The organism is Rhizobacter sp. (genome assembly GCF_046595475.1).
Taxonomy (GTDB): Bacteria; Pseudomonadota; Gammaproteobacteria; order Burkholderiales; family Burkholderiaceae_C; genus Rhizobacter.
In genome coordinates this window covers 1-43,403 of the sequence record NZ_JBKJOQ010000042.1, presented here as the reverse complement: position 1 = coordinate 43,403, position 43,403 = coordinate 1, and the positions used below count along the sequence as shown (strand labels likewise).

Below are 43,403 nucleotides of genomic sequence, written 5' to 3'. Positions count from 1 at the left end.
AGCCGGTTGCCCGACGGCCTTGGCTGCCTTGGCGCCGCACGCAGCACACCGCACGTCGAACGTCGAACGACCGCATCCACACCAGCCGAAAGTCAGCAAAGAGCCGCCAACCGCCCCTCAATCCACCGGCGTCAACTTGGCGATCGCCAGCGCCAACCATTTGGCGCCGTGGCGGCCAAAGTTGACTTGGGCGCGCGCATCGGCGCCGTTGCCCTCCAGCGTCAGCACCACACCCTCGCCAAACTTGGTGTGAAACACCGACTGGCCCACACGCAGGCCGTGTGAGGGAGGGGTCTTGCTGAGCATGGGCGGCGGTGCCGGAAGCGCTGCCGATTGGGTGTAAGGCGCCGGTCGCCCGGCCACCCGTCCAGCACCCACCACCGACCCGGACCCCGTGCCGCGCTGCCAGGCCTGCTGGTACTCCTTGGCATAACCCGAGCCAAAACCGGCGTTGCGCGGCGTCAGCCATTTCAGCGCACCCTCAGGCAACTCTTCCAGAAAACGGCTCTTGACGTTGTAGCGGGTCTGGCCGTGCAGCAGCCGGGTTTGTGAAAAGCTCAGGTACAGCCTCTTGCGGGCCCGGGTGATGGCCACGTACATCAACCGACGCTCCTCCTCCAAACCGTCAGCGTCGCTCATCGAATTTTCATGCGGGAAAAGCGACTCCTCCAGCCCGGTGATGAAAACGCAATCGAACTCCAGGCCCTTGGCCGAATGCACCGTCATCAGCTGGATCGCATCCTGACCGGCCTGTGCCTGGTTGTCGCCAGCCTCCAGCGCGGCATGTGTCAGAAAGGCAGCGAGCGGAGAGACGATCTCGCCCGTTTCTGCGTCGGGCGCCAGGTCTACCGCGGCCAGTGCGGCAGGCGTGCCGGTGGTGGGGTTGCCCGCCGCCATGGACCCCGGCCCGTGCTCGTCCACCGGCAGCGCCACGGCGTCCTTGCCAAAACCTTCTTGCGTGACAAAAGCCTCGGCGGCGTTGATCAGTTCTTGCAGGTTTTCGATGCGGTCAGCGCCCTCCCGGTCGGCCTTGTAGAAGTCCATCAGGCTGGAGTCGGCCAACATCTGCTCGATGATCTCGCGCAGGGTCAGGCCTCGGGTGGCCTCACGCAGCCTGTCGATCAACGCGTTGAAGCCCGCCAGGTTGCTGCCAGCTTTGCCGGCGATCGCGCCCACGCTCTGGTACAGGCTGCGTGCGCTGGTCCGGGCAGCGTCCTGCAATTGCTCCACCGTGCGTGCGCCGATGCCACGGGTCGGAAAGTTCACCACCCGCACGAAAGAGGTGTCGTCGTTCGGGTTCTCCAGCAGCCTCAGGTAGGCCAGCGCATGCTTGACCTCAGCGCGCTCGAAGAAGCGCAGGCCGCCGTACACCCGGTACGGCACACCGGCGTTGAACAGCGCGCTCTCCATCACCCGGCTCTGGGCGTTGCTGCGGTAGAGGATGGCTATCTGGCTGCGCGCGGTGCCACTGCGGTGCAGGTGTTGCGCTTCCTCCAGCAGCCACTGCGCCTCGGCGTAGTCGCTGGTGGCCTCACTCACCCGCACCGGCTCGCCGGGGCCAGCTTCGGTGCTGAGGTTCTTGCCCAGACGCCGGGTGTTGTGGGCGATCAACGCATTGGCGCTGTCCAGGATGTTGCCAAAGCTGCGGTAGTTGCGCTCGAGCTTGATGACATGCGCGACGCGGTACTCGCGCTCGAAATCGGCCATGTTGCCGACCTGCGCACCCCGGAAGGCATAGATGCTCTGGTCGTCATCACCCACCGCGAACACGCTTTGGCCGCTGCCCGAGGCTGACGTGGTCGTCGCCCGATCAGGCGGCGGCGCAAACATCTTGATCCAGGCGTACTGAAGCCGGTTGGTGTCCTGAAACTCATCGACCAGGATGTGCGCAAAGCGGTGCTGGTAGTGCTCGCGAAGCGCGGTGTTGTCACGCATCAACTCATAGGTACGCAGCATCAGTTCGGCGAAATCAACCACACCCTCGCGCTGGCACTGGTCCTCGTAGGCCTGGTAGATCTCGACCATCTTGCGCGATTGCGGGTCTTGCGCGGCCACGTCCTTGGGCCGCTCGCCGTTGTCCTTGCGCGCGGCGATGAACCAGCTGACCTGCTTGGGCACAAACCGCTCTTCGTCCAGCGCCATCGCTTTGATGATGCGTTTGACTGCCGACAGCGAGTCGGCAGTGTCCAGGATCTGGAACGACTGCGGCAGCCCCGCCAGCTTCCAGTGGGCGCGCAAAAAACGGTTGCACAGGCCGTGGAAAGTGCCGATCCACATGCCGCGCACCGCCACCGGCAGCAGGGCTGAGAGCCGGTGCAGCATCTCCTTGGCCGCCTTGTTGGTGAAAGTCACCGCCATCAGCCCGCCCGGCGACACCTGTCCGGTGGCCATCAGCCAGGCAATCCGGGTCGTCAACACACGGGTCTTGCCAGAGCCGGCACCGGCCAGGATCAGACTGGGTCGGGCCGGCAAGGTGACGGCGGCCAACTGCTCCGGATTTAAACCCCTGAGCAAAGACCCGGTGCCGGGCACGGCGGCGGGATCGGCAGCGAAGTCGCCTCCCGAATCGGCCTGAGAATACTGTTCATGCATCCATCGATTCTAGAAGCCGGGCGCAGGCCGTGCCCCGTTATCCTGCCGCTGGTCTTGGCGCTGGTCTGCGGCGCTGCGGCTGCTGCAAAGCCGACAGCCGCAGCGCCACGCAGTGCCTGCCCACCCACCCAGGCCGCCACGCTGGAGCGGTTGTTTTCGGCCGACTGCGCCGATTGCTGGTCAACGCCGACTGCGCAGGTCCCGCCAGCAGCGCCTGGCGCCATCCAGCCGGGGCCAGCCACCTGGCGTTTCGACTGGATCTCGCCCGGCGCTGAGGGCGCCCCGTTGGCCGCCGCCGCCTTGCCCGAGGCGGCAGACCGGATCGCGCGGCTGGGTCTGGCCTTGCCCGGCACGTCGCAAACGCTGCAGCAGGCGCACGCCGCACCGCCGCCGCTGGCGGGCCTGCGCTTGAAGGCAAGCTCCGGCCCGGCCTGGCAAGGTTACTTCGGTGTACAGCTCACGCTGCAGACCCGCCCAGGCACTGCCCTGCCGGCGGGCAGCACCGCCTGGCTGGCCCTGGTCGAACAGGTGGACGCCGGCAGCGACGGCACGCCTGTCGCCAGATCGCTGCTGCGCAGTGTGGCAGGCCCACTGCCCTTGGGTACGCTGCAGCCCGGCAAGCCGCTGACCCACCTGCGTGCCCTGCGTTGGCCTACCAGCGCCGAACCCACCCGCCTGCAGGCCCGCGCCTGGATCGAGGGGCCGGACGGCCGCCTGCTGGCAGTCGCTGCCGACGCCTGCCGCTAATGCCTGGCGCTGGTGCCGATCGCCGATCACGGCGCCTGGCCCTGGCCTTGGCAACGGCGCACCAGGCGGCAAAATCACCGCCTCACGAAAGCAAACCGCCATGGACATCTTCGACTACGACAACATCCTGCTGCTGCCCCGTCAATGCCGGGTAGAGAGCCGCGCTGACTGCGACCCTTCGGTCGAGTTCGGCGGCCGGCGCTTCAAGTTGCCGGTAGTACCGGCCAACATGAAGACGGTGGTCGATGAACACATCACCGAGCAGCTCGCCCAGTCGGGCCATTTCTACGTGATGCACCGCTTTGATCTGGACGCCATCGCCTTTGCCCGGCGGATGCGCGACAAAGGCTTGTTTGTCTCGATCAGCTCGGGCGTCAAGCCGGAGGACGTCGCGGTGATTGACCGGCTGGCGGCTGAGGGCCTGGGTGCCGACTACATCACCATCGACATCGCGCATGGCCATGCCGAGAGCGTGCGCCGCATGATCGGCCACATCAAGGACAAGCTGCCGTCCACCTTTGTGATTGCCGGCAATGTGGGCACGCCCGAGGGCGTGATCGACCTGGAAAACTGGGGCGCCGATGCCACCAAGGTCGGCGTGGGCCCGGGCAAGGTGTGCATCACCAAACTCAAGACCGGCTTTGGCACCGGTGGCTGGCAGCTCAGCGCGCTGAAGTGGTGTGCCCGCGTGGCCACCAAACCCATCATTGCCGACGGGGGCATACGCGACCACGGCGACATCGCCAAGAGCATTCGCTTCGGCGCAGCGATGGTGATGATCGGCTCGCTGTTTGCCGGGCACGAAGAGTCGCCGGGGCAAACGGTGGAAGTCGACGGCAAGCTCTTCAAGGAGTACTACGGCTCGGCCAGCGACTTCAACAAGGGCGAGTACAAGCACGTGGAAGGCAAGCGCATCTTGGAGCCTATCAAGGGCAAGCTGGCTGACACGCTGCGCGAGATGCGCGAAGACGTGCAGAGCTCAATCAGCTACGCCGGCGGCACGCGGCTGGCCGACATCCGCAAGGTCAACTACGTGATCCTCGGGGGCGACAACGCGGGCGAGCACCTGCTGATGTAGGGGCCGCGGGCGCGGCCTCTCGGTTCGCGGCCGACCAGCCCCGCGCCGGACAAAAAAAAGCCCGCGCATCTGCATGCGCGGGCACCAATAGACTCGGTTCTTCCTTTGAACCAGGTCCTCCCTGTATCAGGTACCGAAGGCCAGGCGTGGCCCGGTGCCTGGCACAGCACAGGTGTAGGTCGCCTCCTGGCTGCCAGCGAGCGCGTTGATGCGCAGCTGGCCGTCGGTTACGGCAGCGCCGCTGGCGTTCTTGAAGCGGTCGCTCGCCGGGTCGTACAGATAACCCACCATGACGCCCGCACTCGGCATGCGCACGACGAGGTCGCACTCTTTGCTCAGCCCACCCAGCACTTTAGAGGTGAAGGGGGCGCGGGCGCGTGACTTCAGCAGGTCGATGCGCGCCCCGGCGCTCGACGTGGTGAGCGGCCCGTAGGTCACCTGCTGCCCCACCACCGGCGCCAGGTCGCTGTCGAAGGCGAGCAGGAACTGCTCGACGTCGCGCTGCATCGGCGCGGCAGCCGCCGCGTCGTAGGGGAAGCCCATGATGCCGAAGCTGCTGCCCATCAGCCGCAGCGCAAGGGCGTCGGTCGGCTTGCCCTTGTGCAACTTCTCGTACAGAACCTGCGGGTCGCTGAAGTTGAGCAGGTTCATGAAGCGGAACAGCGTGTCGAACTGCCCGTCATGGATGAAGCCAAAGCCACGCACCTGGTCGCCCATGGGTGGCGAGCCCGGAATCCGCACGATGTCGACCTCCTTCGTGCCCCACATGCCAACCTTGGTGTACAGGTCGCGCAGGTGCGGCACCTTCAGGATCTGCGTCTCACCCTCGAAGTTGGCCTCGCCTTGGGTGCCGAAATGGCCCGTGGCAGGGTCCAGTCGGTGGCAGCCCTGGCAGGTGAACGAGGCAGGTCCGGTGCCCGCCTGGTCGGCCAGCGGTTGCAGGCCCGGCAAGCCATCGAACGAACGCGTACTGCCGTCAGCATTAAGCGGGCCCATGTAGATCACGCGGCCGCGCTCCTGCGCCGCCGTGAACGAGTTGTCGAGCGCGCGTACCGGGTTGGGGGGCAACTGCACCTGCAGCTGGAAGGCGGTGAACTTCTCCATGATCTGCACGTCTTCCGCGGTCGGACCAGTGGGCGGCGTGGGCTTGCCGAGCAGGCCGCCCAGGGCGACGATGAAGTTCTTGAAGTTCAGCACCTCGTCGTCGCCGTAGGCGGCGCGCTTCATTGTGTTGTCGGGCGAGCCGGTGTAGCCGTCCACACCGAAGAAACCGTTGGATCGGTCGCCGCGCCAGTGCATGGCCCCGGAGTTGCTCATGCCCCTCAATGATTGCGTGGTCATCGGCCCCTTCATCGGGTGGAAATCGTCAACGACGTTGGTGCCGTTCAGGTTGCTCACCAGGAACTGAATCTTGCCGATGTCGATCCCGCCCGGCACGCCGGGCGTGGTGGACACGCTCGACAGATTGAGCGGGATGGGGCTCTTGGCCACGCGGTCGTCCGGGTTGCCGAGATCCCAGGCCAGGTCGTCCTTCTCACCGAAGGTGTGGCAGCTCGCGCATGAAGATTCGCCATTGCCCGAGGTGAGGTTGGCGTCATAAAGCGCCGACCGGCCGGCGATGGTGGCGGCCGATTCGGGGCTGGGCATGGCAGCGGCGCCGATCTCGCGGCGCTGGGCCAGGTCGATCACCTTGACCGCATTGTCGAAGCGCGTGGTCACGTAGAGTCGGTTGCGGGCCTCGTCGAGCACCAGGCCGCTGGGGCCGCCGCCGCTCACCGTGATGTAGCGCGCGCTGTCCACCGGTGGGTTGAAGGTGTCTGCCTCCAGCGCAGCGGTGCCGAACACGCCGACCTTGCTGGAACCGAAGGCGGCCACGTAGAGCGTGCCGCCGTTGCGGCTCACCACCATGTCGAGCGGTGTCGACAGGCTGTGGTTTTTGGCGCTTGCGTCGAAGCCGGCCTGGCTTGCGAGCTTGCTGTAGTCGATGTGCTTGTTGAGGTGGCGAGGTGTGGCAGTGCTGCCGTTGACCACCGTGATGCGCGTCTTGGCGATCTGGCCTTGCACCGTGCTGCCACCGAAGACGCCTGGACCTTCGAAGCGGAGGTGGTTCATCGCCTCGGTGTTGGACACATACAGCTTGCCGGTGACCGGGTTGGTGACCATGTTGAAGAGCGTGGTGCCCACGTGTGCCACCGCCGCCTTCTGGGTCAGCGCGTTGGCATCGACGGCGAACACGTCGAGGTCGGGCAGCGCGAACCCCACCGCCATGCTCCAGTCGCGGCCGACGTTGTCCAGCCACCGCTGCGAAGTGTTGTCGTACTTGACGATGAGCGCGGTGGCCGGCGCACGCTTGCCTTCGGCGTTGGTTCCCGGGCCGGGCAAACCGCCGGGCACGGTGACGCCGTTGCGCACACAAGGCGTCGCAGAGAAATCGGGGCAGATGTAGCTCGGGTTGATCACCGTCGTCTGGTTGCCCGACTTGAACGCCGCCACGTAGACCGTGTTCTTGTCCGGGCTCACGGCCAAGGCGCGTGGTGTGTCGGCAAAGAAGCTCATGATCTTGACCGGTGTGCCACCGACCGAAACGCCCAGGAAGGCGGGGTCGAACACCCATACGTCGGCGCGGCCCACACCCGGCGTGGTGAGCTGTGGGTCGCCCGCCCCCGGCACGTTGGCGAGTGACGGGTCGCTGCGCTGCTGCCCGCGGTGCGCCGTGGTGATGAAAGCGCGCTGGCCGGCACCTGCGAACACGATGTCGCGCGGTTCATCGCCCACCAGCAGCGTGCGCGTGACACGCAGCACGCCGCCCACCAGCGACACCACGCTCACGCTGTCGGAGAGGTGGTTCACCACCCACACCTCGCCGTTGTTGCGCGCGGCCACGGCCACCGGCTCCAGGCCCACTGGCACGCGGCCCGCGACGGTGATGCCGCCCGAGCCTACGTTGAATATCTCCAGGGTGTTGTTGGGTGTGTTGACTGCGAAGAGTCGCGTGCCGTCGGGCGACATGGCGATCGGCCGCACATGCCCGCTCTCGAACTCGACGGGCGCGGCCTGCGCCGGCACCAGCAGGGCCGGCACCACCATCAGGGCCCACAGGGCACTCAGCCGCCCTTTTCGTTTGGGCGTATCCAGGTTGTTCAGCATCGATCGTGTCTCCATCGTGGTTGTTGGGATGAACTCCCTCGGTCGCTCTGGCGCGCGACTTTTCCCCGAGGTCTGGGGCTGCCGGCACGGTAGCTGCGGCATCGGGCGCTTGCACCGTTCAAAAGGATGGGGGAGAAATTGTGAGCACTGGTGGCAACACGCTTGGCTCACGCAGCGCTGGCCGCTAGAGTCCCGTGGCGGCGCGCGCTGTTGCGCACCCAGCAGAGGAGCCAGCATTGAACAGGCCTGTGCACGCAAGCGAGCTGCCATCCCCCCGTCTTGAAAGTGCGCCCGCCTTGTTACCGCGCGCCCACCTCATTCACGCCAAGCTGCGGCCACCGCAACTCGCCTCGGCCCTGATCGAGCGCAACACCCTGTTGGGCGCGATCGACGAGGCGGCGCAGAAGAAGCTGCTGCTGCTGGTGGCGCAGATCGGGTCGGGCAAGACCACGCTTCTCAGCCAATGGCATGCGCGCGCGAGCACACAGCGCCCCGTGGCCTGGCTTTCGCTGGACCCACATGACAACGACCCGCGCAGTTTCTTCTCGTACCTGGTCGCCGCGGTGCGCACCGCCGTGCCCGAGTTCGAGGCCTATGTCACCGGACCCTTGGGCGATGAAGGGGAGCTGCCCCTGGCACACGTGACCGCGGTGTTCCTCGAAAGCCTGGGCCGCATCGAGGCTGACCTGGCCATCGTGCTAGACGACTTTCAATGGCTCAGCGGCGAGACCGTGCTGCACGCCTTCCGCGAGATCCTGCAGCATTCACCTGCCCATGTGCGATGGGTGATTTCGAGCCGGCGCATGCCGAATCTGCCGCTCAGTCAACTCAAGCTGCAGGACCAGTTGACCCGGCTCGGCACCCTCGATCTCAACCTGGGGGTGGCGGGCATTGCGGAGCTGAGCCTCAAGCTGCACGGGCGCAAGCTGGCGGCCGCCGACGCCGAGCATATCCACGGCTGCACCGAAGGCTGGGTGGCGGGCGCCAAGCTGGCGCTGCTGTCGGCCGACGACCCGACCCACCTCAGCGATGCCTTGCAGCGCTTCAGTGGTTCGCATCAAGACGTGGTGCGCTACCTTGCGGGAGCGGTGCTGCATGACCAACCAGCAGAGCTGCGCGAGTTCATGCTCGTCAGCGCCGTGGTCGACAAAATGAACGGTGACCTGTGCAATGCGCTGCTGGGCGTCACCCACAGCGACGACCTGCTGGAACAGCTGGAACAGTCGCAGCTCTTCGTGCAGCCGCTCGACAACCACCGCCACTGGTATCGCTATCACCTGCTGTTTCTCGACTTTCTCCGTAGCAGCCTGGCGCGGGAGCAGCCACAGCGCATCCCCGCGCTGCACAAGAAAGCCAGCCACTGGTTCGCCGAACACCAGATGACCGAAGAGGCACTGGTGCACGCCTTCGCCGCGGGCGACCGCGCTTGGTGCGTGGAGCTCACCTCACGCTGCGCCCGCAGTTGGATGGAGAACGGTGAAATGCTCGAGATCCGGCGCTGGGCCGAAGAGCTGACACCCGCTGAGATCCTGAGCGACAACGGCTTGAGCTGCGCCTACACCTTGAGCCTGATTCTTTCGCGGCGCTTCGCCAGTGCTGGCGAGATGCTGCGCCAGGCGCGAGCGCATTCGGCACGCGTAGGCCTGGCCGGCAGCCGTGAGGAGCAGGAGGCGCAGCAGTTCCGCCTCAAGCTGCTGACCATGGTGATGCGTGCCGATACCTCAGACGAGCCACTGACCTTCGATGTCGACGTGCCCACAGGCGGCAGCCCCGACGCCTTCTACACCGGCATCCTCATGACAGCGCAGGCCTCGCGCCTGCTGCGGCGCAACCAGTTCGACGCTGCAAGGCGCCTGGCCCTGCGCGGCCGCGACGTGGGCCAGCAGGCCAATAACGTCTATGTCATGAGCTACGGCGAGACGCTGGTGTGCCAGGCAGATCGCGCGCAGGGCCGCTTCAAGGCGGCCGGCGAGGTATGCGAGCGCATCTTCGCGGCCGTGAAGGGTGCCCCGCGCAGCCCGGCCTGGGTCAACGCCGCCATCGCGCTCGCCTGTTCTCGCTACGAGCGGAACCGGCTCGCCGAAGCGCAGGGCTTGTTGGTGGAGCTGCTCCCGTTCATCTCGGCGGTATCGACGGTGGAGAACTTCGTCACTGCCTACACGGTGCTCGCCCGCCTCAAGTCCATCCAGGGCCGGCATGAAGAAGCCTTTCAACTACTCGACTACGCGCACAGCGTCGTCGAGGACGGTAGCCACCCGAGCTTCCTGGCGCAGCTGTGCTTCGAAAAGGTTCGCCTGCATCTGCTGCAGGGCGAGCTTGAGCGGGCGGACGCCACGGGCAAGGAATTCGGCCTCGCCCAGCACGCCACGCGCGGCGACTGGAAGTCTGCCCGCGAGTACGAAGAGCCCTGGGGTCGCCGCGGGTTTGCGCAGGCCTTGCTGTGGATGCACGCCCAACGCCAGGGCGAATGCCAGGCCTTGCTGCAGGTGCTGCGCGACAGCGCCCAGCGCGCCGGCCACGTCTACCGCCAAATGCCGCTGGAGCTCGCCCAGGCGGTCTGCCACTGGCGCGCCGCGCGCGTGGAAGAAGCCTTCGACGGGCTCAACCGCTGCCTGGAAACCACCCGCTCCCTCGGCTTCGGCCGCGCGGTGTTCGATGATGTTCCGGCGCTGCCGGAGCTGATCGCGGCCGCGTCGAGCGCCGGCCGCTTGCTGGGCCCACCGCCGACGAGCTACATCAAGCAGCCGGCGGCACCGGCGCCGGGCGACAGGCCAATGCACTTCAGCAGCAGCACCATCGCCCGCCCTGCTCCGCCGCTGGAGCCGCTGACGGTGCGCGAGATCGACATCTTGAAGCTGGTGTCCAAGGGCTATTGCAACAAGGCGATCAGCGAAGCCTCGTGCATCGCGCTGTGCACGACCAAGTGGCATCTGCGCAATGCCTTTGCCAAGCTCGACGTGAACTGCCGCACCGCAGCCATCGCCCGCGCACGAGAGCTGCAGCTGATCGACTGAAGAGCCTCTTTACAGCGCCACAGGCCCCTGAATCTGCGCCTTGCCGGCCTCGCGCGCCTGCTGCTGGCGCACGCGGTCGAGGTACTGCTCGCTGCGCGTAAGTTGCTCGGCCATGATGGCGTTGTTCTGGCCCATCACGTCAATGGCCTTGGCGCGAAAGGTGTCCATCGCGTCCATGGCCTTGAAGGTCTGGTCGAACATCTCCTTGATCTTGTCGATGCCGATCATGGGGTTGCTGGCGAACTGCGCGGTGGCGTCCACATGGTTGTTGAGCTGCTTGCCGGTCTCGCTGATGAGGCTGCCGATGGTGGCGTTAACGCCCTGCAGCATTTCCATCACCTGGATCTGGTTGCCGGTGGCACGCGCCACGGTCTGCGCCACAGCCAGCGCGCTCATGCCGGTGGTGGCCACGCGGCTGCAGCCGTTCATCATTTCGCGGCCGGTCTTCTTGAGCACGTCGAGTGCCAGGTAGCCATTCACGCACACCGCCTGCTGCGTCAGGATGTCAGACAGGTTTTGCCGCGCGTAAAACAGCACCTCTTGCTGCAAGGCGGTGGCGCGTTGCGGGTCGGTGGCCTGCAGCTCGTTCACGCGGGCGGCCAGCTTGGTGTCTAGTGTTGTGGCGAAGTGGGCGGCACCGGCAAGCTGCTGCATCGCGTCCCACAGCTTGGTACGCGTAGCTTCGATGTCGACGATGTCGCGCTGCACGTCGTCACGCGCGGCGTAGAGCTGGCTCATCGACTTTTGCAGCTGCGAGCCCGCACTCTCGAACTTGCGGAAGTAGGCCTTCAGCTTGCTGCCGAAGGGGATGATGCCGAGGATCTTGTTCGGCGCCAGAAGGTCACCTTCGTTGCCGGGGTTGAGCTTGTCGAGATGGCCACGAATGTCACCGATCGCCTTGTAGGCCGAGCTGTCTTCGGCGCCCACAAAGTTGCGCTGCAAGAAGCGGCCTTGCATCAGGCCCGCAGCGTTTGATATCTCTTCACGGCCGAGCGCAAAGGCGCTGTCCAGCTTGGTTTTGAAGGCGCTGCTGTGCACGTCTTCGGTCATCAGCGCGTCGATGAAACGGTCGACCTGGTCGTCGACCGCGGTGGCGAGGGCGGGCTTCAGAGGGACGGCGGCCTGGGTGGCCTCGGCCGGCACCGGCGTGATCACTTCGGGTGGCGTGAGCTGGAAGTTGGGTGTGAGGGGCGTGGCCACGGTGGGGGTGTCGTCAAAGTTTGGCATTGGGGGCCTCCGTCGGGGTAGATGTTTCAAGCAACGCGTGGTTGCCGAACTTGTCATGCAGGAACTTCGAATGCACCAGGAAGGCATGAGCATCTTGGCTGGCCAAGTCGTCGCCCAGCTGGGTCACCTTGCCTTCGAGCTCCACCAGCGTGTCGCGAAAGATGTCTTGTGCCGTCTTGCCATCTTGCAGCACGCGGCTGCTGGCGTATTGCGTGGGGATGGAAAGGTAGGCCTTCAGCGCATCAGGCAGATAGGAGATGGCGATGTGCCGCGCATGGAAGCCCTCTTGCAGCGACAACGCACCCTTGCTGCGCTCCCACTGTGCCAGCAAACCTTCGAGCGATTTGCACAGCTCCAGCGCCTTGGCTTGCAGGCTGGCGGGCAGACGGTTCTCGGGGTTGTACTGGACCAGGCCGCGCACCCCGCTGAGCGCTCGGCTCATGGCTTCGCGGGCATCGCCGTCGTCACTGAATTCGAGCGCGTCTTCCCACATCGGGCCTCTCAGCTTGGGGAATCCCAGCCACAGACCACCCGACACGAAGCCGGCGGCGTAGCCGAGCACCGCGAGCGGCAGGCCTGCAATGCCGATGAGGTCGAGTGCTTTCAGCACGAGCACCACGGTGGCCAAGGCCAGCCCGACCCAGTTGGCAGGGCTCAGCAAGACACGAAGCAGCTTGTCGATCATCACTCGCCGTCTGCACTCATTGATAAGCCCGTATGTCCTTGAACACCGCATACAGCGGCGTCTTGCGCGCATCGAAAACCCTGCCGCCGGTGGTCTGCACCAGCGCCTTCAGGTCAGCCTCTTTCGCCTCGCCAAACAGCACCATGAAGACCGGAATGCCGCGCACGTCTTCGGGCAGTGCGGCATAAGCCTGCTGAAACTGCTCCAGGCTCTTGCCTTTTGTGTTTTCGCCATCGGTGAACGCGACCACCGAGTACTGGTAGCTCGGGTTCTTGGCCTTCTGCGCCAGCATGTGCTGCAGGGCGGCCAGCACGCTGTCGTAAAGCGCCGTGCCACCGGTCATGCGCAGGTTGTCGGCGTAGGTGCGCACGTCGGCCAAAAGGGCCTGCTTGGCTTCAGAGTCTTCTTGCACCTGCACGCCCTTGGCCTGCGGCCGGCCGGCCGGCAGCTCGAAGTAGGTCATGCGCCCCGGCTGGTCAGAGAAAGGCAGCATCCACACCCGCTCGCGGTTGGTGAGCTTGGCCAAGCGCCCCGTCAGCGAGCTGTCGGCACCGGCCACGTAGTGCAGCGCCTGCACCAGCTGCGCACGGCGCCCCTGGCCTTCCATGCTGCCGCTGGTGTCGAGCACGAAGGTGCTGGCGATGGGGCGCCGGAACTCATTGAGGTAGGCGTCGATCAGGCCATCGGCCAGCTGGCGATCGGGTGAAAACGGCAGCTCGATGCGCATGCCTTCCTTCGGGAACAGGTCGCCCACGGTGGCGGCCACCTCGCCGTTGATTGGGCGGCGCAGGGTCTGGCGCGCCAGCCACTTCTGCGCATCGGGGCCCTTGAGGTAAGCCACGACCTTCTCGTAGTCGTCGCGCCGCTCGTCTTTCAGCAGCATGAAAGGGTAGTCGGCGGTCGACACGCCCTCATGCGGGTACACCAGCACCAGCTTCTCGCGCAGCTTGCCGCCGCTGTTGAGCGAGAGCAGCCAGCTTTCGTAGTTGATGAAGCTGTTGACCTGGCCGGGTTGCGAGCCCTGTTGTTCGATGAACTTCTCGGCCAGGTAGGTGGAGTTGTCTCCGACCAGCTTGTAGCCCTTCAAAAAGCCAGCGATGGCGCCGCGGTCAACGTCGGCCGCCGTCAAGGCCTCCGCCTTGTTGCTGGCTGCTGCCACCACGCCCATCAGCGCCATGAAGCCCTGGTTCGAGGTGGCGGGGTTGGAGAGTGCGTAGACGAGCTTGCCTTGCGATGCGGCCTGGGTGATCTCTTTCCAGCCCACCTTGGCGGCCACCGCGGGGTCGTCCCAGCCCAGGCGTTTGGCCGCGGTCTGGCTCACACCCACGGTAATGGGTGACAGCATGATCTTGTCTTGCAGCTTCACGCGGCTCTGGCCCGCGGGGTCGCTCAAAAGGTACTTGGCGTTGGCGAACCAGGCGGCGTCGGCCGCGGTCTTGCCGCTGAGCACCGCTTCGGTACTTTCCATGGTGCCGCCAAAGCTGAACTTGAGGCGCACGCCGGTGGCCTTTTCGACCATCTGCTCCAAGGGTTGGGCGTCTTTCAGGTCGCTGGTGGCGAGCACGGAAAAGGCCGGCTTGTCGAGCGCCGGCGGCGCTTGGGGCTCTTGTTTGCCGCAGGCCACCAAGGCCAGCGCGAGCAGGGCAAGCATCCATTTCATTGCGCCATCTCCTTGGTCACCACGTCGATCATCTCGGCCATCAGCTCGAACGACGGCGGGTCTATCACCTGCGTGATGCGCTCCTCCACCGCCAACCCGGTCTGCTTGACGGCCTGCATGAAGACGCCGCTGTCCGCCACCCGGAAGCCGTAAGACACCGCAATGCGCTGCAGCTCGGCATTGCGCGCCAGCAAATCGGCCAGGGCCTTGGCGCGCTCGCTCACCGCGATGAAGACAACCTTGTTGACGATGGTGGGCTGGGGGTAGAGCAGCACCATGTCGGCACCAATGCCCTTTTTCTCCAGCGCGTAGTTGACGAGCTGGTACTCGTAGATGAAGGCCATGGGCGTCTTGCCTATGCCGATGGCGACGTAGTCGTCGAAGTTGCCGTTGACGTAGTTCTCTTGGTAGCCCTGGCGCTTGAACAGCTCGGCCAGCTTGGCGGCCAGCGGCACCGCGGTGGCGCGGTCGGTCACCACGTCGCCTTGCACCGCGTAGCTGCTCAGCGCCAGGTACATGGCGGCCGAGTTGCTGCGCCGCACGTCAGTGGTGGACACCAGCACGCTGCGGCCCACGTCATAGGCCTTGGCGTCTTTCAGGTCCTTCCACTTCTTCTTGGCCAGCATGGCCGCGGTGAGCTGGGCCATGTCGACGCCGTAGGTGCGGTCACCCAGCGGCTTGGCCATGCCGTTGGCGACCAATATGTGGGCAATGGGCGCCCAGCTGGCGATCACCATCGGCGAGTAGAACGGCGACGACTGCGCCACTGCAACGCCCGCTTTGCGTGCCGCGTCACTCACCTGGTTGGCCGCCACCACGCCCGAAGGGAACAGGAAGTCAGGCATCTGGCCGGGCACGACCTTGGTGGCCATTTCGCGGCTGCCCACGCGGGTGAAAGCCACGGGCAAGCGGTTGTCGGCCAGGATCTTGCGCACCCGCTCGTCCTTGAAGAAGGGCTCGACATCGAGCGCGATCACACCGGTGAGATCGGTGGCGCTCGAAACGGCCAGCTCGGCCACGGCCGCCGTTTGCCCGCGCAGGGCGAAAAACAGCGCCGCCCCGAACCCGACCAACAAGGCCAGGGTCAGAAAGACTTTGCTGAGTTTGGACATGAAATGCACCCCCTTGTGGCCCGGAAGCATAGCCGGTGCGCCAAGCACGCCGCCTACAATTCCGGCCTCCCCCGCTCACCTTTCGTGGCGCCGCTTTCCTGGCCCATCTGTCCCATGACCGAACTTGCCAAATCGTTTGAACCCGCCGCCATTGAAGCCAAATGGGGCAGCCTTTGGGAGCGCACCGGCGCCTACGAGCCCACGCTCGATGCGGCCAAGCCATCGTTCAGCATCCAGCTGCCCCCGCCCAATGTGACGGGCACGCTGCACATGGGCCATGCGTTCAACCAGACCATCATGGATTCGCTCACGCGCTACCACCGCATGAAGGGCGACAACACGCTGTGGGTACCGGGCACCGACCACGCCGGCATCGCCACGCAGATCGTGGTGGAGCGGCAGTTGGAGCAGCAAAAAATCAGCCGCCACGACCTGGGCCGCAAGAACTTCGTGGCCAAGGTGTGGGAGTGGAAAGAAGTCTCGGGCTCGACCATCACGCAGCAAATGCGCCGCATGGGCGCCTCTGTTGACTGGAAGCACGAGTACTTCACCATGGACGACGATTTGTCGCAGGTGGTCACTCAGACCTTCGTCACGCTCTACGAGCAGGGCCTGATCTACCGCGGCAAGCGGCTGGTGAGCTGGGACCCGGTGCTGAAGTCGGCGGTGTCTGACCTGGAAGTCGAAAGCGAAGAAGAAGATGGCTTTCTCTGGCACATACGCTACCCGCTGGCCGATGGTTCCGGTGAAGTGGTGGTGGCCACCACGCGGCCCGAAACGATGCTGGGCGACACCGCGGTGATGGTGCACCCGGAAGACGAGCGCTACACCGCGCTCATCGGCAAGCAAGTCACGCTGCCGCTGTGCGACCGCACGATTCCGGTGATTGCCGATGACTACGTCGACCGCGCCTTCGGCACCGGCGTGGTGAAGGTCACCCCGGCGCATGACGTGAACGACTACGCCGTGGGCCAGCGTCACAAGCTGCCGATGATTGGCGTGCTCGATCTCGATGCCAAGGTGAACCACAACGCGCCCGTGGCCTACCGCGGGCTAGACCGCTTCGTCGCCCGCAAGAAGGTGGTGGCCGACCTGGAAGCGCTGGGCCTGCTGGTCGAAGTGAAGAAGCACAAGCTGATGGTGCCGCGCTGCGCACGCACCGGCGCCATCGTCGAGCCCATGCTCACCGACCAGTGGTTCGTGGCGGTGAGCAAGCCGGGGCCAGATGGCAAGTCGATTGCGCAGAAGGCGGTCGATGCGGTGGCGTCAGGCTCAGTGCGGTTTGTGCCCGAGAACTGGGTCAATACCTATGACCAGTGGATGAAGAACATTCAAGACTGGTGCATTTCGCGCCAGCTGTGGTGGGGCCACCAGATTCCCGCGTGGTTCGGCACGAACGGCGAGCTGTTCGTGGCGCACGACGAAGCCGAAGCCCGTGCAAAAGCGCAGCAGGCGGGCTACAGCGGCGAGCTGCGCCGCGATGAAGACGTGCTCGACACCTGGTACTCGTCAGCGCTGGTGCCGTTCTCTTCGCTGGGCTGGCCTGAGAAGACCCAGGAGCTCGATCTCTTCTTGCCCAGCAGCGTGCTGGTCACAGGCTACGAGATCATCTTCTTCTGGGTGGCACGCATGATCATGCTGACCACCCACTTCACCGGCCGCGTGCCTTTCAAGACCGTGTACATCCACGGCATGGTGCGCGACAGTGAAGGCAAGAAAATGAGCAAATCCGAAGGGAACGTGCTCGACCCGGTCGACCTGATCGAAGGCGTGGACCTCGACACGCTGGTGAAGAAATCGACGGTGGGCTTGCGCAAGCCCGAGACCGCGCCCAAGGTGGCGGCGCGGGTGAGAAAAGAATTTCCCGAAGGCATGCCGGCCTACGGCGCCGACGCGCTGCGCTTCACCATGGCCAGCTACGCGAGCCTGGGCCGCAACATCAACTTCGACACCAAGCGCTGCGAGGGCTACCGCAACTTCTGCAACAAGCTCTGGAACGCCACTAAGTTCGTGCTGATGAACTGCGAAGGGCAAGACTGCGGGCTGAAGGAGCACACCAAGGCCGATTGCGCGCCGGGCGGGTCGGCCCACGGCTACCTGAGCTTCAGCCAGGCCGACCGCTGGGTCACGAGCGAGCTGCAGCGCGTGGAAGCGGCGGTGGCGCAAGGCTTTGCCGACTACCGCCTCGACAACGTGGCCAACACGATCTATCAATTCGTGTGGGACGAGTACTGCGACTGGTACATCGAGATCGCCAAGGTGCAAATTCAAACGGGCGACGAATCACAGCAGCGTGCCACGCGCCGCACGCTCATCCGCGTGCTGGAAACCATGCTGCGCCTGCTGCACCCCATCACGCCCTTCATCACCGCCGAGCTGTGGGACACGGTGGCGCCGATAGCGGGCCGCAAGGCGACCGACAGCATCGTCAACGCCGCTTACCCAAAGGCGCAACTCGACCGCATCGATGCCCAAGCCGACGCGTGGATGAACAAGCTCAAGGGCATGGTGGGTGCTTGCCGCACGCTGCGCAGCGAAATGCAGATTTCGCCGGCCGTGCGCGTGCCGCTCAACGGCTATGGTGACCAGGCCTTTTTGCGCGAAGCTGCGCCGGTGCTGAAGGCTCTCGCCAAGGTGTCGGAAGTGAACGTGCTCGACGACGAAGCGGCCTTCTCCCTGGCCACGCAGCAGTCACCCGTGGTCGTGCATGGCGAGGCGCGCCTGGCGCTGCATGTAGAGATCGATGTGGTGGCCGAAACCGAGCGCCTGAACAAAGAGATCGCCCGCCTCACAGGTGAGATCGCCAAGGCGAGCGGCAAGCTGTCTAACGAGTCTTTCGTGGCGCGCGCGCCGGCTGCCGTGGTGGCTCAGGAGCAGCAGCGCATTGCCGACTTCACTGCGGCTCTTGCTCGGCTGCAAGATCAGTTGGCACGCCTGGGTCGGTCGACCTGAATTCGCGCGGTGCGGGTGGGGTGGCCGCAAGCAGCTCGTCGATGCGCTTGGCCACGGCCCACGAGCTTCGCAAGCGCGATTCGCGGGTGGTGCTGGCCACACGAGGCGTGATCTGCAGGGTGTCCATGCCCCTGAGCGGTCGGCCTTCGTCCAGCGCGCCGGGCTCCAGGCTGTCGAGCCAGGCCGCCGCCACACGGCCGCTGATGAGCACGTCGGCCAGGGCGCGCTCGTTGAACACGCCAGAGTGCGCCACGCTCACGATCACCTGGTTCGGCTTGCAGAAGGGCAAGAAGCGCTCGCCCAGCAGGCCCTGGTAACGGCTGAAGTAGTTGAGCTGCACGCACACCGCGTCGCTCGTCTCCAGCAGGTCGCGCAAGCCCAGCGGGGTGACACGCCAGCGCTCCCACACGCCGTCGGTGGCATGGAGCGAGGGGTCGTAGCCCACCATGCGCGAGCCGAAGCCGCTCAGCATGTTGACCATGGCCTTGCCCGCGGGCGGCATGCCGATCAGGCCCACGGTGCAGGCCCCCAGCTCGCGGCCCACCAGCATGCCGTCAGCGCCTTCCACGGGCACGCGGCGCAGCAGCGAAAGCATGGCACCGATCATGAATTCGGCCTCGGCCTGCGCGGTGGCGGTGAGGCTGCGCACAACTTCGATGCCGGCCCGCGAGCAGGCGTCGAGATCGATATTTTCTGCACCACCGCTTACGCGCCCCACCGCCCGCAACACCGGGGCGTAGTGCAGCGTAGGCGCATCCAGCGCCAGCACCGAAGGAAGGATCAGGGCACGCACGTTGTAGAGTGATTGGCGGAACTCGCGGGTGTCGCGCAGCAACTCAGGTGCATAGCGCACTGAATAGCGCGCTGCCAGCCACTGAGTGACTTCGGCTTCCAGCGGCTCAATGATCAAAACATCCATGCAATCCCACCCATGCTCGGTGCATCCGCGTCACAACACGACGCGTCACAAACCGCGTGACACAATCTTCGAAGCACTTCCCCTACTTTCATGATTGTAAGCAAATGTTAGTCACTAAAGCGATCTTTCCGGTGGCAGGCCTGGGGACCCGGTTTCTGCCCGCGACAAAAGCACAACCCAAAGAAATGCTGCCGGTGGTCGACAAGCCGCTGATCCAGTACGCCGTCGAAGAGGCCTACGCAGCGGGTGTGCGCGAAATGATCTTCGTGACCGGCCGCCACAAGCGCCCGATCGAAGACCACTTTGACATGACCTTCGAGCTCGAAGTAGCCCTCGAACAGGCGGGCAAGCAGGAACTATTGGACGTTGTGCGATCGGTCAAACCCGATGACATGGAGTGCATCTACGTGCGCCAGCCTCAGGCGCTGGGCCTGGGCCACGCCGTGCTGTGCGCCCAGCGCCTGGTCGGCAACCACCCCTTCGCCGTGCTGTTGGCCGACGATCTGATGGTCGGCGAAAAACCCGTGCTGCAGCAGATGACCGAGCAATTCGAAGAGTGGCGCGTCTCGTTGCTGGCTGTGCAAGAGGTGCCGGCCGAGCAAACGCGCCGCTACGGCATCGTGGACGGCACGCCGGTCAACGATGTGTTGATGGATGTGAGCCGCATCGTCGAGAAGCCCGCCCCCGAAGACGCGCCCTCGCGCCTGGGGGTGGCCGGCCGCTACATCCTCACACCCGGAGTGTTCCTCGAGATCGCCAACCAGCCGCGCGGCGTGGGTGGCGAGATCCAACTCACCGACGGCATTGCCGGCCTGCTGCGCCGCGAGAAGGTGTTTGCCTACCGCTACGAAGGCAAGCGCTACGACTGCGGCAGCAAGGAAGGTTTCTTGCAGGCCAATGTGGAGTTGGCGCTCAAGCACCCGCAGTTGGGCCCGGGCTTTCGCGAGTACCTGCGTTCGGTCGAAATCTGATGACGCCCCCTCGGTCGGCAAGTACGCCGACCGATCCCCCGAGGGGGTGCGGGCCGGCTTGGGAGCGGCCCGGCGCTCGGCCCCCGCGCTCAGCGCCTACGCAGGTAATGCACAAACTCGTCGTTCGCCGCTGACTGCTCGACGAGTTCATTGCCCGTTTGCCGGGCGAAGGCCTGAAAGTCACGCACCGAGCCGGGGTCGGTGGCCACCACCTTGAGAATGTCACCGCTGCTCATGTCCGCCAGGGCCTTCTTGGCCTTGAGGATGGGCAACGGGCAGTTCAGGCCGCGGGTGTCGAGTTCTTTGTGAAAGTCCATGGGCTGAGCCTCATTCAGTGGGCCGACGTGGCGGCAGGTCCATCCACTGTGGCGTGATGCCGCGCGAGATAAGCCAATCGGCCATCGCCTGACCCGTGCCCGCGGGCCAGCATTTCACCTCGGCGGGAGCCATGGTCTTGTACTCGGCCAGCTCCGGCGACAACACGATCTCGCCGTGCGCTACCGCGTGGTAGGCAATGATCACCTGGTTCATGCGTTGGAAGTCATAGACACCGATCAGCTTGAGCGCATCGACCTTGAGCGAGGTTTCTTCGCCCACTTCGCGCTCGATGCCGCCCATCGGCGTTTCACCCGCCTCCATGAAGCCGGTGATGAGCCCGAAGAACCGGCCAGGCCAGGCCGCATTGCGTGCCAGCAGCACCTGGCCATCGCGGTCGGCCAACTCGATCACCGCAGCGAGCACGGGGGTCGGGTTGTTCCAGTGCGTCCACTCGCAGGCTGGGCAGCGGGTGCGAACCTTGGGGCCGCCGTCTTCGTCGATCGACAGTTGCTGCAGCGGCGTGGCGCAGTTGGGGCAGTAGGTGTGTTGATGCTTCATAGGGCTGATCAGGCGGGGAAAACGCCGGTGGACAGGTAGCGGTCACCACGGTCGCAGACGACAAAGACAATGGTGGCGTTCTCCACCGTCTTGGCGATTTGCAGCGCCACCCAGCAAGCGCCAGCAGCAGAGATGCCGGCAAACAGGCCTTCTTCGCGTGCGAGCCGGCGGGCCATCTCTTCAGCCGCGTCTTGCGTCACGTTGACGGTCTCGTCGATGCAGGTCGGGTCGTAGATCTTTGGCAGGTAGGCCTCAGGCCATTTGCGTATGCCCGGAATGCGTGACCCTTCGGCCGGCTGGGCGCCGATCACTTGCACCGAGGGCTTCTTCTCCTTCAGGAAACGCGAGGTGCCTGTGATGGTGCCCGTGGTGCCCATCGCACTCACGAAATGGCTGACGTGCCCTTCGGTGTCGGCCCAGATCTCGGGGCCTGTGGTCTCGTAGTGCACGCGCGGGTTGTCGCCGTTGGCGAACTGGTCGAGCACCCGGCCTTTGCCGTCGCGCTGCATCTGCTCGGCCAGGTCACGCGCGTACTCCATGCCACCGCTGCGCGGGGTGAGGACCAGCTCGGCACCAAAGGCCTTCATGGTCTGCGCGCGCTCGATGCTCAGGTCCTCCGGCATGATCAACACCATGCGGTAACCGCGAATAGCAGCCGCCATCGCGAGCGCAATGCCCGTGTTGCCGGAGGTGGCCTCGATGAGGGTGTCGCCGGGCTTGATGTCACCGCGCTCTTCGGCCCGTCGGATCATGCTGATGGCCGGCCTGTCTTTCACCGAGCCCGCCGGGTTGTTGCCCTCCAGCTTGCCCAGTATCACGTTGCCGCGCTTGTCGTTGTCAACGCCCGGCACACGCATCAGGCGCACAAGTGGTGTGTGCCCGATCGCGTCTTCAATCGTCTTGTATCGCACCATGCTGTTCTTGGGCAGTTCTGTTCTCGACGCATTGTGGCAGGGCCTTCAAAGGCCATGGGGAAGCGGTGACATGCGCGGCACGCCCCGGCAGAATGCGCCCCATGACGAACGATGTTCATCGCTACCAGAGCGGCTTTGGCAACGAATTTGCTACCGAGGCGGTCCCCGGCGCGCTGCCACAAGGGCGCAACAGCCCGCAGCGCGCACCATTCGATTTGTATGCCGAGCTGGTGTCGGGCACGGCCTTTACCGCGCCGCGCCATGAGAACCGGCGCTCTTGGCTGTACCGCCGGCAGCCCTCCGTCGTGTCAGGCCGCTATGAGGCCTTTGAGCAGGCGAGTTGGCTGAGCGCGGCCCCACAAAGCGCGGTGATGCCGCCCGAGCCCTTGCGCTGGCACCCCTTCTCCATCCCTGAGACACCGACCGACTTTGTCGACGGCATCAGCACCCTCGCCACCAATGGCAGCGTCGAAAGCCAGACGGGCATGGCCGTCCACATCTACACCTGCAATCGCTCGATGCAGCAGCGCGCGCTCGTCAATGCAGATGGCGAAATGCTGCTGGTGCCGCAACAAGGGCGCTTGTCGATACGCACCGAGCTGGGCGTGCTCGAGATTGCCCCCGGCGAGATCGCACTCATTCCCCGCGGCATCGTCTTTCGCGTGGCTCTGCTCGACGGCCCTTCTCGCGGCTACATCTGCGAAAACCACGGCGCGCTTTTTCGCCTGCCCGAGCTGGGGCCCATAGGCTCAAATGGCCTGGCCAATGCGCGCGATTTCCAGGCCCCGGTGGCGAGCTTCGAAGACAGCGCCGGGCCCCACGATCTGATCAAAAAATTCGGCGGGTGCCTGTGGCGCTCGACGCTCGCGCGCTCACCCTTCAACGTGGTGGCCTGGCACGGCAACCTCACGCCGGTGAAGTACGACACCGCCCACTTCATGACCCTCGGCTCCATCAGCTTCGATCACCCCGATCCGTCGATCTTCACTGTGCTCACGTCACCCTCAGACACACCCGGCACGGCCAACTGCGATTTCGTGATCTTCCCGCCGCGCTGGCTGGTGGCGGAAGACACTTTCCGCCCGCCCTGGTACCACCGCAACTTCATGAGCGAGTTCATGGGCTTGGTGTACGGCGAGTACGACGCCAAGCCGCAAGGTTTTCGGCCCGGGGGCGCGTCTCTGCACAACTGCATGGTGCCGCATGGGCCCGACGCCGAAGCCTTCGAGAAAGCCAGCACGGCGCCGCTGGCGCCGCACAAGCTGGACAACACCTTGGCCTTCATGTTCGAGAGCCGCTACCGCCTGGTGCCTACGAGCTTTGCGCTGAATGGAGGCGCACTCGACGCCGTCTACTCGGGCTGCTGGGCGCAGCTTGCGGACAAGTTCAAACCCTGAAGTTCGAACCGTGATGATGGATGGTGCCTCGGGTCGGAATCGAACCGACACTCCTTGCGGAACGGGATTTTGAGTCCCGCGCGTCTACCGATTTCGCCACCGAGGCCGGTGCAGCAGAGGGCGAGATTTTGCCACAGCTCTCAGGCGTCTCCGGGCAAACCGGGTACCCTTGCCGCTTTATTCTTCCCGCCTAACGCATGCCCCCGATTCCACCAATCACGCAGTTCCTGATGCTGGCTTGCACGGGCATTTTCTGCCTGCAGCAGTTCACGCCCATCGCATACTGGACCGCGCTCTTCCCTGTGGGCAGCAGCCTCTTCTGGCCTTGGCAGCTGCTCACCTATGCCTTCTTGCATGGCGACACGCTGCATCTCTTCTTCAACATGCTGGGTCTGTGGATGTTCGGTGCCGAACTGGAGATGATGTGGGGCCGCAAGCGCTACTTGAGCTTTCTCGCCATCGGTGCCGTCTTCGGCGGGCTGACCTTCGTGATTGCCACGGCCCTGCCCGGTATGGGCAACAACAGCCTGGTGGGCGCCTCGGGTTCCATCTATGCCTTGCTGATGGCCACGGCGATGTATTTCCCCGACCGCACCATAATGCCGCTCTTCCCGCCCATCCCGATGAAGATGAAGGTGTTCGTGGCGGTCTTCGGTGCCATCTCGCTGGTGCTGGGCCTGGCCGGTGGGCTGGGCTCGTTGGCCCACCTGGGCGGCATGGTCGGCGGCTTCCTCACTATCCGCTACTGGCGCGGGCAAACGCCCTTCAATCAGCGGCGCCGCTGAGTTCCGCGCTTCAGGCGAGCAGGCCTTCGGTCACTGTCGGGTAGTGCAGCTTCAAGCGCAGCTCGCGCTTGAGCCGTTGGTTGTCGAGGCGGCGCGACTCACTCATGAACGACATCTGCGTGGGCGAAAGCTGCTCGCCAGCCTCTGCCCGCCGCACCCGCAGTGGGCGTGGCAACGCGCACAGGTCGGCGGCCAGATCGAAGTAGTCACCCATCTTTAACTCGGTGTCATCGCTCGCATGCACGATGCGTTGCGGCAGGCCGCGGTGCAGCGCAGCCACGCAGGCGCGGGCCAAGTCGTCGGCGTGGATGTGGTTGGTGTACACGTCGTCTTCGCCCGCGAGCACGGGTGTGCCGCGCGCCAAGCGCTCACGCGGGTGGCCGCCAGGCCGGTCGCCGGCGTAGATGCCCGGAATGCGCAGCACGCTGACCCGCACTCCGAATGCGCGACCGTACCAGCGCATGCGGGCCTCTGCATCGACTCTGCGCCGGGCGCGATCGGTGGCTGGGTTCACCGCTCGCGTTTCGTTGAAACGCGCACCTTGCGCGTCGCCATACACGCCACTGGTGCTGGCGTACACGATGCGCCGCACAAGGCCTTTGCGCGCCAGAGCCTGCAGCAAATGCTGAGTACGCGTGTCGGTTTCGCCTAGCCCCGGTGGCGGCGCGAGGTGAAGCACCGCGTCGGCCAAGCCGGCCAGGCGTGCCAGGGTCTCGGGTGAGTCCAGGTTGCCGATCAGGGGCAACACACCCGCTTCGCGCAAGGCAGGCGCGCGCTGCGGGCTTGAGGTGAGCGCGAGCAGGCGCCATTGCCCGCTCAGCAACCGAGCCACGCGCAGGCCTACGTCGCCGCACCCGATGATCAGCAACGTCGGTCGTTTGAAGCGGGTGGGAAAGCTGGCCAGAAGGGGCATGGACGGGCGCGCCTAGTAACAAGCGGGCAAAATCGCCGGCTGTTTTGTGTTTTGTGCGAGCGAGGTTATCCGATGACGTTCAACGTGACCGTCCAGCCCAGTGGAGTGAGTTTTACCGTCGAGCGCGACGAGCCGATTCTGGTGGCAGCCATACGCCAAGGCGTGGGCCTTCCCTATGGCTGCCGCGATGGCGCTTGTGGCTCGTGCAAGTGCAAGCTGATCGAAGGCCGGGTGATTCACGGCACTCACCAGGCCAAGGCGCTAAGCCCGGCTGAAGAAGAAGCTGGCTACACCCTCACCTGCCGCGCAGCGCCACAAACAGACGTGATCCTTGAAGCACGCACTGTGGCCGGAGCCGGCGATTTCGCGGTGCGCAAGATGCCGTGCCGCGTGACCACCCTCACCAAGCCCACGCACGACGTGGCGGTGCTGCAGCTGCAGCTGCCCGCCAACGATGCGCTGCAGTACCGCGCCGGCCAGTACATCGAGTTCGTGCTGCGCGACGGTCACCGCCGCAGCTACAGCATGGCCAACGCACCCGGCATGCAAGGCGACAAACCGGGCATCGAGCTGCACATACGCCACATGCCGGGCGGCGTGTTCACCGATCATGTGTTCGGTGCGATGAAAGAGAAAGAAATCTTGCGCCTCGAAGGCCCGTTCGGCAGCTTCTTCCTGCGCGAAGACAGCGCCAAGCCCGTCGTGCTGCTGGCCAGCGGCACCGGCTTAGCCCCCGTGAAAGCCATCATCGAGCACATGCGGTTCAAGGCCATCACGCGGCCTGCCGTGCTGTACTGGGGTTGCCGCAGCAAGGTCGACCTCTACATGAACGACTGGTGCGCAGAGGCCGCACGAACGATGCCCAATCTGCGCTATGTGCCAGTGCTCTCCGAGCCGCAAGCGCAAGACGCATGGGCGGGCCGCACCGGCTTCGTGCACCAGGCGGTGATGGCCGATTGGCCTGACCTTTCGGGCCATCAGGTGTATGCCTGTGGCGCCCCGATCATGGTGGATTCGGCACAAAGGGATTTCGTCGCGCACTGCAATCTGCCGCTCGACGAGTTCTATGCCGACAGCTTCACCTCAGAAGCCGACAAGCACGGCGATTGAATCGCGACAGGCTCGGGGCCAGGCCCGAGCCTTGACGAAAGCGGGGGCTACCTCTTGATCTCGCGTGAGGCCGGCGTGCTGCCGCCGTCCACACCCAGGCGACCGCCGGTGCCCAGGCCACCCTTGACGGTTTGCGCCTTGTAGGTGCGCAGCGACTTGACCATCTGGTTGAACGAATCGGCAAACGCCGCCACCACCACCTTGCCCTGTGGCGTGTTGGAGTAGCCGCCCCCGCCGCCAGCCAAGCCACCGGTGAAGGCCGCGCCGAACATGCCGAAGTCAAAGTTGCCGGCCGTGCCTTCAGATGCAGCGATCTGCACGCCAGAGCGGTTGTCGATCAAGAGCAAGGTGGTCGACGCCTCGTTGCGCTTTACGTTGCCGGCCACCGCGCCGAGCAAGCCCAGCTTGCCGGTGAGCAGGCCAGCACTTGCGCCACCCGTGCGGCCAGAGAACTGGATGGCCGGGCTCAGGGTGTAGTCGGCCGAGACCATCTGGCCTTTCTGGAAGTTGCTGCCCTGGCGCATTTCGCCGGAAGATTCGAGCTGGCGCTCACGCATCATGTTGTTCATCGCGCGGCCACGCTCCACGATCACGAAGCAATTGCTCTGCTGGATCATCAGGCGCAGCACTGGCAGCGTAGAGCCGAGCTGGTTGCGCCGCAGCTCGTAATACCAGGGCGCGTTGGTTTCTTCTTCCAGCGCGATGGTGCCGAGCGTCTCGCCGCACTTCTCAAGCTGGCTGTTGTTGTTCTGCGCAGACTCACCGCCGGCCGAACCCGAAACAGTGCCCTTGTTGCCCCCCATGGAGGGGGCTGTGGAGCCGCAGCCCGCAAGCAGCGTGCTCACCGCCGCAGCAAGTGCGAGTTGTTTGAACAGAGTTGAGTTCATTGTGGAAACCTCTCACGGGTGACATGCCAAGACGGGCTGCGAAGAAGTATAGATTCGGGGCCGCGCGAAAGCCTCCTTCAAACAGCCGGAGGTGACTTTGGTCGTCTGGCAGAAACGTGCTGGCTATTCGCCCAGATAGGCGGCGCGCACTTTAGGGTCACTAAGCAAGGCAGATGCCTCGCCGCTCATCGTGACCTCGCCCGACTCCATCACGTAGCCCCGGTTGGCGAGCTGCAAGGCGCGGCTGGCGTTTTGCTCGACCAGCAGAATCGTGACGCCCTGCTTGGCAATGTCGGCCACCACCTCAAAGATCTTGTCGACCATGATGGGCGACAAGCCCATCGAAGGCTCGTCCATCAGCAGCACCTTGGGCCGGGCCATCAGCGCACGGCCCATCGCGAGCATCTGCTGCTCACCGCACGACATGGTGCCGGCCAGTTGGTTACGGCGCTCCTTCAGGCGCGGAAAGATGCCAAACACCTTGTCGATGTCGGCGTCGATCTCTTTGTCTTTGCGCACGAAGGCACCCATCAGCAGGTTCTCGGTGATCGACATGCGCGTGAAAGTGCCGCGTCCCTCGGGCACCATCACCAGACCTTGCTTGACCAGATCCCAGGGGCCTTGCCCCTTGATGGAGTGGCCCAGGTATTCGATTTCGCCAGCGGCAACTGGCTGCAAACCCGTGATGGCCTTGAGCGTGGTGGTCTTGCCTGCGCCATTGGCACCGATCAGGCTGACAAGCTCGCCTTCGTTGACCTCGAACGACACGCCCTTTACCGCCTGTATGCCGCCATAGGCCACCTTCAGGCCGCTGACTTTGAGGAATGTGGTGGTCATGTTCAGTGTGCCTTGTGGCCGGCGCCGAGGTAGGCCTCGATCACCTTCTCGTTGCGTTGCACGTCGGCTGGTGTGCCTTCAGCGATTTGCTTGCCGTAGTCGAGCACGGTCACGCGGTCGCACAGACCCATCACGAGCTTCACGTCGTGCTCGATCAGGAGGATGGTGCGGCCGTCTTTGCGGATGGTGTCGATGAGCTCGCGCAACACGATCTTCTCGGTGGCGTTCATGCCGGCGGCCGGCTCGTCGAGCGCAATCAGCTTGGGGTCGGTGGCGAGCGCGCGTGCGATCTCAAGGCGGCGCTGGTCGCCGTAGCTCAGCGTGCGCGCCTTGAACTCGGCGTACTTGCCTATGCCCACGTAGTCGAGCAGCTCTTGCGCACGCTTGGCAATGGCCGCCTCTTCGGCCTTGAAGCTGCCCGTGCGGAACACCGCGCCGATCAGGCCCGAGGCGGTGCGCACATGGCGGCCGACCATCACGTTCTCCAACGCCGTCATTTCGGAGAAGAGGCGAATGTTTTGAAAAGTGCGCGCAATGCCGGCCTTGGCCACCTCGTGCACCGCGGTGGGCTTGTAGGGCTTGCCACCCAGCTCGAAGCTGCCGGAATCGGGCGTGTACAAACCCGTGAGCACGTTGAAGAAGGTGGTCTTGCCGGCGCCGTTGGGGCCGATCAGGCCGTAGACCTGGCCGGCCTCGATGCTGATGCCTACGTCGGACAAAGCCTGCAAGCCCCCGAAGCGCTTGGAGACACCACTGACTTTGAGTACGCTGTTTGTTGTCATGATGCCGGCTCCTTACTTCGTCTGCTCCATCGGCGCCGCCTTGCCGTGCTCAGGCGTGGGCCACAGCCCGCGCGGGCGCGCCAGCATGATGCCGATCATGGCCAGTGCGATCAGCAGCTGGCGCAGGATGGAGGCGTCGAGCCGGCCGTCGGTCATGCTCTGCAAAGGGCCCGCCACATAGCGCAAGACTTCGGGCAAGGCAGCGAGCAAAAGCGCGCCGATGATCACCCCCGGGATGTGGCCAATGCCGCCCAGCACCACCATGGCAACAATCATCACCGACTCTTGCAGGCTGAACGACTCGGGCGACACGAAGCCCTGGAAGCTCGCGAACAGCACGCCCGACACGCCACCGAAGGTAGCGCCCATGCCGAAGGCCAACAGCTTCAGGTTGCGGGTGTTGATGCCCATGGCCTTGGCGGCGACCTCGTCTTCGCGTATGGCCATCCATGCGCGGCCGATGCGCGAGCGCTCGAGCCGGTAGCAGATGACCACGCTGATGACCACCATTGCCAAGAAGAAATAGTAGTAGTTGGTGACCGACGGAATCTCGAAACCGAAAACGGTATGCGTCTTGGCGAAGTCGTAGCCGAGGATCTCGACAGGGTCGATCTGGCTCAGGCCTTTGGGGCCATTGGTGATGTTGACCGGGGCGTCGAGATTGGTCACGAACACGCGGATGATCTCGCCGAAACCGAGCGTCACGATGGCCAGATAATCACCGCGCAGCTTGAGCGTGGGCGCGCCCAGCACCACGCCAAAGGTACCGGCAAGCAACGCCCCCAGTGGGATGACAGCCCACCACGGCATGTGTACGCCGCCAGGGAAAGCGGCCGCAATGCCCGGGAAAGTCTCTGACAAATGCGGCGACGCCAGCAAGCCCAGCATATAGGCGCCCACCGCGTAGAAAGCCACGTAACCCAGGTCGAGCAGGCCGGCATAGCCGACCACGATGTTCAGGCCCAGCGCCAGCAGTACATAGAGCAAGGCAATGTCGATGATGCGCACCCAGGCATTGCCAAACTGCTGTGCGATGAGCGGCGCGATGAGCAGCAACACGCCGGCGATGAGGAAGACGCTGAGCTTGTTGTCTCTGAGTTTCATGAGAGGCTCCAGCGGTCAGGCGCGGTCGGCTACACGCTCGCCGAGCAGGCCTTGCGGCCGCAAAGTGAGCACCAGGATGAGCACGATGAAGGCGAAGATGTCTTGGTAGTTGCTGCCCAACACACCGCCCGTCAGGTCGCCGATGTAACCGGCGCCCAGCGCCTCTATCAAACCCAGGAGAACACCGCCCACCATGGCGCCGGCCAGGTTGCCGATACCGCCGAACACCGCGGCTGTGAAGGCCTTCAGGCCGGGCAGGAAGCCCATGGTGTGCTGCACCGAACCATAGTTGGAGGCGTACATCACGCCGGCCAGCGCAGCGAGCGCAGCGCCAATGATGAAGGTCGCCGAGATCACCATGTCGGGTCGCACGCCCATCAGGCCGGCGACGCGTGGGTTTTCAGCGGTGGCGCGCATCGCGCGGCCGAGCTTGGTGCGGTTGACCAGGTACATCAACCCCGCCAGCGTGACGGCGGTGGTGACCAGGATGACGATCTGCACGGTGTTGATCACCGCCCCGCCGATGTTGAAGGGCTCCGAAGGCAGCAAGATCGGATACGGCTTGGGGTTGGGCTTCCAGATGATCATGGCCAGCGTCTGCAAGAGCAGCGACATGCCCATCGCCGTGATCAGCGGGGCCAGGCGCGGCGCGCTGCGCAACGGCCGGTAGGCGATCTTCTCGATGCTGAAATTGAGCACGGCACACACGACGATGGCGGCAATGAGCGAGATCAACATCAGCAGCCAGCCCGGCCAACCGGTGCTGGCGAGCATGCTCACCACCGTCCAGCTGGTGAGTGCGCCCACCATCAACACCTCACCGTGGGCGAAGTTGATGAGGTTGATGATGCCGTAGACCATGGTGTAGCCCAGTGCCACCAGCGCATACACGCTGCCGAGCACCAGACCATTGATGATCTGCTGGATGAAAGTGTCCATCGAGGAGTCTCCTGGGAAAACCTAAAGCGGCTGGTCTTTTGAACCCCGCCATGCTTCTCTAGCAAAAAGCCCGCCGCGGTCTTGCCGCGTTGGGGCCTCTGTCCATTTGACGGCCGTGTTGGTAGCCGTGGCTGCGGGGGATTCTATGAGCCGGTTTCAGTGCTTCAGCCTGCGCGTTTCCCCGTACGGCATCAGCGCTTTTTCTTGGGCAGCCCGGCTTGGGCTTCGTCGTTCAGACGGCGCAATTCTTCAAGCCGTTCACCGATGCGCAGCTCAAGGCCGCGCGCCACCGGCTCGTAAAAACGCGGTGGCTTGAGGCCTTCGGGCCAGTAGCTCTCGCCAGCGGCGAAGCCACCTTCCTCGTTGTGCGCATAGCGGTAATCGCGCCCATAGGCCAGGTCTTTCATGAGCTTTGTCGGTGCGTTGCGCAAATGCAGAGGCACCGCGCGAGTGCCGTCTTGCGCGACGAAGCTCCGCGCAGCCTTGTAAGCGGTGTACAGGGCATTCGACTTGGGCGCCATGGCGAGAAACACCACGGCTTGCGCCAAGGCCAGCTCGCCTTCGGGTGAGCCGAGCCGCTCAAACGTCTCGGCCGCGTCGAGCGCCATGCGCAGGGCTCTCGGGTCGGCCAGGCCGATGTCTTCGCTGGCCATGCGCACAAGCCGGCGCGAGGCATAGCGCGGGTCAACACCGCCGTCAAGCATGCGCACGAACCAGTACAGCGCGGCATCGGGGTCGCTGCCGCGCACGGCCTTGTGCAGGGCCGAAATGGTGTCGTAGAACTGCTCGCCTCCCTTGTCGTAGCGGCGCAGCTGTTCACCGAGTGAGCGCTCGAGTTGGGCTTCGTCGATGGTGGCAACCGGGCCCGCCATGCTCACCAGGTTTTCGTAGGCGTTGAGCAGGCGGCGGGCGTCGCCATCGGCATAGCCCACGAGGCGATCGCGCGCAGGGTCGGCGAGCGGTGGCGAAGCCAACAACTCTTGCGCCCGCGCCAGCAGCACCTGCATGTCTTCATCACCCAGTGACTTGAGCACATGCACCGTGGCACGCGAGAGCAGCGCCGAGTTAACCTCGAACGAAGGGTTCTCGGTGGTCGCGCCAATGAAGGTGAACAGGCCCGACTCGACGTGGGGCAAGAAGGCGTCTTGCTGCGCCTTGTTGAAGCGGTGCACCTCGTCGACGAAGACCACCGTGCGCCGTGCGCTGGTTTGTGCCACCTGGGCGCGCTCGACGGCTTCGCGTATGTCTTTCACACCGCCGAGCACCGCCGAAATCTGGATGAACTGGGCGTCAAAGCCATCCGCCATCAAGCGGGCCAGTGTGGTCTTGCCCACACCGGGCGGACCCCACAAGATCATCGAATGCAAGCGGCCCGAATCGAAGGCCACGCGCAGCGGCTTGCCCTCGCCCAACAAGTGCTGCTGGCCGATCACGTCGGCCGGCGTCTTGGGGCGCAGGCGCTCGGCGAGTGGCGGCTGCGCATCGTCATCGCCCAGGGGCAGCGGTAGGGACTCCATGCGGCGATTGTCGCCGCGGCGGCAGATAGGTTTTATAGAATTCCGCCATCCGGCGATCAACAGCCGCAGCACATTCTGGGAGGAACCACACCATGCCGATCCTGGCCTTCATTCACTTGGCGATCGCCGCCTTCTTTGCGGTGCATGCGGTGCGCAGCGGCCGGCCCATGTACTGGTTGATGGTCTTGTTTGCTTTCCCGGCGCTGGGCAGCCTGGTGTATTTCTTCGCCGAGTACATGCCCAACATGCACCACACCCGCACGGGCCGCAAGGCCGCGCGCGTGATGCAAGGGCTGGTCGACCCCAACCGCGAGCTGCGTGACGCGGCCGAAGCTTTCGACCGCACGCCAACCGCCTACAACCGCGCGCAGCTGGCCCGCGCGCTGCTGGCCAAGGGGCAGGCAGACGAAGCCATCAGCCACTACCGCGAGGCTGCCTCGGGCGCCTATGCCAACGATGTGGCGTTCTTGAAGGGACTGTCGATCGCACAGCTGGAAGCCAACAAGCATGCTGATGCGGTGGCAACGCTGGAGCGTCTGTTCGCCGCGTCGCCGGAGCAAAAAGCAGGTGATCTCGCGCTGATGCACGCCGAGGCATTGCAGGGTGCCGGCCGGCTGGAAGCGGTGCAAGCCTTCGAAAACGTGATTGCGACCGATGGCTCGCTGGAGGCGCGCTGCAAGTACGGCCTGTATCAGCGCGGGCGCGGCAACCTGGCCGCAGCCAAGCTTTCGTTCGAGCATGTGTTGGCCGACGCGAAACGCGGCACCGCGCATTCGCGCGACATGAACCGGGAATGGATAGACGCGTCGACGCGGGCGCTCAAGGAAATGGCGGCCGCGTCGCCTTGAGGGCTACTGCTCGATCAGGTCCGCGCCCTTGGGCACGATGAACTGGAAGGCGTCGGCCTTCATCGGCTCATTGGCCACGTACCGGCTGAACTGCAACAGCGAGCGCTGGCCAAAGGCGTCGACCACCTCTACGGCTGCCAGCGCCTTGCCGCGAAAGCCGACACGCACCGACTTGAAGCTGCCGTCCTTGGCCTTGGGCGTGGCCTCGGCCCAGTCGAGCCCGTCTTTCGCGGGCAAGGGGGCGAGGTCGAAATCTTTGTCGAACGAGCCGCCGGCCAAGAGCGCTGCGGGCGTGGCCCCGAGCGCCTGGCTGAACTTGCGCGAGCTGGCTTGGTTCAGGTCAGCGTCGTATATCCAAACCTTCTGCCCATCGGCCACGATCACCTGCTCGAAGGGCAAGAGGTAGTTGAAGCGAAAGCGATTGGGCCGCGAGAACTCGAACTTGCCACTCGACGTCTTCTTTTTCGCGCCGTCGGGTGAGGTGACGGTTTGCGTGAAGTCGGCGCGGCCGGTCTTCACGTCGCGCACAAACTCTTTCAGCGTGTCGACGGCATCGGCGTGAGCCGCTGCGGCAGCAAACATCAGCAACGAAGCAGCAACAAGTTTTTTCATTCGGCGCGGGCCGGGACGATGAGGTCGCGGTTGCCATTGGTGGACATGGAAGATACGAGCCCCGATTTTTCCATTTGTTCCAGCAATCTGGCTGCGCGGTTGTAGCCGATGCGCAGATGGCGCTGCACCAGCGAGATTGAGGCGCGCCGATGCTGCAACACGATGGCCACAGCTTGGTCGTACATCGGGTCGGCTTCGCCACCACCGCCGCCGGGCATGTCGGCGGTAGACACGTCGCCATCGCCATCGAACACGCCGCCTTCGAGAATGCCCTCAATGTAGTTGGGCTCGCCTTGCTGCTTGAGATAGTTCACCACGCGGTGCACTTCGTCGTCGCTGACGAACGCGCCGTGCACACGAATGGGCAGGCCGGTACCCGAAGGCATGTACAGCATGTCGCCCATGCCGAGCAGCGCTTCAGCGCCCATCTGGTCGAGGATGGTTCGGCTGTCGATCTTGCTGCTGACCTGGAAAGAGAGGCTCGTGGGGATGTTGGCCTTGATGAGGCCGGTGATCACGTCGACGCTCGGGCGCTGCGTGGCCAAGATCAGGTGGATGCCGGCGGCGCGCGCCTTCTGCGCAAGGCGCGCGATCAGCTCTTCGATCTTCTTGCCCACGACCATCATCAGGTCGGCCAACTCGTCGATCACCACCACCACGAAAGGCAGGCGCTCGAGTGGCTCGGGCTGCTCGGGCGTCAGGCTGAACGGGTTGCCCAGTGCCTCGCCACGCTCGGCAGCTTCAGCAATCTTCTTGTTGTAGCCGGCGAGGTTGCGCACGCCCAGCTTGCTCATGAGCTTGTAGCGCCGCTCCATCTCGCCGACACACCAATTGAGCGCGTTGGCCGCTTGTTTCATGTCGGTGACGACGGGCGCGAGCAAATGCGGAATGCCTTCGTAGACGCTCATCTCCAGCATCTTCGGGTCGATGAGAATGAGCCGCACGTCACGTGCCTCGGCCTTGTAGAGCAGGCTCAGAATCATTGCGTTGATGCCCACCGACTTGCCCGAACCGGTGGTGCCGGCCACCAGGCAGTGCGGCATCTTGGCGAGGTCGGCCACGACGGGTGCGCCGATGATGTCTTTGCCCAGACCCATGGTGAGCTGCGAGGCCGCATCGTTGTAGACCTGCGAGCCCAGGATCTCGCTCAGGCGGATGGTCTGCCGCTTGGCGTTGGGCAGTTCCAGCGCCATGAAATTCTTGCCCGGGATCACCTCGACCACACGGATGCTCACGAGGCTCAACGAACGCGCCAGGTCTTTGGCAAGGTTGACGATCTGCGCGCCCTTCACACCGGTGGCCGGCTCGATCTCGTAGCGCGTGATCACCGGGCCGGGCGAGGCCGCCACCACGCGCACTTCGACGCCGAAGTCCTTCAACTTCTTCTCGATGAGACGCGAGGTCATCTCCAGCGTCTCGGGCATCACGCTTTCCACGCGGCCAGGCGATGCATCGAGCAAATCAACCTGTGGCAGCTTGGTGTCGGCAAGCTCGGTGAAGAGCGGCTTCTGGCGCTCCTTGACCACGCGCTCCGACTTGGGCACTTCGATCATCGGTGTCTCGATGACGATGGGCACATGGTCTTCGTGCAGCAAATGCTCGACCTCGACCACATGCTCGCGCTCGCGCAGCGCCCGCTCGCCGATGCGCTGATCTTCGGCACGCTCGATGCGCTCGACGCGGCGCTCACGCAGCGAGTCAACCCACCGACCTATGCCTTCGGCCGCACGCAACCACGAAAAGCGAAAAGCCAGCGACAAGCCTGCCACGAGCACCGCGATCCACAAGACGCCCGAGCCCGCAAACCCCAACAGCCGCTGGCTCACGGGGCCGAGCAAATAACCCATCACGCCGCCTGCGTTGCCACCGGCCACGCGTATTTCGAACTGATAGAGCCGCGTCCACTCCAATGCGCTGCTAGCACTCAACAAGAGCAGCACGCCGACCCAGAACATCCACAGCGGAAAGTGTGGCCGGTGCACGCCTTGCGTATCACCGCCGCGCAACACGCGGGCCAGAGCGCTCAACCAAGCCCGCAGCGCGACCGCCAGCCCCCACCAAGCGGAGTAGCCGAACAGTACGAACGCAAGGTCGGAGAAGCGAGCGCCCAGCGCGCCAATCTTGTTGAGCGGCAACGCCGCACTGCCCGAAGTGGAGAACGCGGCGTCGGCCGGGTTATGTGTTGCCAGGGCGATCAAGGCCAACAGCCACAGCACGCCACCCACCAACACGCCGAACCTTGCCCGCAGGCTTATCGGGGCGAGGGGGACAACGGCACTAAGAGACCCGTCACGGGCGTAGGTGCCCGCGGCCGACGTGGCATTGCCGGCATCTGGGCGTAGCGATCCAAGCGGAAATGTCATGCAGACATTGTGGCCGAAGCCACCGAGGGCAAGCTCAATGCCCCGGGCGGCACAGCAGCTCAGCCGGTCAGGCGTTCCTTGATGATGACCGAGCCGTTTTCCTGGGTCTCGACCATGCCGCGGTCTTCCAGGTCTTTCATCACGCGGCTCACCATCTCACGGGAGGCGCCGACGATCTTGGCCATGTCTTGGCGCGAGACCTTGTTGCGGATGATCTTCACATCGCCGTCGTCTTCGGCCATGTCGAGCAGCGAACGCGCTACCCGGCCGTACACGTCAAGCAAGGCCAGCGACTCGATCTGGCGGTCAGCGCTGCGCAGGCGCTGCACCAAGCCGCGCATGATCGCGTACGAAAGGCTGGAGTTTTCAGGCAGGCAGCGCGCGAACTCTGCGCGGCCCAGGATGAGCATGTCGGTCTGCACTTCGGCACGCACGGTGGCTGAGTGCGGCTCGTTGTCGATCAAACTCATTTCGCCGACGTAATGGCCGGGTTGCAGCACCGCCAGAATCACCTCGCGACCGCGCGAATCAGAGGTCAGCACCCGTGCACGGCCTGTCAGCAAGATGAACAGGGCGTTCGACTTCTTGCCGTGTTCGACCACGATCTCACCGCGGCGAAAACGCCGCTTCACCACGCTGTCGGCGATGGCTGAGGCCTGCTCATTGGTGAGCAGTGAGAACAGCGGAACGCGCCGAATCAAGTCCAGGTTGGACAACATGGCCATCGGAGAACCTCCTTTTGTCGATGTCGCAGTCTAAGGATTCAAACGTGGAAAACTAACGCTTCCACTAAATATCGATATTGTCACGATTACACGAATTGACGCCAGTCGGCGTCAACCCCATGTCAGACTGACTCTTTCTTGCATCCACTTTCACGTTTTCACCAGCCCTTTTCCCATGAGCCAAACCACTCACCACGCCCAAGTCCTTATCCTGGGCTCTGGCCCTGCAGGCTATTCCGCGGCCATCTACGCAGCTCGCGCCAACCTCAAGCCCATGCTCGTCACCGGCATCGCGCAGGGCGGCCAGCTGATGACCACCACCGAAGTCGACAACTGGCCTGCCGACGTGATGGGCGTTCAGGGGCCTGAGCTGATGCAGCGCTTCTTGCAGCACGCCGAGCGCTTCAACACGCAGATCGTTTTCGACCACATCAACCAAGTCGATTTCTCCAAGCGCCCGTTCACGCTGAAAGGCGACTCGGGCACCTACACCTGTGATGCCTTGATCATCGCCACCGGCGCATCCGCAAAGTACATCGGGCTGCCGTCTGAAGAGGCCTTCATGGGGCGCGGCGTGAGCGGCTGCGCGACCTGCGATGGCTTCTTTTATCGCGAGCAAGACGTGTGCGTGGTGGGCGGTGGCAACACCGCAGTGGAAGAAGCGCTGTACCTGTCGAATATCGCAAGCAAGGTGCATTTGGTCCACCGCCGCGACAAATTTCGCGCCGAGGCCATCCTCGTCGACAGGCTGATGGAGAAGGTGGCATCGGGCAAGATGGAACTGCACCTGTGGCAAACGCTGGATGAAGTGCTGGGCGATGCTTCTGGCGTGACCGGTGTGCGCCTGAAGAGCACGCAAGGCGGCGGCACCAGCGAGCTCACGCTGAAAGGCTGCTTCATCGCCATCGGCCACCAACCCAATACCGACATCTTCAAGGGCCAGCTGGAGATGAAAGACGGCTACATCGTCACCCAAAGCGGGTTGAACGGGCTGGCGACCATGACCAGCGTGCCAGGCGTGTTTGCGGCCGGCGATGTGCAGGACCACATCTACCGTCAGGCCATCACCAGCGCGGGTACCGGATGCATGGCCGCATTGGATGCGCAGCGCTTTTTGGGCCACTGAAACAGCAGCGTAGGCACAGCGCCAAAAGCTGGCTATAATCGTCGTCTTTGCCGAAAACGGAAAGCAGTGCTGCGCGCCGTCCAGCCGCAGCGCCCCGATCGGCCCCAGTTTCGAAATTCACACGGAGAAGCGTCATGGCACGCGTCTGTCAAGTCACGGGTAAGCGCCCGATGGTGGGCAACAATGTTTCCCACGCCAACAACCGGACCAAGCGCCGTTTTCTGCCGAACCTGCATTACCGCCGGTTCTGGCTCGAAACCGAAAATCGCTGGGTGCGCCTGCGCATCACCAACGCCGCATTGCGCCTGATCGACAAGGTGGGCATCGAGCAAGTCGTCGCCGACCTGCGCGCCCGCGGCGAAATCTGACACGGAGCTAAGTCATGGCAAAAGGTGGACGCGAAAAAATCAAGCTGGAATCGTCAGCCGGCACTGGTCATTTCTATACGACCGACAAGAACAAGAAGACCACGCCCGAAAAGCTGGAGATCATGAAGTTCGATCCCAAAGCTCGCAAGCACGTGATGTACAAGGAAACCAAGCTGAAGTAATTCGGTTTCCGGTTCCACGAAAACCCGCTCAGCCTGTGGCTCAGCGGGTTTTTTGTTGCGTGCAGTTCGGTCGCAAAAGAGAAAGGCCCGCTATGCGGGCCTTTCTCCTTGTTTGCCGATAAAGCCTAAATTAGGCGTGGGCGGCACGCAGCTTGAGTGCGAACTCTTGAAGCGCAGCAATACCGCTCTCTTCAGCCGTTTTGCACCAGGCCTGCAGATCGGCAACGAGCTGTTCAGCCGACACATTGGTGCGCGTCCAGAGCGAGCGCAGCTCTTCACGCATGGACACCAGTTTCACCAGTGCCGGGCTGTGATCGCGTGCGCTGTCGACCTGGGCTTTCAAGTGCGTCGGGATCTTGTCGGCATCGCGGTGCAGCCAACGGCGCGCCAAGCGCATGTCAGCGAGCTTGGTGCTGCCATGGGCGCCTTCAGACTTGAGACGCTTGACCTCTGTACGACAAGCGTCGCGCAAGCCGCGCGCGTACTTAGCCATCACTTCGTAGCGGTTGGCGATAAGCGCCTCAAGCGTCTTGGAGTCGGCCACTGGTTTGACATCGCCCATCTTCAGCATCGGTGGCGTCTTGCGCACCTTGGCCAAGCCCAGCATCTCCATGCCGCGGATGTACACCCAGCCGATGTCGAATTCGTATTTCTTGACCGAAAACTTCGCCGAAGTGGCATAGGTATGGTGATTGTTGTGCAGTTCCTCGCCGCCAATCAGGATGCCCCAGGGAATCACGTTCGTGCTGGCGTCGGCGGACTCGAAATTGCGGTAGCCCCAGAAGTGCCCGATGCCATTGATGATGCCGGTGGCCATGACGGGAATCCAAGCCATCTGGATCGCCCAGACGGTCAGCCCGATCGCGCCAAAGAGCATCAGGTTCACAACCAGCATCAGCCCCACGCCTTGCCACGCAAAGCGGGTGTAAAGGTTGCGCTCGATCCAGTCGTCGGGAGTGCCATGGCCGTACTTCTCCATGGTCTCCTTATTCAGCGACTCCGCGCGGTAGAGCTCGGTGCCCTCAAGCAGCAACTTTTTGATGCCACGGGTCTGCGGGCTATGCGGGTCTTCTTCGGTTTCACATTTGGCGTGGTGCTTGCGGTGGATGGAGACAAACTCCTTGGTCACCATGCCGGTGCCGAGCCAGAGCCAGAAACGGAAGAAGTGGGACGGGATCGCGTGCAGATCAAGCGCGCGGTGAGATTGAGCACGATGCAAGAAGATCGTGACAGAAGCAATCGTGATGTGAGTCGTCACCAAGGTGAACAACACAACTTGCCACCAGGTGGTCTCGATCAAGCCATTGGCAAGCCAGGCGATCAAGCCATTCCACACAGACATCAATTCGTTCATCAAAAAGCCTTTGAACCGTCAAACAGGACGAGGTACCCCATTGTAAGTGAGGGCCCCAGGGACACTCCTGAAAACTAAGTGCCTTTGTCCGGCATAGTTTTCCCTATCTGACGCCGAGTACAGGCGATTCAAGCCTAGACCCGCTCCCAGACGGCGGCAAAAAAGCCGTCGGTGCCATGGCGATGGGGCCAGAGCCGCAAGAAATCGCCGCTGACCAGAGTTTCCGACTCGTCCACATGCGCCTTTTCCAGCAAAGGCGCCACAGCCAAGAGCTTGAACTCCTTGGGATGTGCCTCGCTGAACCCTGCAGCGATGGCTTCGTTTTCGGCTTCGAGCAGGCTGCACGTGGCATAGACCAGCCGTCCGCCCGGTTTAAGCAAGCGCGCAGCGCTGGTCAGGATTGCAGCCTGCTTCACACGCAATTCTTCAACCGACTGAGGTGATTGCCGCCATTTCAAGTCTGGATTGCGGCGCAAGGTGCCCAACCCTGAGCACGGAGCGTCCACCAGCACCCGGTCAATCTTGCCGGCCAGACGCTTGATGCGGTCGTCGCGCTCGTGGGCGATTTGTACCGGGTAGACATTCGACAAGCCGCTGCGCGCCAGCCGAGGTTTGAGCGCGGCAAGCCGGTGGCCCGAGGTGTCGAAGGCGTAAAGCCGGCCTGTGTTGCGCATGGCCGCGCCCAGAGCCAGGGTTTTGCCGCCAGCGCCGGCACAGAAGTCGACCACCATTTCACTGCGCTTGGCGTCGGTCAGCAGCGCCAGCAGTTGGCTGCCTTCGTCTTGCACCTCAATCTCTCCCTTGGAGAACACATCGAGCTTGTTAAGTGCGGGCTTGCCCTGGACACGCAGACCCCACGGCGAATAGGGCGTGAGGGTCGCTTCGATGCGGCCCTCGGCGAGCGCCTTCTGCACCTCTTCGCGCTTGGCCTTGAAGGTGTTCACCCGCAGATCCAGCGGTGCGCTTTCGTTGAGGCTGTTCACCAGGGGCCAGAAGTCATCGCCCAGCGCGGCCTTGAGGATGTCAGCCAGCCACTCGGGCAGGTTGTGGCGCAGCTTCTCCGGTAGCGCGGCGCGGTCGACTGTCTGCACCTGGGCCAGCCACTGCTGCTCGGGCTCACTCAGGGCAGCACGCAAGAAGCCGTCGTTGCCCTGCCAGGCCAGCAGGGCCAGGCGGCGCTCCATCTCGCCCTTGCCGGACTGCGCCAGGTGCTGGAACAGCAGGCGCTGGCGCAGCACGGTGTAGGTGGTTTCAGCCAGCGTATGGCGCTCACGTTGGCCCAGCGCGCGGTGGGTGCGAAAGAAGTCAGAGACGATGCGGTCGGCGGGGGTGTCGAACTGCAAGACTTTGTGCAGCAGATCAGTCGCGAGTTCGAGCAAGGCGTTGGGGTGCATTGCCCGATTATCCTTGGCGCCCATGAGCGACCACGATCTGCCTCCCCTGCCCAACACACCTTTGGGTCGATACCGCCACTACAAGGGCGGCGAGTACGAGGTGATCGGCGTCGCGCGGCACAGCGAAACGCTGGAGCCTCTGGTCGTCTATCGGCCGCTGTATAACCAAAGCGGCTTGTGGGTGCGGCCCCACGCGATGTTCTTCGAACGTCTCGTGGTGGGCGGGCGACTGCAGCCACGCTTCATCGCCATATGAAAGCCCTTGTCAACCAGATCAAAGCGCGGCCACACCTGCTGGCCTCTGCGGCAGTCGGCGCGGTCGTGGCGTGCTTCGCGCCCAGTGAGCAGACCGTGACGCGCCTGCTTTTAGGTTGGAATGCCGCCGTGTGGCTCTACTTGGCGCAGGCGTTCTGGGTGATGTCGCGCGGCGACCACCACCACCTGCGGCGCACCGCCATCGCCCAGGCCGAAGGTGCCGGTGCCGTGCTGGCGGCCGTGATCGCCGCGGTGATGGCGAGCATGGCAGCGATCGGGTTGGAGCTGGCGGGGGTCAAAGGAACGCCCGCCAGCCAGGCGTGGCCGCACATTGCTTTCACCCTGGCCACCGTGGCAGGAGCGTGGCTGTTGCTGCCCACGCTGTTTTCGCTCAGCTATGCCAGTCTTTTCTATCGAAGTCTCGACGGCCACGGCTTGCAATTTCCCGCCGAGCCCGACGCCCAACCACCCGACTACTGGGACTTTCTTTACTTCTCGTTCACCATCGCCGTGGCGTCGCAGACTGCCGACGTCGCCATCTGCAGCACCTCAATGCGCCGGTTGGTGCTGATGCAAGCGGTGCTGTCGTTCGCCTTCAACACGGCGATCCTGGCGCTCACCGTCAACATCGCGGCCAGCCTGGTCTGACTAAAGCAGCTGCGACTCGCCGTTGATGTGTGTGACCGCGCCGCGCTCTAGGCGCAGCAAGCCCTGCACGATCCAGCGCACGGCACGTGGATACATCACATGCTCGCGCGCCAGCACTCGCGCTGACAGCGTGGCTTCGCTGTCGCCTGGCAAAACCGCCACCACCGCCTGCGCAATGATGGGCCCGTGGTCGAGTTCGGCCGTCACGAAATGCACCGTGGCGCCGGCCAACTTGCAACCGGCCTCGATGGCACGGCGGTGCGTGTGCAGGCCCGTGAACGAAGGCAGCAACGACGGGTGCACATTCACCATGCGGCCTTCGAATTGCTTCACGAAGCCAGGCGTGAGGATGCGCATGAAGCCGGCCAGCACCAGCACGTCGGGCTTGAAACCGTGCAGCACGCGCGCCAGCTCGACATCGAAGGCCTCCCGGTCTGCAAACGCCTTGTGGTCGATCACTGCTGTGGCAATGCCACTCGCGCGAGCAAACTCCAAACCAGTGGCATCGGGTCGATTGGCAACCACGGCAGCAACCCGAGCGGGCCAGCCCTCAGCTGCGCAGGCCTGAACAATGGCCTCCATGTTGGAGCCACGCCCCGAGATCAGAATCACAATGTTTTTCACGGGCGGCAGTGTAGCGTTGAGCCTCCTACAATCCGCCTCTTTCCCTCGTGAAACGTCATGACTGAACGCGCGATTCAACGGGTCTTGACCGGCATCACCACCACCGGCACGCCCCACCTCGGCAACTACGTCGGCGCCATTCGCCCGGCCATCAAGGCCAGCCTGGAAGCCGGCGTCGAGAGCTTCTTCTTTCTCGCCGACTACCACGCGCTGATCAAGTGCGACGACCCCGCGCGCATCGAGCGCTCACGGCTGGAGATTGCCGCCACCTGGCTGGCCGCCGGCCTCGACACCGAGCGCGTCACCTTCTACCGCCAGAGCGACATCCCCGAAACGCCCGAGCTCACCTGGCTGCTCACCTGCGTCACCGCCAAGGGCCAGATGAACCGGGCCCATGCCTACAAGGCTGCGACCGATGCCAACACAGCCGCCGGCGAAGACATCGACGCCAACATCACCATGGGCCTGTACAGCTACCCCATCCTGATGGCCGCCGACATCGTGCTGTTCAACGCCCACCGCGTGCCCGTCGGGCGTGACCAGGTGCAGCACATCGAGATGGCGCGTGATATCGGCGCGCGCTTCAACCACTTGTTCGGTGGCGGCAAGGAATTCTTTGTGCTGCCCGAAGCCGTGATCGAGGAATCGGTCGCGACGTTGCCGGGACTCGATGGCCGCAAGATGTCGAAAAGCTACGACAACACCATCCCGCTGTTCGAAGGCGGCGCGAAACGGTTGA

Annotated in this window: 38 protein-coding genes and 1 tRNA gene; 15 read left to right on the top strand and 24 right to left on the bottom strand. The window is 64.1% G+C overall.

All coding sequences use genetic code 11. The features are described 5' to 3' along the window. Positions 1-117: 117 nt before the first annotated feature. Entirely contained in the window at positions 118-2,592 is a 2,475-nt protein-coding gene (locus tag AC30QB_RS07945; protein ID WP_489545660.1) for a UvrD-helicase domain-containing protein, read from the bottom strand. On the opposite strand from AC30QB_RS07945, the gene AC30QB_RS07940 reads away from it, so the two are divergent. Beyond that, positions 2,587-3,339, top strand: a complete 753-nt coding sequence (locus AC30QB_RS07940; RefSeq protein WP_489545659.1) for a hypothetical protein — start codon at positions 2,587-2,589, stop codon at positions 3,337-3,339. The genes AC30QB_RS07945 and AC30QB_RS07940 overlap by 6 nt on opposite strands. Positions 3,340-3,439: 100 nt before the next feature. Continuing rightward, the gene (locus AC30QB_RS07935; RefSeq protein ID WP_489545658.1) at positions 3,440-4,417 is read left to right on the top strand and encodes a GMP reductase; all 978 of its coding nucleotides are present in this window, start codon (positions 3,440-3,442) and stop codon (positions 4,415-4,417) included. A 126-nt stretch (positions 4,418-4,543) separates the two neighbouring features. Here the strand turns inward: AC30QB_RS07935 and AC30QB_RS07930 are convergent, their stop codons facing one another. Next, positions 4,544-7,564 carry a YncE family protein gene (locus AC30QB_RS07930; protein ID WP_489545657.1) on the bottom strand — a complete coding sequence of 1,007 codons (3,021 nt, stop codon included), beginning with the start codon at positions 7,562-7,564 and terminating at the stop codon, positions 4,544-4,546. 296 nt (positions 7,565-7,860) lie between these two features. Here AC30QB_RS07930 and AC30QB_RS07925 point away from each other — a divergent pair, with 296 nt between their 5' ends. Then, on the top strand, positions 7,861-10,578 hold the full coding sequence (locus AC30QB_RS07925) for a winged helix-turn-helix domain-containing protein (protein WP_489545656.1): 2,718 nt from the start codon (positions 7,861-7,863) through the stop codon (positions 10,576-10,578). A gap of 9 nt (positions 10,579-10,587) precedes the next feature. Here AC30QB_RS07925 and AC30QB_RS07920 read toward each other — a convergent pair whose 3' ends face one another. The 4 genes from AC30QB_RS07920 to AC30QB_RS07905 are packed head-to-tail and all read right to left on the bottom strand — an operon-like array spanning position 10,588 to position 15,262. Next, on the bottom strand, positions 10,588-11,805 hold the full coding sequence (locus tag AC30QB_RS07920) for a toxic anion resistance protein (protein WP_489545655.1): 1,218 nt from the start codon (positions 11,803-11,805) through the stop codon (positions 10,588-10,590). Beyond that, positions 11,792-12,490: a hypothetical protein gene (locus AC30QB_RS07915; protein WP_489545654.1), complete on the bottom strand. Its 699-nt coding sequence runs from the start codon at positions 12,488-12,490 to the stop codon at positions 11,792-11,794. The genes AC30QB_RS07920 and AC30QB_RS07915 overlap by 14 nt, the downstream gene beginning before the upstream one ends. A gap of 16 nt (positions 12,491-12,506) precedes the next feature. Then, positions 12,507-14,150, bottom strand: a complete 1,644-nt coding sequence (locus AC30QB_RS07910; protein ID WP_489545653.1) for a vWA domain-containing protein — start codon at positions 14,148-14,150, stop codon at positions 12,507-12,509. Further along, entirely contained in the window at positions 14,147-15,262 is a 1,116-nt protein-coding gene (locus tag AC30QB_RS07905; RefSeq protein WP_489545652.1) for a hypothetical protein, read from the bottom strand. The genes AC30QB_RS07910 and AC30QB_RS07905 overlap by 4 nt, the downstream gene beginning before the upstream one ends. A 114-nt stretch (positions 15,263-15,376) precedes the next feature. On the opposite strand from AC30QB_RS07905, the gene AC30QB_RS07900 reads away from it, so the two are divergent. Continuing rightward, the gene (locus AC30QB_RS07900; protein WP_489545651.1) at positions 15,377-18,214 is read left to right on the top strand and encodes a valine--tRNA ligase; all 2,838 of its coding nucleotides are present in this window, start codon (positions 15,377-15,379) and stop codon (positions 18,212-18,214) included. Here the strand turns inward: AC30QB_RS07900 and AC30QB_RS07895 are convergent. Then, on the bottom strand, positions 18,156-19,133 hold the full coding sequence (locus AC30QB_RS07895; protein WP_489545650.1) for an NAD(P)-dependent oxidoreductase: 978 nt from the start codon (positions 19,131-19,133) through the stop codon (positions 18,156-18,158). The genes AC30QB_RS07900 and AC30QB_RS07895 overlap by 59 nt on opposite strands. Positions 19,134-19,237: 104 nt before the next feature. Between AC30QB_RS07895 and galU the strand changes: the two genes are divergently transcribed. Continuing rightward, positions 19,238-20,104: a UTP--glucose-1-phosphate uridylyltransferase GalU gene (gene galU, locus AC30QB_RS07890; protein WP_489545649.1), complete on the top strand. Its 867-nt coding sequence runs from the start codon at positions 19,238-19,240 to the stop codon at positions 20,102-20,104. An 89-nt stretch (positions 20,105-20,193) separates the two neighbouring features. On the opposite strand, the gene AC30QB_RS07885 is transcribed toward galU, so the two are convergent. Genes AC30QB_RS07885 through cysM form a run of 3 tightly spaced genes read right to left on the bottom strand, consistent with a single transcriptional unit; the run spans position 20,194 to position 21,894 of the window. Next, positions 20,194-20,421, bottom strand: a complete 228-nt coding sequence (locus AC30QB_RS07885) for a sulfurtransferase TusA family protein (protein ID WP_489545648.1) — start codon at positions 20,419-20,421, stop codon at positions 20,194-20,196. Positions 20,422-20,431: 10 nt separating this feature from the next. Further along, the gene (locus AC30QB_RS07880) at positions 20,432-20,980 is read right to left on the bottom strand and encodes an NUDIX domain-containing protein (protein ID WP_489545647.1); all 549 of its coding nucleotides are present in this window, start codon (positions 20,978-20,980) and stop codon (positions 20,432-20,434) included. An 8-nt stretch (positions 20,981-20,988) separates the two neighbouring features. After that, entirely contained in the window at positions 20,989-21,894 is a 906-nt protein-coding gene (cysM, locus tag AC30QB_RS07875; protein WP_489545646.1) for a cysteine synthase CysM, read from the bottom strand. Between the two features lie 101 nt (positions 21,895-21,995). On the opposite strand from cysM, the gene hmgA reads away from it, so the two are divergent. Next, on the top strand, positions 21,996-23,291 hold the full coding sequence (gene hmgA, locus AC30QB_RS07870; RefSeq protein ID WP_489545645.1) for a homogentisate 1,2-dioxygenase: 1,296 nt from the start codon (positions 21,996-21,998) through the stop codon (positions 23,289-23,291). A gap of 21 nt (positions 23,292-23,312) precedes the next feature. On the opposite strand, the gene AC30QB_RS07865 is transcribed toward hmgA, so the two are convergent. Then, a tRNA-Leu gene (locus tag AC30QB_RS07865) sits at positions 23,313-23,397 on the bottom strand. Positions 23,398-23,488: 91 nt separating this feature from the next. Here AC30QB_RS07865 and AC30QB_RS07860 point away from each other — a divergent pair. Next, positions 23,489-24,076 carry a rhomboid family intramembrane serine protease gene (locus AC30QB_RS07860; protein ID WP_489545644.1) on the top strand — a complete coding sequence of 196 codons (588 nt, stop codon included), beginning with the start codon at positions 23,489-23,491 and terminating at the stop codon, positions 24,074-24,076. 10 nt (positions 24,077-24,086) lie between these two features. On the opposite strand, the gene AC30QB_RS07855 is transcribed toward AC30QB_RS07860, so the two are convergent. After that, on the bottom strand, positions 24,087-24,989 hold the full coding sequence (locus AC30QB_RS07855; protein ID WP_489545643.1) for an SDR family oxidoreductase: 903 nt from the start codon (positions 24,987-24,989) through the stop codon (positions 24,087-24,089). A gap of 72 nt (positions 24,990-25,061) precedes the next feature. Between AC30QB_RS07855 and AC30QB_RS07850 the strand changes: the two genes are divergently transcribed. Then, positions 25,062-26,099, top strand: a complete 1,038-nt coding sequence (locus AC30QB_RS07850) for a CDP-6-deoxy-delta-3,4-glucoseen reductase (RefSeq protein ID WP_489545642.1) — start codon at positions 25,062-25,064, stop codon at positions 26,097-26,099. 47 nt (positions 26,100-26,146) lie between these two features. On the opposite strand, the gene AC30QB_RS07845 is transcribed toward AC30QB_RS07850, so the two are convergent. From AC30QB_RS07845 to AC30QB_RS07820, 6 genes are all read right to left on the bottom strand, one after another. Continuing rightward, positions 26,147-26,986, bottom strand: coding sequence for a CsgG/HfaB family protein (locus tag AC30QB_RS07845; RefSeq protein WP_489545641.1), 840 nt, complete (start codon positions 26,984-26,986; stop codon positions 26,147-26,149). Between the two features lie 123 nt (positions 26,987-27,109). Further along, the gene (locus AC30QB_RS07840) at positions 27,110-27,823 is read right to left on the bottom strand and encodes an ABC transporter ATP-binding protein (protein ID WP_489545640.1); all 714 of its coding nucleotides are present in this window, start codon (positions 27,821-27,823) and stop codon (positions 27,110-27,112) included. A gap of 2 nt (positions 27,824-27,825) precedes the next feature. Beyond that, positions 27,826-28,605, bottom strand: coding sequence for an ABC transporter ATP-binding protein (locus tag AC30QB_RS07835; protein WP_489545639.1), 780 nt, complete (start codon positions 28,603-28,605; stop codon positions 27,826-27,828). 12 nt (positions 28,606-28,617) lie between these two features. Further along, positions 28,618-29,709 carry a branched-chain amino acid ABC transporter permease gene (locus AC30QB_RS07830; protein ID WP_489545638.1) on the bottom strand — a complete coding sequence of 364 codons (1,092 nt, stop codon included), beginning with the start codon at positions 29,707-29,709 and terminating at the stop codon, positions 28,618-28,620. 15 nt (positions 29,710-29,724) lie between these two features. Then, complete coding sequence (locus AC30QB_RS07825) at positions 29,725-30,648, bottom strand: branched-chain amino acid ABC transporter permease (protein WP_489545637.1); 924 nt, start codon at positions 30,646-30,648, stop codon at positions 29,725-29,727. 191 nt (positions 30,649-30,839) lie between these two features. After that, positions 30,840-32,165, bottom strand: coding sequence for a replication-associated recombination protein A (locus AC30QB_RS07820; protein ID WP_489545636.1), 1,326 nt, complete (start codon positions 32,163-32,165; stop codon positions 30,840-30,842). Positions 32,166-32,257: 92 nt separating this feature from the next. Between AC30QB_RS07820 and AC30QB_RS07815 the strand changes: the two genes are divergently transcribed. Next, complete coding sequence (locus tag AC30QB_RS07815) at positions 32,258-33,013, top strand: hypothetical protein (protein WP_489545635.1); 756 nt, start codon at positions 32,258-32,260, stop codon at positions 33,011-33,013. Between the two features lie 3 nt (positions 33,014-33,016). On the opposite strand, the gene lolA is transcribed toward AC30QB_RS07815, so the two are convergent. The 3 genes from lolA to AC30QB_RS07800 are packed head-to-tail and all read right to left on the bottom strand — an operon-like array spanning position 33,017 to position 36,713. Next, complete coding sequence (lolA, locus tag AC30QB_RS07810) at positions 33,017-33,625, bottom strand: outer membrane lipoprotein periplasmic chaperone LolA (protein ID WP_489545634.1); 609 nt, start codon at positions 33,623-33,625, stop codon at positions 33,017-33,019. Continuing rightward, positions 33,622-35,988 (bottom strand): DNA translocase FtsK, encoded by a 2,367-nt coding sequence (locus AC30QB_RS07805; RefSeq protein ID WP_489545633.1) that lies wholly within the window; start codon positions 35,986-35,988, stop codon positions 33,622-33,624. The genes lolA and AC30QB_RS07805 overlap by 4 nt, the downstream gene beginning before the upstream one ends. Before the next feature lie 59 nt (positions 35,989-36,047). After that, complete coding sequence (locus AC30QB_RS07800) at positions 36,048-36,713, bottom strand: Crp/Fnr family transcriptional regulator (protein ID WP_489545632.1); 666 nt, start codon at positions 36,711-36,713, stop codon at positions 36,048-36,050. A gap of 175 nt (positions 36,714-36,888) precedes the next feature. On the opposite strand from AC30QB_RS07800, the gene trxB reads away from it, so the two are divergent. The 3 genes from trxB to rpmG all read left to right on the top strand — a co-directional run bounded on the left by trxB (position 36,889) and on the right by rpmG (position 38,389). Next, positions 36,889-37,839 (top strand): thioredoxin-disulfide reductase, encoded by a 951-nt coding sequence (trxB, locus tag AC30QB_RS07795; RefSeq protein ID WP_489545631.1) that lies wholly within the window; start codon positions 36,889-36,891, stop codon positions 37,837-37,839. 134 nt (positions 37,840-37,973) lie between these two features. Beyond that, on the top strand, positions 37,974-38,207 hold the full coding sequence (rpmB, locus tag AC30QB_RS07790) for a 50S ribosomal protein L28 (protein ID WP_489545630.1): 234 nt from the start codon (positions 37,974-37,976) through the stop codon (positions 38,205-38,207). Positions 38,208-38,221: 14 nt separating this feature from the next. Further along, positions 38,222-38,389, top strand: coding sequence for a 50S ribosomal protein L33 (gene rpmG / locus AC30QB_RS07785; protein WP_073467371.1), 168 nt, complete (start codon positions 38,222-38,224; stop codon positions 38,387-38,389). A gap of 130 nt (positions 38,390-38,519) precedes the next feature. Here the strand turns inward: rpmG and AC30QB_RS07780 are convergent, their stop codons facing one another. After that, entirely contained in the window at positions 38,520-39,743 is a 1,224-nt protein-coding gene (locus tag AC30QB_RS07780; protein ID WP_489545629.1) for a DesA family fatty acid desaturase, read from the bottom strand. A gap of 134 nt (positions 39,744-39,877) precedes the next feature. Further along, positions 39,878-41,137 carry an RsmB/NOP family class I SAM-dependent RNA methyltransferase gene (locus AC30QB_RS07775; RefSeq protein WP_489545628.1) on the bottom strand — a complete coding sequence of 420 codons (1,260 nt, stop codon included), beginning with the start codon at positions 41,135-41,137 and terminating at the stop codon, positions 39,878-39,880. Between the two features lie 22 nt (positions 41,138-41,159). Here AC30QB_RS07775 and AC30QB_RS07770 point away from each other — a divergent pair, with 22 nt between their 5' ends. Together AC30QB_RS07770 and AC30QB_RS07765 are read left to right on the top strand one after the other, a co-directional pair. Further along, positions 41,160-41,393 (top strand): DUF1653 domain-containing protein, encoded by a 234-nt coding sequence (locus AC30QB_RS07770; protein ID WP_489545627.1) that lies wholly within the window; start codon positions 41,160-41,162, stop codon positions 41,391-41,393. Beyond that, complete coding sequence (locus AC30QB_RS07765; RefSeq protein ID WP_489545626.1) at positions 41,390-42,040, top strand: DUF1345 domain-containing protein; 651 nt, start codon at positions 41,390-41,392, stop codon at positions 42,038-42,040. Before AC30QB_RS07770 ends, AC30QB_RS07765 begins: the two co-directional genes overlap by 4 nt. On the opposite strand, the gene purN is transcribed toward AC30QB_RS07765, so the two are convergent. Continuing rightward, positions 42,041-42,664 carry a phosphoribosylglycinamide formyltransferase gene (purN, locus tag AC30QB_RS07760; RefSeq protein WP_489545625.1) on the bottom strand — a complete coding sequence of 208 codons (624 nt, stop codon included), beginning with the start codon at positions 42,662-42,664 and terminating at the stop codon, positions 42,041-42,043. A 57-nt stretch (positions 42,665-42,721) separates the two neighbouring features. Between purN and trpS the strand changes: the two genes are divergently transcribed. Then, positions 42,722-43,403 (top strand): tryptophan--tRNA ligase (gene trpS / locus AC30QB_RS07755; RefSeq protein WP_489545624.1); only part of this gene is annotated, 682 nt, incomplete at its 3' end.

Bases quoted from the DNA above. Each gene is read 5' to 3' on its own strand.
- AC30QB_RS07940 (WP_489545659.1), top strand. From the start codon at position 2,587: ATGCATCCATCGATTCTAGAAGCCGGGCGCAGGCCGTGCCCCGTTATC.
- AC30QB_RS07945 (WP_489545660.1), bottom strand. From the start codon at position 2,592: ATGCATGAACAGTATTCTCAGGCCGATTCGGGAGGCGACTTCGCTGCC.
- AC30QB_RS07935 (WP_489545658.1), top strand. From the start codon at position 3,440: ATGGACATCTTCGACTACGACAACATCCTGCTGCTGCCCCGTCAATGC.
- AC30QB_RS07930 (WP_489545657.1), bottom strand. From the start codon at position 7,564: ATGCTGAACAACCTGGATACGCCCAAACGAAAAGGGCGGCTGAGTGCC.
- AC30QB_RS07920 (WP_489545655.1), bottom strand. From the start codon at position 11,805: ATGCCAAACTTTGACGACACCCCCACCGTGGCCACGCCCCTCACACCC.
- AC30QB_RS07915 (WP_489545654.1), bottom strand. From the start codon at position 12,490: ATGATCGACAAGCTGCTTCGTGTCTTGCTGAGCCCTGCCAACTGGGTC.
- AC30QB_RS07910 (WP_489545653.1), bottom strand. From the start codon at position 14,150: ATGAAATGGATGCTTGCCCTGCTCGCGCTGGCCTTGGTGGCCTGCGGC.
- AC30QB_RS07905 (WP_489545652.1), bottom strand. From the start codon at position 15,262: ATGTCCAAACTCAGCAAAGTCTTTCTGACCCTGGCCTTGTTGGTCGGG.
- AC30QB_RS07900 (WP_489545651.1), top strand. From the start codon at position 15,377: ATGACCGAACTTGCCAAATCGTTTGAACCCGCCGCCATTGAAGCCAAA.
- AC30QB_RS07895 (WP_489545650.1), bottom strand. From the start codon at position 19,133: ATGGATGTTTTGATCATTGAGCCGCTGGAAGCCGAAGTCACTCAGTGG.
- galU (WP_489545649.1), top strand. From the start codon at position 19,238: ATGTTAGTCACTAAAGCGATCTTTCCGGTGGCAGGCCTGGGGACCCGG.
- AC30QB_RS07885 (WP_489545648.1), bottom strand. From the start codon at position 20,421: ATGGACTTTCACAAAGAACTCGACACCCGCGGCCTGAACTGCCCGTTG.
- AC30QB_RS07880 (WP_489545647.1), bottom strand. From the start codon at position 20,980: ATGAAGCATCAACACACCTACTGCCCCAACTGCGCCACGCCGCTGCAG.
- cysM (WP_489545646.1), bottom strand. From the start codon at position 21,894: ATGGTGCGATACAAGACGATTGAAGACGCGATCGGGCACACACCACTT.
- hmgA (WP_489545645.1), top strand. From the start codon at position 21,996: ATGACGAACGATGTTCATCGCTACCAGAGCGGCTTTGGCAACGAATTT.
- AC30QB_RS07860 (WP_489545644.1), top strand. From the start codon at position 23,489: ATGCCCCCGATTCCACCAATCACGCAGTTCCTGATGCTGGCTTGCACG.
- AC30QB_RS07855 (WP_489545643.1), bottom strand. From the start codon at position 24,989: ATGCCCCTTCTGGCCAGCTTTCCCACCCGCTTCAAACGACCGACGTTG.
- AC30QB_RS07850 (WP_489545642.1), top strand. From the start codon at position 25,062: ATGACGTTCAACGTGACCGTCCAGCCCAGTGGAGTGAGTTTTACCGTC.
- AC30QB_RS07845 (WP_489545641.1), bottom strand. From the start codon at position 26,986: ATGAACTCAACTCTGTTCAAACAACTCGCACTTGCTGCGGCGGTGAGC.
- AC30QB_RS07840 (WP_489545640.1), bottom strand. From the start codon at position 27,823: ATGACCACCACATTCCTCAAAGTCAGCGGCCTGAAGGTGGCCTATGGC.
- AC30QB_RS07835 (WP_489545639.1), bottom strand. From the start codon at position 28,605: ATGACAACAAACAGCGTACTCAAAGTCAGTGGTGTCTCCAAGCGCTTC.
- AC30QB_RS07830 (WP_489545638.1), bottom strand. From the start codon at position 29,709: ATGAAACTCAGAGACAACAAGCTCAGCGTCTTCCTCATCGCCGGCGTG.
- AC30QB_RS07825 (WP_489545637.1), bottom strand. From the start codon at position 30,648: ATGGACACTTTCATCCAGCAGATCATCAATGGTCTGGTGCTCGGCAGC.
- AC30QB_RS07820 (WP_489545636.1), bottom strand. From the start codon at position 32,165: ATGGAGTCCCTACCGCTGCCCCTGGGCGATGACGATGCGCAGCCGCCA.
- AC30QB_RS07815 (WP_489545635.1), top strand. From the start codon at position 32,258: ATGCCGATCCTGGCCTTCATTCACTTGGCGATCGCCGCCTTCTTTGCG.
- lolA (WP_489545634.1), bottom strand. From the start codon at position 33,625: ATGAAAAAACTTGTTGCTGCTTCGTTGCTGATGTTTGCTGCCGCAGCG.
- AC30QB_RS07805 (WP_489545633.1), bottom strand. From the start codon at position 35,988: ATGACATTTCCGCTTGGATCGCTACGCCCAGATGCCGGCAATGCCACG.
- AC30QB_RS07800 (WP_489545632.1), bottom strand. From the start codon at position 36,713: ATGGCCATGTTGTCCAACCTGGACTTGATTCGGCGCGTTCCGCTGTTC.
- trxB (WP_489545631.1), top strand. From the start codon at position 36,889: ATGAGCCAAACCACTCACCACGCCCAAGTCCTTATCCTGGGCTCTGGC.
- rpmB (WP_489545630.1), top strand. From the start codon at position 37,974: ATGGCACGCGTCTGTCAAGTCACGGGTAAGCGCCCGATGGTGGGCAAC.
- rpmG (WP_073467371.1), top strand. From the start codon at position 38,222: ATGGCAAAAGGTGGACGCGAAAAAATCAAGCTGGAATCGTCAGCCGGC.
- AC30QB_RS07780 (WP_489545629.1), bottom strand. From the start codon at position 39,743: ATGAACGAATTGATGTCTGTGTGGAATGGCTTGATCGCCTGGCTTGCC.
- AC30QB_RS07775 (WP_489545628.1), bottom strand. From the start codon at position 41,137: ATGCACCCCAACGCCTTGCTCGAACTCGCGACTGATCTGCTGCACAAA.
- AC30QB_RS07770 (WP_489545627.1), top strand. From the start codon at position 41,160: ATGAGCGACCACGATCTGCCTCCCCTGCCCAACACACCTTTGGGTCGA.
- AC30QB_RS07765 (WP_489545626.1), top strand. From the start codon at position 41,390: ATGAAAGCCCTTGTCAACCAGATCAAAGCGCGGCCACACCTGCTGGCC.